This window comes from Rhizobium sp. Root708, assembly GCF_001429725.1.
In the GTDB taxonomy this organism is placed as follows: Bacteria; Pseudomonadota; Alphaproteobacteria; order Rhizobiales; family Rhizobiaceae; genus Rhizobium.
The window spans coordinates 339,007-394,696 of record NZ_LMHV01000034.1; the positions used below are offsets into that span (position 1 = coordinate 339,007).

General features: G+C 60.1%; 55 protein-coding genes, 3 tRNA genes and 1 riboswitch (2 of these 59 running past the window's edge). Of the genes, 22 read left to right on the top strand and 36 right to left on the bottom strand.

Annotated features, from left to right (window positions below; genetic code table 11):
- The 18 genes from ASE04_RS18670 to ASE04_RS18755 form a co-directional block, all read right to left on the bottom strand.
- Window positions 1-1,026: the 5' portion of an NADH-quinone oxidoreductase subunit M gene (locus tag ASE04_RS18670; protein WP_056820191.1), read on the bottom strand. The gene continues 486 nt to the left of window position 1, outside the view; the window shows 1,026 of its 1,512 coding nt (coding positions 1-1,026); the start codon lies at window positions 1,024-1,026; its stop codon lies off the left edge, out of view.
- Complete coding sequence (gene nuoL / locus ASE04_RS18675; protein WP_056820194.1) at window positions 1,026-3,020, bottom strand: NADH-quinone oxidoreductase subunit L; 1,995 nt, start codon at window positions 3,018-3,020, stop codon at window positions 1,026-1,028. The genes ASE04_RS18670 and nuoL overlap by 1 nt, the downstream gene beginning before the upstream one ends.
- Window positions 3,021-3,027: 7 nt before the next feature.
- Window positions 3,028-3,336: an NADH-quinone oxidoreductase subunit NuoK gene (gene nuoK, locus ASE04_RS18680; RefSeq protein ID WP_018900202.1), complete on the bottom strand. Its 309-nt coding sequence runs from the start codon at window positions 3,334-3,336 to the stop codon at window positions 3,028-3,030.
- 29 nt (window positions 3,337-3,365) lie between these two features.
- A complete protein-coding gene (locus ASE04_RS18685) occupies window positions 3,366-3,980 on the bottom strand; it encodes an NADH-quinone oxidoreductase subunit J (protein ID WP_056820197.1) in 615 nt (204 codons plus the stop codon).
- Window positions 3,981-4,121: 141 nt separating this feature from the next.
- Window positions 4,122-4,613 (bottom strand): NADH-quinone oxidoreductase subunit NuoI, encoded by a 492-nt coding sequence (gene nuoI / locus ASE04_RS18690; RefSeq protein ID WP_056820199.1) that lies wholly within the window; start codon window positions 4,611-4,613, stop codon window positions 4,122-4,124.
- A complete protein-coding gene (locus tag ASE04_RS18695; protein WP_056820202.1) occupies window positions 4,613-4,882 on the bottom strand; it encodes a hypothetical protein in 270 nt (89 codons plus the stop codon). The genes nuoI and ASE04_RS18695 overlap by 1 nt, the downstream gene beginning before the upstream one ends.
- Window positions 4,882-5,922 carry an NADH-quinone oxidoreductase subunit NuoH gene (nuoH, locus tag ASE04_RS18700; protein ID WP_056820205.1) on the bottom strand — a complete coding sequence of 347 codons (1,041 nt, stop codon included), beginning with the start codon at window positions 5,920-5,922 and terminating at the stop codon, window positions 4,882-4,884. Before nuoH ends, ASE04_RS18695 begins: the two co-directional genes overlap by 1 nt.
- Window positions 5,923-5,934: 12 nt before the next feature.
- A complete protein-coding gene (gene nuoG / locus ASE04_RS18705) occupies window positions 5,935-8,016 on the bottom strand; it encodes an NADH-quinone oxidoreductase subunit NuoG (RefSeq protein WP_056820207.1) in 2,082 nt (693 codons plus the stop codon).
- A gap of 217 nt (window positions 8,017-8,233) precedes the next feature.
- The gene (locus ASE04_RS18710; protein WP_056820210.1) at window positions 8,234-8,866 is read right to left on the bottom strand and encodes a hypothetical protein; all 633 of its coding nucleotides are present in this window, start codon (window positions 8,864-8,866) and stop codon (window positions 8,234-8,236) included.
- Window positions 8,867-8,871: 5 nt separating this feature from the next.
- Window positions 8,872-10,176 carry an NADH-quinone oxidoreductase subunit NuoF gene (gene nuoF / locus ASE04_RS18715; RefSeq protein WP_056820211.1) on the bottom strand — a complete coding sequence of 435 codons (1,305 nt, stop codon included), beginning with the start codon at window positions 10,174-10,176 and terminating at the stop codon, window positions 8,872-8,874.
- Between the two features lie 10 nt (window positions 10,177-10,186).
- Complete coding sequence (locus tag ASE04_RS18720; protein ID WP_056820215.1) at window positions 10,187-11,320, bottom strand: NADH-quinone oxidoreductase subunit E; 1,134 nt, start codon at window positions 11,318-11,320, stop codon at window positions 10,187-10,189.
- 16 nt (window positions 11,321-11,336) lie between these two features.
- Complete coding sequence (locus ASE04_RS18725) at window positions 11,337-11,609, bottom strand: hypothetical protein (protein WP_056820217.1); 273 nt, start codon at window positions 11,607-11,609, stop codon at window positions 11,337-11,339.
- Window positions 11,609-12,799, bottom strand: coding sequence for an NADH-quinone oxidoreductase subunit D (locus tag ASE04_RS18730; RefSeq protein WP_056820220.1), 1,191 nt, complete (start codon window positions 12,797-12,799; stop codon window positions 11,609-11,611). The genes ASE04_RS18725 and ASE04_RS18730 overlap by 1 nt, the downstream gene beginning before the upstream one ends.
- A gap of 73 nt (window positions 12,800-12,872) precedes the next feature.
- The gene (locus tag ASE04_RS18735; RefSeq protein WP_056820224.1) at window positions 12,873-13,475 is read right to left on the bottom strand and encodes an NADH-quinone oxidoreductase subunit C; all 603 of its coding nucleotides are present in this window, start codon (window positions 13,473-13,475) and stop codon (window positions 12,873-12,875) included.
- 15 nt (window positions 13,476-13,490) lie between these two features.
- Window positions 13,491-14,075: a NuoB/complex I 20 kDa subunit family protein gene (locus tag ASE04_RS18740; RefSeq protein WP_056820227.1), complete on the bottom strand. Its 585-nt coding sequence runs from the start codon at window positions 14,073-14,075 to the stop codon at window positions 13,491-13,493.
- A complete protein-coding gene (locus ASE04_RS18745; RefSeq protein ID WP_056820230.1) occupies window positions 14,066-14,431 on the bottom strand; it encodes an NADH-quinone oxidoreductase subunit A in 366 nt (121 codons plus the stop codon). The genes ASE04_RS18740 and ASE04_RS18745 overlap by 10 nt, the downstream gene beginning before the upstream one ends.
- Before the next feature lie 323 nt (window positions 14,432-14,754).
- Window positions 14,755-14,831 (bottom strand) — tRNA-Asp (locus ASE04_RS18750).
- 51 nt (window positions 14,832-14,882) lie between these two features.
- Window positions 14,883-14,959 (bottom strand) — tRNA-Asp (locus ASE04_RS18755).
- Between the two features lie 395 nt (window positions 14,960-15,354).
- On the opposite strand from ASE04_RS18755, the gene ASE04_RS18760 reads away from it, so the two are divergent.
- Window positions 15,355-15,430: transfer RNA gene (locus ASE04_RS18760), tRNA-Val, on the top strand.
- Window positions 15,431-15,642: 212 nt separating this feature from the next.
- The gene (locus ASE04_RS18765) at window positions 15,643-16,248 is read left to right on the top strand and encodes a class I SAM-dependent methyltransferase (RefSeq protein WP_056820233.1); all 606 of its coding nucleotides are present in this window, start codon (window positions 15,643-15,645) and stop codon (window positions 16,246-16,248) included.
- A 6-nt stretch (window positions 16,249-16,254) separates the two neighbouring features.
- On the opposite strand, the gene ASE04_RS18770 is transcribed toward ASE04_RS18765, so the two are convergent.
- Entirely contained in the window at window positions 16,255-16,656 is a 402-nt protein-coding gene (locus ASE04_RS18770; protein ID WP_056820237.1) for a (R)-mandelonitrile lyase, read from the bottom strand.
- A gap of 233 nt (window positions 16,657-16,889) precedes the next feature.
- Here ASE04_RS18770 and ASE04_RS18775 point away from each other — a divergent pair, with 233 nt between their 5' ends.
- Window positions 16,890-17,876 carry an aldo/keto reductase gene (locus ASE04_RS18775; RefSeq protein ID WP_056820240.1) on the top strand — a complete coding sequence of 329 codons (987 nt, stop codon included), beginning with the start codon at window positions 16,890-16,892 and terminating at the stop codon, window positions 17,874-17,876.
- 65 nt (window positions 17,877-17,941) lie between these two features.
- Here ASE04_RS18775 and ASE04_RS18780 read toward each other — a convergent pair whose 3' ends face one another.
- From ASE04_RS18780 to clpP, 6 genes are all read right to left on the bottom strand, one after another.
- A complete protein-coding gene (locus tag ASE04_RS18780) occupies window positions 17,942-20,155 on the bottom strand; it encodes an esterase-like activity of phytase family protein (protein ID WP_056820469.1) in 2,214 nt (737 codons plus the stop codon).
- Between the two features lie 82 nt (window positions 20,156-20,237).
- Entirely contained in the window at window positions 20,238-21,137 is a 900-nt protein-coding gene (locus tag ASE04_RS18785; RefSeq protein WP_056820244.1) for a DMT family transporter, read from the bottom strand.
- Between the two features lie 78 nt (window positions 21,138-21,215).
- Window positions 21,216-21,362: riboswitch (FMN riboswitch) on the bottom strand.
- A gap of 121 nt (window positions 21,363-21,483) precedes the next feature.
- Window positions 21,484-21,759, bottom strand: a complete 276-nt coding sequence (gene hupB, locus ASE04_RS18790; protein ID WP_018900220.1) for a DNA-binding protein HupB — start codon at window positions 21,757-21,759, stop codon at window positions 21,484-21,486.
- Window positions 21,760-21,965: 206 nt separating this feature from the next.
- Complete coding sequence (lon, locus tag ASE04_RS18795) at window positions 21,966-24,380, bottom strand: endopeptidase La (RefSeq protein WP_056820248.1); 2,415 nt, start codon at window positions 24,378-24,380, stop codon at window positions 21,966-21,968.
- Window positions 24,381-24,795: 415 nt separating this feature from the next.
- Entirely contained in the window at window positions 24,796-26,073 is a 1,278-nt protein-coding gene (gene clpX / locus ASE04_RS18800; protein ID WP_056820252.1) for an ATP-dependent Clp protease ATP-binding subunit ClpX, read from the bottom strand.
- Window positions 26,074-26,366: 293 nt separating this feature from the next.
- A complete protein-coding gene (gene clpP, locus ASE04_RS18805) occupies window positions 26,367-26,996 on the bottom strand; it encodes an ATP-dependent Clp endopeptidase proteolytic subunit ClpP (RefSeq protein ID WP_056820255.1) in 630 nt (209 codons plus the stop codon).
- A 381-nt stretch (window positions 26,997-27,377) separates the two neighbouring features.
- Between clpP and ASE04_RS18810 the strand changes: the two genes are divergently transcribed.
- Window positions 27,378-28,625, top strand: coding sequence for a sensor domain-containing diguanylate cyclase (locus ASE04_RS18810; RefSeq protein ID WP_200960738.1), 1,248 nt, complete (start codon window positions 27,378-27,380; stop codon window positions 28,623-28,625).
- 89 nt (window positions 28,626-28,714) lie between these two features.
- Window positions 28,715-29,959, top strand: coding sequence for a cytochrome P450 (locus ASE04_RS18815; RefSeq protein ID WP_056820256.1), 1,245 nt, complete (start codon window positions 28,715-28,717; stop codon window positions 29,957-29,959).
- 84 nt (window positions 29,960-30,043) lie between these two features.
- Here ASE04_RS18815 and ASE04_RS18820 read toward each other — a convergent pair whose 3' ends face one another.
- Window positions 30,044-31,378, bottom strand: a complete 1,335-nt coding sequence (locus tag ASE04_RS18820; protein WP_056820259.1) for a dicarboxylate/amino acid:cation symporter — start codon at window positions 31,376-31,378, stop codon at window positions 30,044-30,046.
- Between the two features lie 237 nt (window positions 31,379-31,615).
- On the opposite strand from ASE04_RS18820, the gene ASE04_RS18825 reads away from it, so the two are divergent.
- Both ASE04_RS18825 and ASE04_RS18830 read left to right on the top strand, forming a co-directional pair.
- Window positions 31,616-33,475, top strand: coding sequence for a sensor histidine kinase (locus tag ASE04_RS18825; RefSeq protein ID WP_056820475.1), 1,860 nt, complete (start codon window positions 31,616-31,618; stop codon window positions 33,473-33,475).
- A complete protein-coding gene (locus ASE04_RS18830; protein WP_056820263.1) occupies window positions 33,472-34,839 on the top strand; it encodes a sigma-54-dependent transcriptional regulator in 1,368 nt (455 codons plus the stop codon). Before ASE04_RS18825 ends, ASE04_RS18830 begins: the two co-directional genes overlap by 4 nt.
- A 159-nt stretch (window positions 34,840-34,998) precedes the next feature.
- Here ASE04_RS18830 and ASE04_RS18835 read toward each other — a convergent pair whose 3' ends face one another.
- Complete coding sequence (locus ASE04_RS18835) at window positions 34,999-35,802, bottom strand: SDR family NAD(P)-dependent oxidoreductase (RefSeq protein ID WP_056820264.1); 804 nt, start codon at window positions 35,800-35,802, stop codon at window positions 34,999-35,001.
- A gap of 153 nt (window positions 35,803-35,955) precedes the next feature.
- Between ASE04_RS18835 and ASE04_RS18840 the strand changes: the two genes are divergently transcribed.
- Window positions 35,956-36,438, top strand: a complete 483-nt coding sequence (locus ASE04_RS18840; protein ID WP_056820267.1) for a MarR family winged helix-turn-helix transcriptional regulator — start codon at window positions 35,956-35,958, stop codon at window positions 36,436-36,438.
- Between the two features lie 30 nt (window positions 36,439-36,468).
- Here the strand turns inward: ASE04_RS18840 and ASE04_RS18845 are convergent, their stop codons facing one another.
- Complete coding sequence (locus tag ASE04_RS18845; protein ID WP_056820270.1) at window positions 36,469-36,813, bottom strand: cupin domain-containing protein; 345 nt, start codon at window positions 36,811-36,813, stop codon at window positions 36,469-36,471.
- Window positions 36,814-37,065: 252 nt separating this feature from the next.
- Here ASE04_RS18845 and ASE04_RS18850 point away from each other — a divergent pair, with 252 nt between their 5' ends.
- Window positions 37,066-37,866 carry a CatB-related O-acetyltransferase gene (locus ASE04_RS18850; RefSeq protein ID WP_156408833.1) on the top strand — a complete coding sequence of 267 codons (801 nt, stop codon included), beginning with the start codon at window positions 37,066-37,068 and terminating at the stop codon, window positions 37,864-37,866.
- A gap of 119 nt (window positions 37,867-37,985) precedes the next feature.
- Here the strand turns inward: ASE04_RS18850 and ASE04_RS18855 are convergent, their stop codons facing one another.
- Both ASE04_RS18855 and ASE04_RS18860 read right to left on the bottom strand, forming a co-directional pair.
- Window positions 37,986-39,269 carry an O-acetylhomoserine aminocarboxypropyltransferase gene (locus tag ASE04_RS18855; RefSeq protein ID WP_056820276.1) on the bottom strand — a complete coding sequence of 428 codons (1,284 nt, stop codon included), beginning with the start codon at window positions 39,267-39,269 and terminating at the stop codon, window positions 37,986-37,988.
- A 112-nt stretch (window positions 39,270-39,381) separates the two neighbouring features.
- Window positions 39,382-39,810 carry a CoA-binding protein gene (locus tag ASE04_RS18860; RefSeq protein ID WP_056820279.1) on the bottom strand — a complete coding sequence of 143 codons (429 nt, stop codon included), beginning with the start codon at window positions 39,808-39,810 and terminating at the stop codon, window positions 39,382-39,384.
- A gap of 101 nt (window positions 39,811-39,911) precedes the next feature.
- Here ASE04_RS18860 and ASE04_RS18865 point away from each other — a divergent pair, with 101 nt between their 5' ends.
- Window positions 39,912-40,241, top strand: coding sequence for a hypothetical protein (locus tag ASE04_RS18865; protein ID WP_056820282.1), 330 nt, complete (start codon window positions 39,912-39,914; stop codon window positions 40,239-40,241).
- Window positions 40,242-40,643: 402 nt separating this feature from the next.
- Complete coding sequence (locus ASE04_RS18870; RefSeq protein WP_056820285.1) at window positions 40,644-41,480, top strand: DMT family transporter; 837 nt, start codon at window positions 40,644-40,646, stop codon at window positions 41,478-41,480.
- Between the two features lies 1 nt (window position 41,481).
- Here the strand turns inward: ASE04_RS18870 and ASE04_RS18875 are convergent, their stop codons facing one another.
- Window positions 41,482-42,315 carry an enoyl-CoA hydratase gene (locus ASE04_RS18875; protein WP_056820288.1) on the bottom strand — a complete coding sequence of 278 codons (834 nt, stop codon included), beginning with the start codon at window positions 42,313-42,315 and terminating at the stop codon, window positions 41,482-41,484.
- Window positions 42,316-42,388: 73 nt separating this feature from the next.
- Between ASE04_RS18875 and ASE04_RS18880 the strand changes: the two genes are divergently transcribed.
- The 3 genes from ASE04_RS18880 to rpsI all read left to right on the top strand — a co-directional run bounded on the left by ASE04_RS18880 (window position 42,389) and on the right by rpsI (window position 43,980).
- Window positions 42,389-42,820, top strand: a complete 432-nt coding sequence (locus tag ASE04_RS18880) for a PaaI family thioesterase (RefSeq protein ID WP_056820289.1) — start codon at window positions 42,389-42,391, stop codon at window positions 42,818-42,820.
- Between the two features lie 225 nt (window positions 42,821-43,045).
- Window positions 43,046-43,510 carry a 50S ribosomal protein L13 gene (rplM, locus tag ASE04_RS18885; RefSeq protein ID WP_056820292.1) on the top strand — a complete coding sequence of 155 codons (465 nt, stop codon included), beginning with the start codon at window positions 43,046-43,048 and terminating at the stop codon, window positions 43,508-43,510.
- A gap of 2 nt (window positions 43,511-43,512) precedes the next feature.
- Complete coding sequence (gene rpsI / locus ASE04_RS18890; RefSeq protein WP_056820294.1) at window positions 43,513-43,980, top strand: 30S ribosomal protein S9; 468 nt, start codon at window positions 43,513-43,515, stop codon at window positions 43,978-43,980.
- 48 nt (window positions 43,981-44,028) lie between these two features.
- On the opposite strand, the gene ASE04_RS18895 is transcribed toward rpsI, so the two are convergent.
- Both ASE04_RS18895 and ASE04_RS18900 read right to left on the bottom strand, forming a co-directional pair.
- Window positions 44,029-44,406 (bottom strand): VOC family protein, encoded by a 378-nt coding sequence (locus ASE04_RS18895; RefSeq protein ID WP_056820297.1) that lies wholly within the window; start codon window positions 44,404-44,406, stop codon window positions 44,029-44,031.
- A gap of 94 nt (window positions 44,407-44,500) precedes the next feature.
- Complete coding sequence (locus ASE04_RS18900; RefSeq protein ID WP_056820300.1) at window positions 44,501-46,171, bottom strand: adenylate/guanylate cyclase domain-containing protein; 1,671 nt, start codon at window positions 46,169-46,171, stop codon at window positions 44,501-44,503.
- A 177-nt stretch (window positions 46,172-46,348) separates the two neighbouring features.
- On the opposite strand from ASE04_RS18900, the gene speB reads away from it, so the two are divergent.
- The 4 genes from speB to ASE04_RS18920 all read left to right on the top strand — a co-directional run bounded on the left by speB (window position 46,349) and on the right by ASE04_RS18920 (window position 49,996).
- Window positions 46,349-47,308 carry an agmatinase gene (gene speB / locus ASE04_RS18905; protein WP_056820303.1) on the top strand — a complete coding sequence of 320 codons (960 nt, stop codon included), beginning with the start codon at window positions 46,349-46,351 and terminating at the stop codon, window positions 47,306-47,308.
- Between the two features lie 63 nt (window positions 47,309-47,371).
- Window positions 47,372-48,304 carry an N-acetyl-gamma-glutamyl-phosphate reductase gene (argC, locus tag ASE04_RS18910; protein ID WP_056820306.1) on the top strand — a complete coding sequence of 311 codons (933 nt, stop codon included), beginning with the start codon at window positions 47,372-47,374 and terminating at the stop codon, window positions 48,302-48,304.
- Between the two features lie 16 nt (window positions 48,305-48,320).
- On the top strand, window positions 48,321-49,112 hold the full coding sequence (locus ASE04_RS18915; protein WP_056820309.1) for a sulfite exporter TauE/SafE family protein: 792 nt from the start codon (window positions 48,321-48,323) through the stop codon (window positions 49,110-49,112).
- 110 nt (window positions 49,113-49,222) lie between these two features.
- Entirely contained in the window at window positions 49,223-49,996 is a 774-nt protein-coding gene (locus ASE04_RS18920) for a bestrophin-like domain (RefSeq protein ID WP_056820312.1), read from the top strand.
- Between the two features lie 13 nt (window positions 49,997-50,009).
- Here the strand turns inward: ASE04_RS18920 and ASE04_RS18925 are convergent, their stop codons facing one another.
- A complete protein-coding gene (locus ASE04_RS18925) occupies window positions 50,010-50,417 on the bottom strand; it encodes a DoxX family protein (protein WP_056820314.1) in 408 nt (135 codons plus the stop codon).
- 518 nt (window positions 50,418-50,935) lie between these two features.
- On the opposite strand from ASE04_RS18925, the gene ASE04_RS18930 reads away from it, so the two are divergent.
- The 3 genes from ASE04_RS18930 (at window position 50,936) to ASE04_RS18940 (ending at window position 52,534) form a co-directional block, all read left to right on the top strand.
- Entirely contained in the window at window positions 50,936-51,826 is an 891-nt protein-coding gene (locus tag ASE04_RS18930; RefSeq protein WP_056820317.1) for a dihydrodipicolinate synthase family protein, read from the top strand.
- Window positions 51,827-51,871: 45 nt separating this feature from the next.
- Window positions 51,872-52,132, top strand: a complete 261-nt coding sequence (locus tag ASE04_RS18935; RefSeq protein ID WP_056820320.1) for a hypothetical protein — start codon at window positions 51,872-51,874, stop codon at window positions 52,130-52,132.
- A 96-nt stretch (window positions 52,133-52,228) separates the two neighbouring features.
- Window positions 52,229-52,534: a DUF1883 domain-containing protein gene (locus ASE04_RS18940; RefSeq protein WP_056820323.1), complete on the top strand. Its 306-nt coding sequence runs from the start codon at window positions 52,229-52,231 to the stop codon at window positions 52,532-52,534.
- Here ASE04_RS18940 and ASE04_RS18945 read toward each other — a convergent pair whose 3' ends face one another.
- Both ASE04_RS18945 and ASE04_RS18950 read right to left on the bottom strand, forming a co-directional pair.
- On the bottom strand, window positions 52,535-53,851 hold the full coding sequence (locus tag ASE04_RS18945; protein WP_056820325.1) for a replication-associated recombination protein A: 1,317 nt from the start codon (window positions 53,849-53,851) through the stop codon (window positions 52,535-52,537).
- Entirely contained in the window at window positions 53,848-55,251 is a 1,404-nt protein-coding gene (locus ASE04_RS18950; protein WP_056820328.1) for a DegQ family serine endoprotease, read from the bottom strand. Before ASE04_RS18950 ends, ASE04_RS18945 begins: the two co-directional genes overlap by 4 nt.
- Before the next feature lie 137 nt (window positions 55,252-55,388).
- Between ASE04_RS18950 and ASE04_RS18955 the strand changes: the two genes are divergently transcribed.
- Window positions 55,389-55,690, top strand: the 5' portion of a protein-coding gene (locus ASE04_RS18955) for a YkvA family protein (RefSeq protein ID WP_056820332.1). It continues 82 nt past the right edge of the window; 302 of the gene's 384 nt are visible here — the first part of the coding sequence; its start codon is at window positions 55,389-55,391; its stop codon lies beyond the right edge, outside the window.

Genomic DNA, 55,690 nt, shown 5'->3' on the forward strand with positions numbered 1-55,690 from the left:
GCCGGAGACGATACCGTGCGACAGCATCTGGAAGATCGAGCCCTGCAGACCCTGCGCGTTGGCCGCGAAGATACCCATGGTCACGTAACCCATGTGGGCGACGGACGAGTAGGCGATCAGTTTCTTGATATCGTCCTGCATCAGCGCCACCAGCGAGGTGTAGATGATGGCGATGACCGACAGCGCGAAGACCAGCGGCGCGAAGAAGTCGGACGCGACCGGGAACATGCCGAGCGAGAAGCGGATGAGGCCGTAGCCGCCAAGCTTCAAAAGCACGCCCGCCAGGATGACGGAACCAGCCGTCGGCGCCTGAACGTGGGCGTCGGGGAGCCAGGTGTGAACCGGCCACATCGGCATCTTCACCGCGAACGAGGCGAAGAAGGCAAGCCATAGCCAAGTCTGCATCTGCGGCGGGAACTTGTAGGCGAGCAGCGCCGAGATATCGGTCGTGCCGGCCTGCCAGTACATGGCCATGATGGCAAGCAGCATCAGTACGGAGCCGAGCAGCGTGTAGAGGAAGAACTTGTAGCTGGCGTAAACGCGATCCTTGCCACCCCAAACGCCGATGATCAGGAACATCGGGATAAGGCCGGCCTCGAAGAACACGTAGAAGAGAACGATATCGAGCGACACGAAGACGCCGACCATCATCACTTCCAGCACCAGGAAGGCAATCATGTATTCCTTCAGGCGCTTCTCGACGGCGAACCAGCTGGCCAGCACGCAGAAGGGCATGAGGAAGGTCGACAGGATGACGAACAGCATCGAAATGCCGTCGACGCCCATGTGGTAGCTGATGCCGGTGCCGAGCCAGCCGTGCTTCTCGATCATCTGGAAGCCCGGGTTCGCGTTATCGAAACCGATCCAGATGAGCAGCGAGACGATGAACGTCACGACAGTCGTCAACAGGGTGATGTTGAGGACGTTGCGGCGGCCGTTCGGGCCGTTCTCATTCATAAGCAGCAGGAGCACCACGCCGACGAACGGCAAGAAGGTGACCGTGGAAAGAATAGGCCAATCGGTCATCAGAGGGCACTCCCGAGCATCATCCAGGTAACGAGCGCTGCAACGCCGATCAGCATGGCGAACGCGTAGTGATAAAGGTAACCGCTCTGCAGGCGCACGACGCGGTTGGTGACATCGACAACGCGAGCGGCAATGCCGTTCGGGCCGTAGGTGTCGATGACGCCGACGTCACCCTTCTTCCACAGGAACCGGCCAAGGGCCTTTGCCGAACGGACGAAGAGGAAGTCGTAGAGCTCGTCGAAGTACCACTTGTTCAAGAGGAACTGGTAGAGCACCCGATGCTGGCGTGCGAGCACAGCCGGCGTCGATGGCGACTTGATGTACATGTACCAGGCGGTCACGAAACCGACGACCATGGCGATGAAGGGGCTAAGAGCAACCATCGCCGGAACGTGGTGGAACTCGTGGACCAGCTCGTTGTGCTCCGAGGTGAAGAGCGCGCCCTTCCAGAACTCGGCATATTCCTCGCCGTAGAAGTGTCCTTCGAAGAACCAGCCCGCGAAGACCGCGCCGATCGCCAGCAGATAAAGCGGGATCAGCATGACCTGCGGCGATTCGTGCACGTGGTGCATGACCTCGTGCGAAGCGCGCGGCTTGTTGAAGAAGGTGAGGAACATCAGGCGCCAGGAATAGAAGCTCGTGAACAGAGCAGCGATAACCAGCATGGCGAAGGCGAAGCCTGCGACCGGCGAATGCGATGCGTAGGTCGCCTCGATGATCACGTCCTTCGAGAAGAAGCCGGCAAAGCCGAACGGCGTGAACGGAATGCCGACGCCGGTGATGGCAAGCGTGCCGATCAGCATCATCAGGAACGTCACCTTGATGTGCGGACGCAGGCCACCCATGTGACGCATGTCCTGCTCGCCATCGACGGCATGAATGACCGAGCCGGCGCAAAGGAAGAGCAGTGCCTTGAAGAAAGCGTGCGTAAACAGGTGGAAAATCGCCGCGCCATAGGCGCCGACACCGAGGGCGACGAACATGTAGCCGAGCTGCGAACAGGTCGAATAAGCGATGACGCGCTTGATGTCGTTCTGAACGAGACCAACGGTTGCCGCGAAGAAGGCGGTGATAGCACCGATGACGGTAACGACGGTCAGCGCATCAGGCGACAGTTCGAACAGCGGCGACATGCGGGCGACGAGGAAGACACCGGCGGTGACCATGGTCGCGGCATGGATGAGCGCCGAAACAGGCGTCGGGCCTTCCATGGCGTCAGGCAGCCATGTGTGCAGCAGGAACTGCGCGGACTTACCCATCGCGCCCATGAAGAGCAGCAGGCAGGCGCCGGTCAGCGCGTGTGCCTTGTCGAGATGCATGCCGAAGAGGTTCAGGACCACTTCGCCGCCCTCGCCGCCTTCATGCGCGAAGCTCGCGGCATTGGCGAAGATGGTGTCGAAGTTGATGGCGCCGAAGAGAACGAAAACGCTCGCGATGCCGAGGATGAAGCCGAAGTCGCCAACACGGTTGACGATAAAGGCCTTCATGGCGGCGGCATTCGCCGACGGCTTCTTGAACCAGAAGCCGATGAGCAGATAGGACGCCAGACCCACGCCTTCCCAGCCGAAGAACATCTGGGCGAGGTTATCCGACGTGATCAGCATCAACATCGCGAAGGTGAAGAGCGACAGATAGGCGAAGAAGCGCGGGCGATGCGGATCATGATGCATGTATCCGATCGAGTAGACGTGAACGAGCGTCGAGACCGAGTTGACGACGATCAGCATGACCGAGGTCAGCGTGTCGATGCGCAGCGCCCAGGAGACGTCAATGCCGCCGGACTGGATCCAGCGCAGGACTTCGACCTTGATTGGCCCGCCTTCGACATGGCCCATGCCAACGGTGATGAAGACGTACCAGGACAATACCGCGGCAACGATCATAAGCCCGGTCGTAACGAATTCCGATGCCTTGGCGCCGATCGCACGGCCGAAAAGGCCGGCGATGATCGCGCCAATCAGGGGAAGAAAGACGATAGCCTTATATAAAAACATAGCCTTATCAGCCCTTCATCATATTGACGTCTTCGACCGCGATCGAGCCGCGGTTGCGGTAGAAGACGACGAGAATTGCGAGACCGATGGCTGCTTCAGCAGCAGCGACGGTCAGAATGAACAATGCAAAGACCTGGCCGACGATGTCGTTGAGGAACGACGAGAAGGCGACCATGTTGATGTTGACGGCGAGCAGAATGAGCTCGATCGACATCAGGATGACGATGATATTCTTCCGGTTGAGGAAGATGCCGAAGACGCCGAGCGTGAAGAGGATGGCGCTGACCGTCAGGTAATGGGAAAGTCCGATGACCATTGTGTTGTTTCCTTAAGCTCGCGCCTGCCTCAGAGACCCTGCCCCGGCTTCACCGTGACCACCTCGACGGCGGTCTTCGGATTGCGGGCAACCTGGTTGGCAATGTTCTGCCGCTTGACCGTCGTGCGATGCTTGAGCGTCAGGACGATCGCCCCGATCATCGCGACCAGAAGCACAAGGCCGGCAACTTCGAAGAAGTAGACATAATTCGTATAGAGGACATCGCCGAGTGCCGCAGTGTTGGTGCGCTCGGTCAGAGCCGGGATCGGCATCGCCACGGACTTCGCGATCTCAGGCGAAATCACGCTGCCGCCGACCACAACGATCAGCTCTGCTGCGAGGATCACCCCGATCAGCGCGCCGATCGGCGCATATTCGAGAACGCCGGCTCGCAGCTCCGTGAAGTCGATGTCGAGCATCATGACCACGAAGAGGAAGAGAACGGCCACAGCCCCGACATAAACGACCAGCAGGATCATCGCGAGGAATTCAGCGCCAAGCAGCAGGAACAGGCCCGCGGCATTGAAGAAAACCAGGATCAGGAAGAGAACCGAATGAACCGGATTCTTCGACCAGATAACCATGAACGCCGACGCTATCGCGATAAAGGCGAAAAGATAGAAAAATAGAGCCTGCAGACCCATGTTGGTGCCTTTTTCATCTTCCCCCGGGCAGCCGGGAGTTTCCCTGCCCGATGAAGCTTCGCGCGGAATTATCCGGCAAAACTCCGGTGCATGTTGACCGGAAGCCGCGTCAGGCGCGGCGTTCCGGCATTTCAATTTCGATCAACGGTACGGCGCATCCAGCGCGATGTTGCGCGCAATTTCGCGCTCCCACCGGTCGCCGTTATCCAGAAGCCTCTGCTTGTCGAAGTAGAGCTCTTCGCGTGTTTCGGTCGCAAATTCGAAATTCGGGCCTTCGACGATCGCATCGACCGGGCATGCTTCCTGGCAGAAGCCGCAGTAGATGCACTTTACCATGTCGATATCATAACGGACCGTGCGACGGGTACCATCGTTGCGGCGCGGGCCGGCTTCGATGGTGATCGCCTGGGCAGGACAGATCGCCTCGCACAGCTTGCAGGCGATGCAGCGCTCTTCGCCGTTGGGATAACGACGCAGTGCGTGTTCACCACGGAAGCGCGGGCTGACCGGCCCCTTTTCGAACGGATAGTTGACCGTTGCCTTCTGCTTGAAAATGTAACGGAATGTCAGCCAGAACGCGCTGATGAATTCCCGCAGGAACAACGAGCTGACAGCGTTGGACAAGCCTGCCATTATTTAACTCCATTCGCCTGGCTGGTTACGATGTAACCAGCGGCCGCAAGAACTACCGTGAAAACGACTGGCATCCAGAACCGGTATATAAACCGAGTGTGCTTCTCGAGCACCTCCAAGTTCCATCCGGTCAGCGGCATTTTCCAATCATCACCCATTTTTTCGCGCTGTTGCCGAAGAACCCTCGGCAAAGCAAATTTGTTGGCAGCTGTCGCAAGACCTAAACCCACTAGGCCACCTGCGATCACAGCTGCAATCTGAAGCATCATCACGAACCCATCAGCTTCAGCACGAATGCAACGATAACGACCATGCCGAGCGACAGCGGAAGGAAGACCTTCCAGCCGAGGCGCATGAGCTGGTCGTAGCGATAGCGGGGGACGAATGCCTTGACCATCGCGAACATGAAGAACACCAGGCACGACTTCAGCATGAACCAGATGATGCCCGGAACCCAATTCAGGAACCATACATCGACCGGCGGCAGCCAGCCTCCGAGGAAGAGGATCGTCGTCAGCGAGCACATCAGAACGATGGCCGCATATTCGCCTAGCATGAACATCATGTAGAGCGCGGACCCGTACTCGACCATGAAGCCTGCGACGAGTTCGGATTCAGCTTCCGGAAGGTCGAAGGGCGGGCGGTTCGTTTCAGCCAGCGCCGAAATGAAGAAGATGATGAACATCGGGAACAGCGCGAGCCAATGCCAATCCAGGAAGGACGCCGGCAGGCCGAGGCGCGTTCCGATCCCGCTCTGCTGAGCGTGAACGATATCCGTCAGGTTCAGCGAGCCTACGCAGAGCAGAACGGTGACGATAACGAAGCCGATCGAGACTTCGTAGGACACCATCTGCGCGGCCGAGCGGAGTGCGCCGAGGAACGGGTACTTCGAGTTCGAAGCCCAGCCACCCATGATGACGCCGTACACTTCGAGCGACGAGATCGCGAAAATGTAGAGGATGCCGACGTTGATGTTCGAGATCACCCAGCCATCGGCGAACGGCACGACGGCCCAGGTCGACAGCGCCAGAAGCACGGTAACCAGCGGCGCCAGAAGGAAAACCGCCTTGTCGGCGCCGGCCGGAATGATCGGCTCCTTGAAGACGAACTTCAAAAGGTCGGCGAAGGACTGGAAAAGACCCCACGGGCCCACCACATTCGGACCACGACGCAACTGCACCGCTGCCCAAATCTTACGGTCGGCCAGCAGGATGTAGGCGATGAAGACGAGAAGGCAAACGAGGACGAGAAGTGACTGACCGACCATAAGGAGGCCAGGCAAGACATAAGTTGAAACAAACGATTCCATAGTCCCCTGCCCTTACTCTGCCGCGACTTTAAAGTTGTTGCGGGCCAATGCCGAGCACTCCGCCATTACGGCCGAAGCGCGCGCGATCGGGTTCGTCAAATAGAAGTCTTTGACCGGCGACGCAAACCCGGATTTGTTCATCTTGCCGGCTTTTTTCGCAACTGCGGCAATTTTGGCGCTGTCGCTTTCGGCGATCTCATCAAGTGCCGCGAAATGCGGGAATGCCGCATAGAGCTTCGCGCGCAATTCGCCAAGCGAATCAAACGGAAGCTTCTTGCCTAGCACGTCGGAAAGGGCACGGATGATCGCCCAGTCCTCACGGGCGTCGCCAGGCGCGAAGCCTGCGCGGTTGCCCATCTGAACGCGGCCTTCAGTGTTGACCCAGGTGCCGGACTTTTCGGTGTAGGCAGCGGCCGGCAGAATGACGTCGGCATAATGGGCGCCGTTGTCACCATGCGATCCGATGTAGACCGTCAGCTTTGCCTTCTTGGCAGCGAAATCGAGTTCGTCGGCGCCGAGAAGGAAGAGTACATCCATCGCCGCCAGCATTTCCGCAGCATTGACGCCCTTTGCGCCCGGCACGAAGCCGAGGTCGAGGCCGCCGACGCGCGATGCCGCCATGTGCAGGACGGCAAAGCCGTTCCAGCCCTCGACAACCGCACCGACTGTGCCTGCAAGCTTTGCAGCGCTTGCGAGAACGCCGGCACCATCAGCGCGCGACAGCGCGCCCTGGCCGATAAGGATCATCGGCTTCTTGGCATCGGTCAGCACCTTGGCGAAGGCGTGGTTGCCGTCGACGAGATCCTTCAGCGTATCAGGGCCAGCGCCGAGATATTCGTAGTCATAGCGCAGTTCGCCGGCTTCACCGATCACACCGATCGGGAAGTTGCCACGGCGCCAACGCTTGCGGATGCGAGCATTGAGGATGGCAGCTTCAAAGCGCGGGTTGGCGCCGATAATCAGCAGAGCATCCGCCTGTTCGATGCCTTCGATGGTCGGGTTGAAGAGGTAGCTTGCACGACCGAGCGACGGATCAAGTGCCGCCCCATCCTGGCGACAGTCGAGGTTCTCGGAACCAAGCGACTTCACCAGCTCCGACAGAGCATACATTTCCTCGACGGATGCAAGGTCACCGGCGATCGCGCCGACCTTGTCGCCGCTCGTTGCCGAAACAGCAGCCTTGATGGCGCCAAAGGCTTCGCCCCAGGTCGCAGCCTGCAGACGGCCGTCCTTGCGGACGTACGGGCGGTCGAGACGCTGCGTCTTCAGGCCATCCCAGATGAAGCGGCTCTTGTCGGAAATCCACTCTTCGTTGATCTGGTCGTTGACGCGCGGCAGAACGCGCATGACTTCGCGGCCACGCGTGTCGACGCGGATCGCGGAACCGAGGGCGTCCATGACGTCGATCGATTCGGTCTTGTTCAGTTCCCACGGACGAGCCGTGAAGGCGAAAGGCTTCGAGGTGAGCGCGCCGACCGGGCAAAGGTCAACAACGTTGCCCTGCAGCTCGGAGGTCATCGCCTGCTCGAGATAGGTGGTGATTTCGGCATCTTCGCCGCGGCCGATCAGGCCGAGTTCGGAAATGCCGGCCACTTCGGTCGTGAAGCGAACGCAACGCGTGCAGTGAATGCAGCGGTTCATGACCGTCTTGACGAGCGGTCCGATATACTTGTCCTCGACGGCGCGCTTGTCTTCCTGATAGCGCGAGCTGTCGATACCAAACGCCATCGCCTGGTCCTGCAGGTCGCACTCGCCGCCCTGGTCGCAGATCGGGCAATCCAGCGGATGGTTGATCAGCAGGAATTCCATCACGCCTTCGCGAGCCTTCTTGACCATCGGCGTGTTGGTGAAGACCTCAGGCAGTTCGCCGTTCGGGCCGCCGCGGATATCGCGCACGCCCATGGCGCAAGATGCCTGCGGCTTCGGCGGGCCGCCCTTCACCTCAACAAGGCACATGCGGCAGTTGCCGGCAACCGAAAGGCGCTCATGGAAGCAGAAGCGCGGAACTTCAGCACCAGCTTCCTCACACGCCTGAATGAGGGTGTAATGATCCGGAACTTCGATCTCGTTGCCGTCAATCTTCAGTTTTGCCATCGTCACTCAGTCCTGTTTTCCGTTTGCCGGATGGCGGCAAACAAACCTATTCTGCAACAATTTCGCTGCCAGGCCGGATTCTGTCCCGTTGGCATCGGTGTCGCTCAAATTCTCCGCTCACCCCGAGATCCGGGATCAGCTTTCGGCCTCTGCGGTTTCGAGCCCCTGCCCTCCACCGTTCTGCCTTGACCATGCTCCGGCCTTCCGGCCGAAAAAACTACTTCCGTTTGCGGCCCTTGGCAGCGAGCGCCTTTGCCTGCGCTATCCAGCCGTCACGAGCAATGCGACCATCAAAGCCGAGTTCGGCGTCGATGCGGACCGCGTCCTCTTCGGACCAGCCGGCGATAACGGAGAAGCTGCGAATGCCCTTGGCATTCAACACCTGCTCGATCTTCGGGCCGACGCCGGAAATTTGCTTCAGATCGTCAGCCTTGCGGGCGCGCGATGCGGTCTTTGTAACCACGTCCGGCTTTACGACTGGTTGCTGAACCGGAACAACCGATAGCTTCGCCTTGGCAGCGGCTTGGTCTGCGGGTGCCGACCGAAGATTCTCCGGGCGAACCTCGACTTCGGGCTTGCTTTCGTCGGGCGGCGTTTCATCGAGAACCGCCGCGAGCTTACTGGTTGCGTCGAGCGCACCCTGCAAGGCACCGAGAAACGCGCCCGCCATCTGCGTCGAAAAACCAAAGCCGATCGCCGTGGCCGCAGCCATCGCGGCGGCCGGGTTTACCATTACAGGCGGCATCGGCAGCGCACGGGCGCTTTCCAGCATCTCGGCGGCAAGACGGCCGAAGTCGGCCGAGAAATCAGCCGCCCCTTCCTTGTCTGTGCCGTCGGATGCCTTCGTCATCGTGCTTACTCTGCAGCCTCGAGAACCGCGCCGTGATCCAGCGCGCTCGCCGTATACTGGTCGATGCGTGCTTCGATCTCCGGACGGAAATTACGGATCAGACCCTGCACCGGCCATGCGGCAGCATCGCCGAGCGCACAGATGGTGTGGCCTTCAATCTGCTTGGTGACCTGGAACAGCATGTCGATTTCGCGCTTCTGGGCGTTGCCCTTGGCCATACGCTCCATGACGCGCCACATCCAGCCGGTGCCTTCACGGCACGGCGTGCACTGTCCGCAGCTCTCATGCTTGAAGAAGGCCGAGATACGGGCGATCGCCTTGATGACGTCGGTGGACTTGTCCATGACGATCGCGGCGGCCGTACCGAAGGACGAGCCGACAGCGCGAAGGCCGTCGAAATCCATCGGGCAGTCAATGATGTCCTTGGCCGGAACGATCGGGCACGACGCACCGCCCGGAATGACCGCCAGCAGGTTGTCCCAGCCGCCGCGAATGCCGCCGGCGTGACGATCAACGAGCTCACGGAACGTGATGCCCATCTCTTCTTCAACGGTGCACGGCTTGTTGACGTGACCGGAGAGCATGAACAGCTTGGTGCCGACGTTGTTCGGACGGCCAATCGCCGAGAACCAACCGGCGCCACGACGCAGGATGGTCGGAGCAACGGCGATCGACTCGACGTTGTTGACGGTCGTCGGGCAGCCGTAGAGACCCATGTTCGCCGGGAACGGCGGCTTCAGGCGTGGCTGGCCCTTCTTGCCTTCAAGGCTTTCGAGCAGCGCGGTCTCTTCGCCGCAGATGTAAGCGCCGGCGCCGTGGTGGACGTAGATGTCGATCGGATAGCCGAGCTTGTTGCTCTTGCCGAGCAGGCCGTAGTCGTAGCACTCGTCGATCGCGGCCTGGAGGGCTTCGCGCTCGCGGATGTACTCACCACGCACGTAGATGTAGGCAGCATTCGCACCCATGGCGAAGCTTGCGATCACGCAGCCTTCGATCAGCGTATGCGGATCGTGGCGCATGATGTCGCGGTCCTTGCAGGTGCCCGGCTCCGACTCGTCGGCATTGACGACTAGATAGTGCGGGCGGCCGTCGGATTCCTTCGGCATGAAGGACCACTTGAGACCGGTCGGGAAGCCTGCGCCGCCACGGCCGCGCAGACCGGAGGCCTTCATCTCGTTGATGATCCAGTCGCGACCCTTTTCGAGGATCTGCTTGGTGCCGTCCCAGTGGCCGCGGCTCATCGCGCCCTTCAGGGACTTGTCCTTGAGGCCGTAGATATTGGTAAAGATGCGGTCTTTATCTTGTAACATGCTTCACCTCTTACCGCGGCTTCTTACCGAAGACCTTGATATATTCCGCTTCGCCGCCCTTGGCGAGCGCCTTGGCCTGCTTGATCCAGTCGTCGCGCTCGATGCGACCCTTGAAATTCAGGTAGCCGTCGACCCATTCGCGCTCGGCCTTCTTCCAACCCGCGACCTGCGCGAAGGTGAAGATGCCGAGTTCGTGGAGCGTGCCCTCGATCTTCGGACCGACGCCGGAGATCAGCTTCAGATCGTCTGATGTCTCGGGCTTCTCGATGCCAGCAGGACGGTTCTTGTCGCTCAGCGAAGGCTTGGCGACATTTTCAACCAGCGCGGCTGTCGCCCCCGCCGGCTGTTCTTCCACCGCCTTGGCATTCTTCGCGGCAGCCTTCGGCGCCGTGACAGGCGTTTTCAGGGCTGCGTTGGTTTCAGCGTCGGTGCTCTTCGGACGCGCCGCTTCAGACGGGGGAACCGGAGCAGCATCGACCTTTGCAGTTGCGGCTTCGGCTACAACCTTCTTGGCGGATGCCTTCTTCTTCGGCTCCTCGTCCGTCAGGGACGTCGGGCCGCCTTCAGGCGAAGAGAAGTGACGATCGATCTGCGGGCCAACCTTGATGCTGGCGCCGTTGCCGGCTTCGAACGTGTCGATGATCTCTTCGAGACGCGCCGGCGTCAGATCTTCGAAGGTATCCTTGCCGATCATGACCATGGGCGCGTTGACGCAGGCCCCGAGACATTCGACTTCTTCCCACGACAGCGTGCCTCCAGCGTTCCGCTCGAAAGGATGATGATGGATCTTGCTCTTGCAGACCGCCATCAGGCTTTCCGAGCCACGCAGCATGCAAGGCGTCGTGCCGCACACCTGGATGTGAGCGCGCGTGCCGACCGGGCCAAGCTGGAACTGCGTGTAGAAGGTCGCAACTTCGAGAACACGGATATAGGCCATGTCGAGCATATCGGCGATCTTCTCGATCGCGGCTCGGGTGACCCAACCATCCTGTTCCTGCGCCCGCATCAACAGCGGGATGACAGCGGATTGCTGACGGCCTGCGGGATATTTCTGGATCGTCTTATCCGCCCAGGCTGCGTTCTCGTCATTGAAGGCGAACGCGGCTGGCTGGAATTGATCTTCGGCTAATCGACGAACGGACATTCTTCCTCACGCCTTGTCAGTTTATGGTCCCGCACTGCGATGCCGTCAGAGACTTCATCTCGCATGCGTAGGCCGACTGGTCTTTTTGCAAAAACACAACGAACTTGCCGCCGTTCGGAACGGCGGCCTTGATTTCATAGCCCTTGGACAAAAGCTCGCCCAAGGATGCCTTCGATGCCGGCGGCTGCACCTCGTCCTGGCCCAATTTAGGGCCCATTCCACCGACGTCCTGAGCAAAGGCTCCGGAAGAAGCGAAAAGAACGAGAGCGGCGAGCGGCAAAAGCTTCATCAGCGGTCTACCTCACCGAACACGATATCGAGCGAACCGAGCACTGCGGTCACGTCGGCAAGCATGTGGCCCTTGCAGAGGAAGTCCATCGCCTGCAGATGGGCATAGCCCGGGGCGCGGATCTTGCAACGGTAGGGCTTGTTGCTGCCGTCGGCGACGACGTAGACGCCGAACTCGCCCTTCGGCGCTTCGACGGCTGCATAAACTTCGCCGGCTGGAACGTGATAGCCTTCGGTGTAGAGCTTGAAGTGGTGGATCAGCGCTTCCATCGAACGCTTCATCTCGCCGCGCTTCGGCGGCACGACCTTGCCGTCGATCGACGAGACCGGGCCGGTCTTGGCACTGCCCATCAGGCGCTCGACGCACTGCTTCATGATGCGAACCGACTGGCGCATTTCGATCATGCGGATCAGGTAGCGATCGTAGCAGTCGCCATTCTTGCCGATGGCGATGTCGAATTCCATGTCGTTGTAGCACTCGTAGGGCTGCGAACGGCGCAGATCCCAGGCAGCGCCCGAACCGCGAACCATGACGCCCGAGAAGCCCCAGGACCACGCATCCTCCAGTGAAACAACGCCGATATCGACGTTACGCTGCTTGAAGATACGGTTGTCGGTCAGAAGGCCTTCGATATCGTCGAGGATCTTGAGGAATGGGTCGCACCACTTGCCGATATCCTCGACCAGCTCCGGCGGGATGTCCTGGTGGACGCCGCCCGGACGGAAATAGGCGGAGTGCATACGCGCACCACAGGCGCGCTCGTAGAACACCATCAGCTTTTCGCGTTCTTCGAAGCCCCAGACCGGCGGCGTCATCGCGCCGACGTCCATGGCCTGCGTCGTCACGTTCATGATGTGCGACAAGATTCGGCCAATTTCGGAGTACAGAACTCGAATCAGCTGACCGCGAATCGGAATTTCGAGCTTCAGCATCTTCTCGACGGCGAGCGCGAAAGCGTGCTCCTGGTTCATCGGCGCGACGTAGTCGAGACGATCGAAATAAGGAACGGCCTGAAGATAGGTCTTGGTTTCGATCAGCTTCTCGGTGCCGCGGTGCAGGAGGCCGATATGCGGATCGACGCGCTCGATGATTTCACCATCGAGCTCGAGCACGAGACGCAGAACACCGTGCGCGGACGGATGCTCCGGTCCGAAGTTGATCGTAAAGTTGCGAACGTTATGTTCAGTCATAGCGACGCGCTCCGCGCTGGCAATTGGCATGAGACGGCGAACAGAGAGGCTTCAAGAAATCCGAGCCTCATCTTCACTTCGCCGCCTTCTCGTCGCCCGGCAGCACGTAGTCGGTGCCTTCCCACGGAGACGTGAAGTCGAAATTGCGGAATTCCTGCTTCAGTTCGACGGGTTCGTAGACGACGCGCTTGGCAGCGTCGTCGTAACGCACCTCGACGTAACCTGTCGTCGGGAAGTCCTTGCGTAGCGGGTGACCTTCAAAGCCGTAGTCCGTGAGGATACGGCGAAGGTCGGCATGACCGGAGAACGGAATGCCGTACATGTCCCAAGCTTCGCGTTCGAACCACTCGGCGCCCTTGTAGACCGACGTAGCTGATGGAACCGACTCACCATCGGCGACGGCAACCTTCACGCGGATGCGCAGGTTCTGCGTCGGAGACATCAGGTGATAGACGACATCGAAACGCCGTTCGCGCTGCGGCCAGTCGACGCCGCAGATATCGATCATGCTGATAAAGCCGCAACGTGCGTCGTCGCGCAGGAACGTCAGCAGCGCCAGAATCGTTTCCGGCGTCGCGGTTACGTTCAGCTCGTCATAGCTGATGGATGCATCAAGAAAGAGGTCGCCACGCATCTCACGGAGATACGAGGACAGTTCGCTCAAGGCTTCACTCATGACAGTCCTCCGCCCTTAGCGCTCGATCGTTCCGGTTCGACGGATCTTCTTCTGCAGAAGCAGCACCCCGTAGAGCAGCGCTTCTGCCGTGGGGGGACAGCCCGGCACGTAGATATCGACAGGAACGACACGGTCGCAACCACGCACGACCGAATAGGAATAGTGATAGTAGCCGCCGCCGTTGGCGCAGGAGCCCATCGAAATGACGTAACGCGGCTCAGGCATCTGGTCGTAGACCTTGCGAAGCGCGGGCGCCATCTTGTTGGTCAGCGTGCCGGCAACGATCATGACGTCGGACTGGCGCGGCGAAGCGCGCGGAGCAACACCGAAGCGCTCCATGTCGTAACGAGGACCGGAGACCTGCATCAGGCCTTCGACGGCGCAGCAGGCGAGACCGAACTGCATCCACATCAGCGAGCCCGTGCGGGCCCAGGTAATCAGATCGCGCGTCGACGTGACGAGAAAGCCCTTGTCGGCCAGCTCGTCGTTGATTTCGCCGAAAAATGCATTGTCGCTGCCGATAGGCTTGCCCGTTGCGGGATCAATGATGCCTTTCGGGTGCGGCGCGACGAGCGCCTTGTCGCTTGGGGCTACTCCCATTCCAGGGCTCCCTTTTTCCATTCATAGATAAAGCCGATGGTCAGCACGCCGAGGAAGACCATCATGGACCAGAAGCCGAACCAACCGATCGCGCCGAAAGAAACGGCCCACGGGAACAGGAAGGCGACCTCGAGGTCGAAGATGATGAAGAGGATCGACACCAGGTAGAAGCGGATATCGAACTTCATACGGGCGTCGTCGAATGCGTTGAAGCCGCACTCGAAGGCCGAAAGCTTTTCCGAATCAGGCGCCTTGTAGGCAACGGCGAACGGCGCGATGAGCAGCGACAGGCCGATTACAAGGGCGATACCAATGAAAATAGCGATCGGAATATAGGAACTGAGCAGTCCAGTCATCAGGTTCTTCCCTGCTTGCGGGCAGCGCCGGGAGGCGCAGGTGGGCAATTGCCCGGCAAGCGAACGTGCGTTGCAACAGAGCCGTGGTTAGCGCAGCCAGCGCCACGGCGCAAGACTTTTAGAGCACCAATTCGACTGTCGAGCCGCGACATTATCAAGCAGATGCAATGATGTCGCGACAAATCCACACAAGTTGATTCCGACTGCATGCCAGCCCATCGGATAATGCATGGCTCGCGGCAAAAGATGACGCCGAAGCGGATCAGAAAGAACGCGAGCGCGCATCCAGAAATTTAAGGCGGCAAACGGAGGAGAAGAAGAAATGGCGCGAGTGACGGGGCTCGAACCCGCGACCTCCGGCGTGACAGGCCGGCACTCTAACCGACTGAGCTACACCCGCGCACTATGGACAGAAAACCGGATCAAGCACCTTGAAGTACTTATCTTGAAATGGCGCGAGTGACGGGGCTCGAACCCGCGACCTCCGGCGTGACAGGCCGGCACTCTAACCGACTGAGCTACACCCGCATTCATTTCAAGCGATCCAGAAGCTTTCGCGTCCTGGTCAAAGCAGCGTTGCCGCTTCGATGAGCGGCTAACTAAGGGGTTCGCATTTCAGTGTCAAGCAGCTTCGGAGACAAAACGATGACAGTGCGCGAATTGTTTTTGGAAAAGCGGAATCCACAGGCAAAATCAGAGCATTAATAACAACGTCCTTATAGAGACGAATGGAACACCATTATACGACGCGGCCTCCCCTCGCCCATGCAAGTGTTTTCCACAACACGAAAAGCCAGGACAAAAGGCGTCGCACGCGGCTCCACGAAAAAAATCAAAAAATCTTCACAAACACTCTTGCGGTTTTTCCGCGATCCGCATAGATCACAGCTACCGACGCGGCGGACATTATCCGCACAGCGAGCGGGCGATTAGCTCAGTTGGTAGAGCGCCTCGTTTACACCGAGGATGTCGGGAGTTCGAGTCTCTCATCGCCCACCATTCTTTTCCCTTCCGAAATTTGAATGTTTTGAACCACCCTGACAGGCTATGTCTGCTGTTTCCGGCAATGGAATCGCGTTCGTTACAGCTATCTGCGCGCTCACGCGCGATATCTTGAACGTCTCGAGGGTAGCCAAGCGCGTGACCGCCTCGCTATATGGTCGGAAGGGCTCGTCGCTTCGAGCCCCGATCGAAACAGCAGAGATTAGAACATGAAAACACGCGAAGAACGGCAGGCGCAGCGTGCAGCCATGCCGCGCACGACACTCGCCGCTCACCATATGGAGAATGCTAGGCTTCTGCCGGACCGCGGCGAACTGCTCTATCGCATTCCGAACGGCGGTATCGGCGTCGAAGTCGGCGCAGCCTTCGGCGAATACACCGCGGAGATCCTGGAAAAGAACCGCCCTTCGCAGCTCTACCTCATCGATCCCTGGAGCATGGATCGCTACAGCTCCGGCCTCGATCGCGTCCACACGCAATTCAAGAGCGAGATCGAGCGTGGGCAGCTGCACCTGATGCAGGGCACCTCGCTGGAAAAGCTCTCCGAGTTCGAAGACGGATTCCTCGATTGGGCCTATATCGACACGGATCATTCGTTCGAGCTGACCTGGCAGGAGCTGCTGATCTGCGAGAAAAAGGTCAAGCGCACCGGCCGAATCGCCGGGCACGACTTCTGCACGGGCAATACGGTGAAGCCCATCGTCTACGGCGTCGTCGAAGCCGTCGCCAAGTTCTGCAAGGACTATGGCTGGCAGTTCGAGTTTCTGACCGTCGAATCACACGCCCACTTTTCCTATTGCCTGAAGCGGCTCTGAGCGGCTTCAGGTCTTTCCCGCATATTCGTCGTCACTGACCTGCTCCATCCAATCGGCGGCTTTTCCGTCGAGTGCCTCGTGGATTGCAATATGGGTCATGGCGGTGTCGGGTGCGGCGCCGTGCCAGTGCTTCTCGTCAGGTGCAAACCAGACGGTATCACCGGCACGGATTTCGCGAATCGGCCCGCCGGCGGTTTGCGCCAGGCCCTTGCCCGAGGTGACGATCAGGGTCTGGCCGAGCGGATGGGTATGCCAGGCAGTTCTGGCGCCCGGCTCGAAGGTGACGCTGACCGCCCTCACCCGAGCCGGAGCCGGCGCCTCCATCAATGGATCCTGGCGAACCGAGCCGGTGAAATATTCCGCTGGCGCCTTCATCGAGGGGTGTGATCCGCAGGGTTTGATTTCCATTCGATTCCCTTTCGACTATCGCGAACATGTCTCTCGATCGTAGGCCAAACACCGCTTTCATCCAAGCGGTCGGCTGAGATCGGCCGCGCAGTGCGCCACCCCGCATCTTCTGCCCCAAAATACGATCACGGAGACGGCGATTTAAAGGGGCTGCGCTCTATCTCCGTTGCGGGTGCTTGCTCGTTGCCTGAGCCACTGCTAGTGCCGAGGCATTCGTTACACGGAGGATTTCCATGAAACAGCATTCTTTCGGCCACCTGCCCCATACCGTCACCAATATCGGCTTTGGCGCCTGGCAGATCGGCGGCGCTTGGGGCGACGTCAGCGAAGCCGATGGCCGCGACGCCTTGAACGCGGCACTCGATGCCGGCATCACCTTTATCGACACGGCCGACGTCTACGGTGACGGTCGCTCTGAAAAGATCATCGCGGATGTTTTGGCTAGCCGCAGCGGCGAGAGGCCGATGGTCGCGACCAAGGCCGGTCGCCGGCTCGATCCTCATGTGGCCGACGGCTACACGAAGGCCAATCTCGAGGGTTTCATCGACCGCAGCCTGAATAACCTGCGTGCCGATAGCCTCGACCTCGTGCAATTGCACTGCCCGCCGACCGAGGTTCTCTATCGCCCCGAAGTGTTCGAAGGCCTGAACGAATTGCAGAAGGCCGGCAAGATCATGGGCTACGGGGTCAGCGTCGAGAAGGTCGAGGAAGCGCTGAAGGCTATCGAATATCCGGGTGTCGTCAGCATCCAGATCATCTACAACATCTTCCGTCAGCGGCCAGATCACCTGTTTTTCCAGGAAGCGCGCCGGAAGAACATCGCCGTGATCGCTCGCGTGCCGCTGGCAAGCGGCCTGCTCTCAGGCAAAATCACCCGCGAGACGACATTTGCGAGCGACGACCATCGCAATTTCAATCGCCATGGCGAAGCCTTCGACGTCGGCGAGACATTCGCGGGCGTGCCGTTCGAGGTCGGCCTGCAGGCAGTCGAGGAAGTACGCAAGCTCGTTCCAGCGGGCGCAACGATGGCGGCCTTCGCACTGCGCTGGATCCTGATGAGCGATGCCGTCACCGTCGTCATCCCCGGCGCGCGCAACGCCGAGCAGGCGCGCGCCAACGCGGCGGCAGCAAGCCTTGCGCCGCTCTCGCACGATGTGATGGAGGCGACGCGGGAGATCTACGAGCGGCTGGTTGCCCCTTATGTCCACCAGCGCTGGTAAGAGAGAGAAATAACAAGAATGGCCGGGCTTGGACCCGGCCATTCTTTTTCACGGCTCAGCCGATCTCAGTTCGTGCCGACGAGGTCGACCGGGAAGAACAGGGTTTCGCCCGAGGAATCATCCACGCCGTCATTGTCGGTGACCGCGTAAGGCTTGCCCGAGGCATCGAAGGCGAAGCCTTCCAGCTTGTCGAGAACATACCCGTTGGTGGCGGCCTTCAGTTCCGGAAGGAAGTCGTGGGCTTCGGTCTTCTTCACGACCGGCAGCTCGCCGCCGAGCTTGGCGGGCTTCAGATCGGATATCGCGACCTTGTAGAGCTTCTTCAGCTTGGCTGCGTCACCAACGAGATTGTCGCGCTCGATGATGTAGACGCTGTCGCCGTGAGCGGAAATCTCGGAAAGACCAACCCAGCCGGATTCGGACTTATCAAGGGGATAGCGGACGGCGCCCCATTCCTTGCTCTTCGGGTTGTACGAGACAAGCTTGACGAAACCCTTCTCGTCATCCTTCCACTCGCGCTGAACCGCCATCCAAAGCGTCGCATCGTCGCCCGAGCCGACGATCGTCACACCTTCGAAGCCGTAGCGGATTTCGTTGGCGATCAGTTCCTTCGGAAGAGCGATTTCCTCCTTGATCTCGCCCTTCGGGTTTACGTGGTACAGCGCGTGCGGGACAAGTTTCTCGCTGTTGCCTTCCGAGGCGAGCCAGAACCAACCCTTTGTATCGACGGCGATACCTTCAATATCAAGCTTCTGCGCCGGCTGGCCATCGCGCTTCACGGTCAGCGTTTCAGTAATCACGGCCGGCTTCTTGGAGGCATCGATCGTGTAGATCGTCGGCTGCATGCCGAGAACACTGTCGCTGACCGCGAACAGTTGACCCGGCTTTTCCGGAACCGCGGCGAGGCCCGACAGTGCGGCAAAGCCGACCGGATTGCCGTCCTTCTCGGCGGCAACGATCTGCGGATAAGCCATTTCGCCTTCGCCAAGCTCGTAAAGCATCACGTGAGACCGCGGGCCGCCATCCTTGCCGAGATCGACTTCGTTGGCGGTGGCGAGAAGATTGCGGGACGGCACAGCGACAGCGCCCTCGGGCGAGACGCCTGATGGAAGGATCTGGAGGAGCTGAGGCTCGGCACCGGTATCCTCGGCACCGGTATCCTTGTAGACCCCCACGACGGAGGCGCGCTCGGCAAGCAGGAATATGTATCGCTGACCACCGATCGTTGCCACTTCCAGCCCCTCGGGTTCGACGCCCTTGGCGCCAGATCGCTTGTCCGGATAATGGCCCGTATTGGCAACGGTACGTTCGAAAGTGGCACCGGATTCGTAGAGTACCTTGCCGGTCTTGTCGAAGATCGTGAAGCCGCGCGAGCCGCCCTGATAGTCACCCTCATTGGCGACAACCAGACGGTCGTTGTCGAGCCACTTCACCGCGTCGGGCTCGCGTGGAACACCCTTGAGTTCGCCGGTGAACTTCAGTGCGCCATCGCGCTTGGTGTCGATACCGGCAAGATCGACGCTGCCTGCTGAGAAGTGCGCCTTCACCGCAGCGGTCGTCGCGTCGATGATGACGATTTCGTTGTTTTCCTGCAGGGTCAGGGCGATCTCGTTCTGATCGTTGAAGGAGACGAACTCCGGTTCCGGATCCTCAGGCGCAATGCCTGCAAGGCCGGTCAGCGTCACGTGCTTGATCGAACCGCAATCGACCGCGCCGTTCTTGACCTGGAACACCACCAGGTCGCCTGCCGGCATTTGCGGGAGCTTGCCGTCGTTGACGTCTTCGTCGCGCTCGTTTTCGATCGCGATCGCACCCAGCGTCTTGTCCTTGTTGAGAGCAATCGAGTCCGGCTGTCCCCCGAGGTCGCAGGTGCTCTCGATCTTCCGGGTGGCGACGTCGACGATCGCGAGGCGGCCGGACGGCTTCGCCTTGCTCTCCGACGTGTTGACGGCAACCAGCGCCTTGCCGGCGGCTGATGTCACGGATGTCGGCTCGCCGTCCATCATCACCGCGCCCCCGGACTTCGGCGCCCTGGTATCGGAAATGTCGATGAACCCGATCGCACCGAGCGGGCTGTCGCTGTAGATCAGCGTCATGCCATCGTCGGTGGCCGTGATGATTTCAGCCGAGGTGGCCGAAAGCTTGTCCTTTCCCTCGGGCAGGTTGGATGCCACCGCAAAGGTTGCGATACGGTTGAAAACGGGCTCCGCGGCGGCCGGAAACGCGGCCGTCGTCAGGAGCGCCGCAACGAGCACTGTCTTGCGCGATAGTGTTGTCATGAAATCCCCCATGAATTCAAACAAGGGGGTTTTGCGGGACGGGCATGACACCGGAATGACACCGGTGTCATATTCTGATGCGCTAGGCGGTCCGCCGCTCCTTCTTCATTTCCTTCCGCATGATGAAAAGCGATGCTCCAAGGATCAGGAACGCGCCCAACCAGAGATACCCCGTCGGCGCATAACCGAAGACCAGCCAGCCGGCGAAAACATTGAGGGGCAGCTTCAGGTCGTCGAAGGGCTGAACGTAGGCAGCATCCGCAGTCGTATAGGCGAGCGTCAGGAAATACTGGGCAATTACGGTCAGCAGACCGGCGGCGACGAGCAGGAAGAGAATCTGGCCGGACGGGACGCTGAAGCCGGCGGCGAGCGCCACGGCCCCATTGAACGGCGTCAGCAGCGCAAGCAGCCAGACAGTGATAGTCTCCGGCCGCTCGACCCCTGTTAGGCTCTTGGTGATCAGCGACGAAGCGCCCCACAGAAGCGCCGACAGAATCGGCAGAAGGGCGGCCCAGGTAAAGCTATCCGACCACGGCTGCAGGATGATCATCGCGCCGACAAAGCCGACACCGGTGGCGGCCCAGCGTGAAACGCCCACATGCTCGCCGAGAAAGATGCGGGCGCCCATGATGATGAAGAACGGCGAGGTCATCACCAGTGCGATGGCCTGCCAGATCGGCACCGATGCCAGTCCCGCGACCCAGGTCAGCACGCCGGCGGCGGCAAACGCCACTCGAACGACGTGGCGCCAGGGGTAACTTGTTCGCATCGCGCGCAGGCCGACGCGGAAAAGAAAAGGAAGAGAGAAGGCCAACGCGAAGGCATATTGCCAGAAGGCGGTCGCCGCCGAGGGAAAGCCGAGCTTCATCGTCAGCCACTGCGTGACGATATTGAGGATCGAGAAGGCGATGCCTGCGGCGATCATCCAGGCGGCGCCCGCGAGCGCGCGGGAAGAAGAAAATACGGGAGAAGTCTGATTCATGTCTTTCATCCGAAGTGAACACAAATCAGGACGCATGAGCACGACGCCACGGTCAGGGCTTGCACCCTCACCTGCCTTGCTCATTCTCTTTCATCCGGACTTTAACCGTCGGCTCCGGAATTGCACCGGATCTGCTGACCCTCCCGGCAAGCCGGCAGGCGCTCGCGGGCTCGAGCCAAAGCTCTTACCGCCGGTGGGGACTTTCACCCCGCCCTGAGAACAGCCATTTCGTATGGCAAACCGTCGAAGCCGACAAGTCTGCGCCATGAAAAAAGGGTTCGGCTTTCACCGAACCCTCGAAACGCGCGGCGCCGGTCTCGTTACCCGGCTGCCATGCAAATTCGTATCAGCCGTTGACGGCTTCCTTCAGGCCCTTGCCGGGCGTGAATTTCGGCACGTTGCGAGCCGGGATATCGACTTCAGCACCGGTGGACGGATTGCGACCCTTGGTAGCAGCGCGATGGGAAACGGTGAAGCTACCGAAACCAGCGAGGCGAACGTCGCCCTTGCCCTTGAGCTCAGCCTGGACAACTTCGAAAACTGCGTCAACTGCGGAAGCAGCATCGGTCTTCGAGAGTCCTGCCTTTTCGGCAACTGCGGACACGAGTTCATTCTTGTTCATGTTTCCACCCCTTTCTAAATGGTTCGAAACGACTCAAATCTATAGCCGGGCACGGAATAAGGTGCATCAGGCCCGCCGCACCCCAAAGACCCTGCAAATCAACGAAATGCAAGCGCCTACACATGGTTTTCACAAAAAAAGGCTGGCGAAAACGCCAGCCTTTTCAGGGTTTTTAAGCAATTGGGCACGAATGTGGCAAACATGGCTCAATGAGCTATGGTTGCGCCCGTTTCGTCGAGCCCCTCGACCGTGGCGATGACAGGTGTTTCCACCGTTCCATCCCACTCGATCGGCTCCGGTCTGCGGACCAGAGCATGCTTGATCACCTCGCCCATCCGGGACACAGGGATGATCTCTATATTGTTCTTCACGTTGTCCGGGATCTCCGCCAAGTCCTTGGCGTTTTCTTCCGGGATCAGAACAGTCTTGATGCCGCCGCGCAGTGCGGCGAGCAGCTTTTCCTTCAATCCACCGATCGGCAGGACGCGACCGCGAAGCGTGATCTCGCCCGTCATCGCCACGTCCTTACGAACAGGGATGCCGGTCATGATCGAGACGATCGCGGTTGCCATGCCGACGCCGGCCGATGGGCCGTCCTTCGGTGTCGCACCTTCCGGCACGTGGACGTGAATGTCCGACTTGTCGAAGCGCGGCGGCTCGATGCCGAAATCGACAGCTCTGCTGCGGACGTAGGACGCCGCAGCCGAAATCGATTCCTTCATGACGTCCTTCAGGTTGCCGGTCACGGTCATGCGACCCTTGCCCGGCATCATGACGCCTTCGATCGTCAGCAGTTCACCACCAACCTCGGTCCAGGCCAGACCGGTGACGACACCGACCTGATCCTCACCCTCGGCTTCGCCGTGACGGAAGCGCGGAACGCCCAGATAGTCCGAAATGTTCTCGGCAGTAACCGCGACCGATTTCGTCTTACCCTTGATGATCTCGGTGACCGCCTTGCGGGCGAGTTTCATCAGTTCGCGCTCGAACGAACGGACACCGGCTTCGCGTGTGTACTGCTGGCTGATCGCCATCAGGGCATCGTCCGAAACCGAGAATTCATTCGGCTGCAGCGCATGTTCCTTGATTGCCTTCGGCAGCAGGTGCCGCTTGGCGATTTCGCGCTTTTCGTCCTCGGTGTAGCCGGCGATACGGATGACTTCCATGCGGTCCATCAAAGGTGCCGGAATGTTCAGCGTATTCGCCGTAGTGATGAACATCACGTCCGACAGATCGTATTCGACCTCAAGGTAGTGGTCCATGAAGGTCGAGTTCTGTGCCGGATCCAGCACTTCGAGCAGAGCCGACGACGGATCACCGCGGAAGTCCTGGCCCATCTTGTCGATTTCATCGAGCAGGAAGAGCGGGTTGGACTTCTTCGCCTTCTTCATCGACTGGATGACCTTGCCGGGCATCGAGCCGATGTAGGTGCGGCGGTGACCGCGGATTTCAGCCTCGTCACGAACGCCGCCGAGAGCCATGCGGACATACTCACGGCCGGTCGCCTTGGCGATCGACTGGGCGAGAGAGGTCTTGCCGACACCCGGAGGGCCGACGAGGCACAGGATCGGACCCTTGATCTTGGTCGCACGGGCCTGGACAGCCAGATACTCGACGATGCGCTCCTTGACCTTGTCGAGACCGAAGTGATCGGCTTCGAGGATCTTCTCGGCGTTGTTGAGATCCGTCTTGATCTTCGACTTCTTGCTCCACGGAATGCCGAGCAGCCAATCGAGGTAGTTTCGGACAACCGTCGCCTCGGCCGACATCGGGCTCATCTGCCGCAGCTTCTTCAGCTCGGCATCGGCCTTTTCCTTGGCTTCCTTCGACAGCTTGGTCTTGGAGATGCGCTCTTCCAGTTCGGCCATCTCGTCGCGGCCTTCCTCGCCGTCGCCGAGCTCCTTCTGGATCGCCTTCATCTGTTCGTTCAGGTAGTACTCGCGCTGGGTCTTCTCCATCTGGCGCTTGACGCGCGAGCGGATGCGCTTCTCGACCTGAAGGACCGAAATCTCGCCTTCCATGAAACCGAGCGCCTTTTCGAGGCGTACCTTGACGCTGGTGGTTTCCAGCATCTCCTGCTTCTCGGTGATCTTGATCGACAGGTGCGAGGCGACCGTATCGGCCAGCTTCGAGTAATCGTCGATCTGGCTTGCGGCGCCGACAACCTCCGGCGAGATCTTCTTGTTGAGCTTTACGTAGCTCTCGAATTCCGACACGACCGAGCGGCTCAGGGCTTCGAGCTCAACCGGATCGTCATCAGGCTCTTCGAGGACGTGACCGAGGGCTTCGTAGAAATCCTCGCGGTCCGTATAGGAATCGATCTCGGCTCGGGCACGGCCTTCGACCAGCACCTTGACGGTGCCGTCGGGCAGCTTCAGCAGCTGCAGCACGTTGGCGACCGTACCGACATTGTGGATAGCAGACGGTTCCGGATCGTCATCGCTCGCATTGATCTGCGTAACGAGCATGATTTGCTTGTCCGAGCCCATCACTTCTTCAAGCGCACGGATCGACTTCTCGCGGCCGACAAATAGCGGCACGATCATGTGCGGGAAGACGACGATGTCGCGCAGGGGCAAAACCGGATATGCGATGCTCGCAACTGACGTTTTCTTCGTCATTTTATTTCCTTTCCATCGTCCCGTTTCCGGGCTCTTCTGGCGCGGCCATTAGAACCGGCCGCACTCCACTTGAAACAACAAGTGGAGGTTCTGACTATGCTTTTCAAGCTGCACCATGGCCGGTGTCCCCCTGGACATGACAGCTATGCGACAACGGAACACCTTCACTTTGGAGCGCCGTGCCAAATCGGCGGCAACCACTTCCGAAGCGGCTAAAACACAAGCCCGAAACACACCAACGGAATCATTCCATAATTGCCAAGGGCGGGGGAATCCGCAACGGCAACAGAGGCGGTTTCCGACCTCTTTAGCAAGATTTATCAGGGTCGTGCACTGGTTTTGAAATAGAAAGGGGCCTGCCAACGGCAAGCCCCCCCCAATTCACGGTTCTTATCGTAAAGATATCTATAAGGCGTCACGCGGAAGCGTTGGCTTTTTCGTCCTGACGATCGGCATAGATATAGAGCGGGCGAGCGGAGCCGCGCGCCACTTCCTCGGAGATGACGACCTCGCGTACGCCTTCCAGCGCCGGCAATTCGAACATCGTGTCGAGCAGGATCTTTTCCATGATCGAGCGAAGGCCGCGGGCGCCAGTCTTGCGGGTGATCGCCTTCTTGGCGATTTCGCGAAGGGCATCCTCGTGGAAGGTCAGTTCGACATCTTCCATCTCGAACAGGCGCTGATACTGCTTGATCAGCGCGTTCTTCGGCTCGGATAGAATCTGAATCAGCGCATCCTCATCGAGGTCTTCGAGCGTTGCCAGAACCGGCAGACGACCGATGAACTCGGGGATGAGGCCGAACTTGACCAAATCTTCCGGCTCGAGTTCGCGCAGCACTTCGCCGACGCGGCGGTCGTCCTGGGCCTTCACGGTCGCGCCGAAGCCGATCGAGGTCTTTTCGCCACGGGCGGAGATGATCTTGTCGAGGCCGGCAAATGCGCCACCGCAAATGAACAGGATGTTCGTCGTATCCACCTGCAGGAATTCCTGCTGTGGATGCTTGCGACCACCCTGCGGAGGAACGGAAGCAACCGTGCCTTCCATGATCTTCAGAAGCGCCTGCTGAACGCCCTCACCCGACACGTCGCGGGTGATCGACGGGTTGTCGGACTTGCGGGAGATCTTGTCGACTTCGTCGATGTAGACGATGCCGCGCTGGGCGCGCTCGACGTTGTAGTCGGCAGCCTGCAGCAGCTTCAGAATGATGTTTTCTACGTCTTCACCGACATAACCGGCTTCGGTCAGCGTCGTAGCGTCAGCCATCGTGAAGGGAACGTCGATGATGCGAGCGAGCGTCTGGGCGAGATAGGTCTTGCCGCAGCCGGTCGGGCCGACGAGCATGATGTTCGACTTCGCCAGCTCGATCTCGCCGTTCTTCGTCGCATGCGCCAGGCGCTTGTAATGGTTGTGAACGGCAACCGACAGGATTTTCTTCGCCTGGCGCTGACCGATGACGTATTCGTCGAGGACCTTGATGATGTCCTGGGGCGTGGGAACGCCGTCACGGGACTTGACCATCGAGGATTTGTTTTCCTCGCGGATGATGTCCATGCACAACTCGACGCATTCATCGCAGATGAAAACTGTCGGTCCGGCAATCAGCTTCCGGACTTCGTGCTGGCTCTTTCCGCAGAAGGAGCAGTACAGGGTGTTCTTAGAGTCGCCGCCGTTGCTGCCGCTGACTTTGCTCATATCACTTTCCTTCCAGCACGCCGCATTTCAAAGTGAAATAGCGGTCCACTCATTGGCCTGCTCCTATCGGGAGCATCAGCCGGGCCAAGGCCTTTAAGGGGTACGAACCGGTACAAACTATGTTGTTCTCGTTCCGGCGGCAACGATTTCCCCTTTGAATGCCGATGCTATGTCATAAAAATTCAACATAGCATTAATACTTGAGATTGCCGCACCCGCCACAGGGTTTCTTCCCTTGTTCGATCACAAATGAGATAGAACTGTGGCGGATAAAACACCATCCCTACTTCTTACTAGGCCGCATCGCCTTCCATTTCGGCACGCGACGTCAGGACCTTGTCGATCACACCCCAGCTCTGCGCTTCTTCCGCATCCATGAAGTGGTCGCGGTCGAGCGTCTTTTCGACTTCCTCGTAGGTGCGGCCGGTGTGCTTCACGTAAACCTCGTTGAGGCGGCGCTTCATCTTCAGGATGTCGCGGGCGTGGCGTTCGATGTCCGATGCCTGACCCTGGAAACCGCCCGAGGGCTGGTGAACCATGATGCGGGAGTTCGGGGTCGCGAAGCGCATATCCTTGTGGCCGGCAGCCAGGAGCAGCGAACCCATCGATGCGGCCTGACCGATGCAGAGCGTCGATACGGCGGGCCTGATGAACTGCATCGTATCGTAGATCGCCATGCCGGCGGTGACCACGCCACCTGGAGAATTGATGTAGAGCGCGATTTCCTTTTTCGGGTTCTCGGCTTCCAGGAAGAGGAGCTGGGCGCAAACGAGCGTCGCCATATGATCTTCGACCGGACCCGTCAGGAAGATGATGCGTTCCTTGAGCAGGCGCGAGTAGATATCATAGGAGCGTTCACCGCGATTGGTCTGTTCCACAACCATCGGCACGAGGGCCATAGCGGTATCGACTGGGTTTCTCATGTGCGTCCTTTGTCAACGTCTTGCCGGCCCGACGCCGGGAATCAAAGAAAATGCCTTATCCCTACATAGAGCTTCCCTACCCTCCTCTTCAAGACACGCATGGGTATAACGTTAAGAGGCGGGCGGGTTAGCGAACGATGTGGTCTCGTCTATCGCCTATTGTTCGAAACGCGCGTTAATCGCGACCTGACAATTCCTACCCCCACAGTTTTTCTCTCCAGCAAGATGAAGGAATACTGAATCCTCCGCAAACCCGTCCCGCGTTTACCGGACAGAAAGCCTATCGGCAGATATGTGTCGGCAACCCCTGACGGACGGGCGCCGGTTAAGCAACTCGCCAATCTCTTCTGGGAATTATGCTGGCAACGAAGGGGTATTGCCGTGTTCAGCGTTACAACGGGACTGACGATCTGGTGCTCCGAGGCGATAACGCTTGCCTTGGTGGCGTTCTCGGCCTGGCGCCATGACGTCCGCAACAAGACCTACCTGTACTGGACTTTCGGATTCCTGATGAGCGCGGTCGGATTTGCGATGTTCGCGCTGCGTGGACATATCCCCAGCTTCCTTTCGATCGAAGTCGGCAATGCCGTCGCGCTGATCGGCCAAAGCGCCTGGATTGCCGGCTATCTGGCGCTCGACAAACGAAAAATGGAATGGTGGGTCGCTTTGCCGCCCCTCGTCTGGCTGTCCGGGGTCTTCCTTCCCTGGGTCAACGACGATTACGCCAACCGCGTCATTCTCTATAATCTCGCCTCGGCCACCGGAGCCACCGGCCTGGCGATGGCCGTCATCTCGCCGGGCATGCGCGTCGAGCCAAGTCGCGCGAAGCTGGCGGTCATCTTCCTGTTTCAGAGTTGCGTGTGCTTCGGGGCCGCGCTCACTATCGCGCTGACGTCCCCGACAGTTGCGCAAGCCGCCAACTACGCAGGGATCGCCGCCGTCGGAACAGCCTTCCCGCTGACCTTGGCCTGTGCCTTGACCTGCCGTGTCATCATGGAACGGTCGGAACGGCAACTCCGGCTTCTCAGTGTTACCGACACTTTGACCGGGGTTCTAAACCGCCGCGGTCTGTTCGCGCAGTTCGCGACTATTCAGATCAAGGCGCATGACGAAGCACGCCAGGTCGCCGTCCTGCTCTTCGACCTCGACAACTTCAAGCGGATCAACGACCGGTTCGGACATCACGCTGGCGATGTCGTCCTCAGCGTTTTTGCCCGGATGGCTCGCCAATACACGCCAGCCGGCGCGTTCGGACGAATGGGCGGCGAGGAATTTGCGGCCTTCGTCAGCGTGGCCGACCAGACGGAAGCCGAAGCACTTGCCGAATCGATCAGGGCGGAACTCTGCCGCGCGCCGATCAACACCGGCGATTCGCTCGTTTCAGCGACTGTCAGTACCGGCGTTGCGCTCTCATCGCCAATCGAAGCCAACATGGACAAGCTGGTCTCGGCAGCTGACCGGGCGCTTTATGCGGCCAAGGCGGCCGGCCGTAACTGCACCGTGATCTTCGGCGAGGCCGAGGCCGCTGCTCCCCCGCCTGCGGCGCCGGACGAGCGCAGCGGCGAACTCGTGCCGACACTCGACGACCAGATTCATGCACTGCGCCGCGTCGGATCGCTGGCTCGCTAGGCACCGCTTCGATCGTCGAGAAAGGTTGAACCGGACGCGCGTGCTTATGCGGCTTTCCGGCTTGCGACAAATCCGCTAAGCCGGAGGGCATGATGATACCCTCGTTTCTCTCCATAGACACCGCTACCCGGCACGTCTCGCTGGACGCCAGCAACCCGGAATTTTACAACAATCCCAACGCCGCCTATGCGGCGCTGCACGCCCATTGTCCCACCTTCTACTGGGAGCAGCAGAAGCAGTGGTTCTTCACAGGCTATGACCATGTGAACGCGCTCCTGAGAGAGCGTCGTTTCGGCCGCCAGATCCTGCATATTGCCTCGCGTGAGGAACTTGGGCTTCCGGAGCCGGACCAGCACGTCGCGAATTTCGACCTCGCCGAGCGCTATTCGCTGCTCGAGCTCGAGCCGCCCGAACACACGCGCCTGCGTACGCTCGTCAACCGGGCCTTCGTTTCCCGCCATGTCGAGAAGATGAAGCCGGAGCTTACCGAACTCGCCACCAGGTTGATCGACGATTTCGAGAAGAAGGGCGAGGTCGAGCTGCTCTCCGCCTTCGCCGACATCATCCCGGTGACGATGATCGCACGCATGATCGGTATTCCGGAGGAGATGGGGCCGCAGCTCCTCAAGTGGTCGCACGCCTATATCCGCATGTACCTCTTCGGCCGCACGCGAGAAGACGAGGACGGCGCCGACAAGGCCTCGAAGGAATTTTCGGATTACGTCAAGGGCATGATTGCGGAACGCCGCGCCAACCCGCGTGACGACCTGCTGACCCACATGATCCATACGGAGCACAAGGGGCAGTATCTGACCGAAGACGAGCTCGTGTCGACGACGATCGTGCTGCTGAACGCCGGACACGAGGCAACCGTCCACCAGATCGGCAATTCGGTGCGGGTGATCCTGGAGAACGGCTGCGACCCCGCAGAGCTTTTCAAGGACGAGGCGACGACGGAGCGGACGATCGAAGAGACGCTACGCATCTGCGCGCCGGTTCACATCTTCCAGCGGTGGGCGCTGGAGGACGTGGAAGTCGACGGCATCTCCTTCAAGCGTGGTGATAAGGTCAGCCTGATCCTGGCCGCCGCCAACCTCGATCCCGCTAAATTCAGCGATCCGCTGGTGTTCAAGCCTGCTCGCAACGAAGCCGCCAATCTGTCTTTCGGCGCAGGCATCCATTTCTGCATCGGCGCGCCGTTGGCACGCCTGGAACTCAATGTCGTGCTTCCGATCCTGTTCGAGCGGCTGCCGGGCCTGAAGCTCGCCGGAACGCCCGCGATCAAGGACGTCTACCACTTCCACGGTTTGGACCGGCTCGACCTTCGCTGGTAACAAAAAATCCGCGCTTCTTCTGGAAGCGCGGATCTTGAATTCAGACAAAGCGGACGCCGTGCATGCGGCGTCCTTTTTTATGACTTATTCAGCGGCCTGCAGAGCGGGCACAGGCAATTCCTGCTCGGACGGCAGTTGACCGGCCATTGCCGCTGCAAACTGCTCCTGATCAAGCTCATTTTCCCAACGCGCGACGACAACCGTTGCAACGGCATTGCCGACGAAGTTCGTCAGAGCCCGGCATTCGGACATGAACCGATCGATGCCGAGAATGAGCGCCATGCCTGCGACTGGAACGGAGGGGACAACCGACAGCGTAGCGGCAAGGGTGATGAAACCGGCACCGGTGATCCCGGCAGCGCCCTTGGAGCTCAGCATGGCAACCGCGAGAAGCAGGATCTGATCTGCCAGCGACAGCGGCGTGTCCGTTGCCTGGGCAATGAACAGGGCTGCGAGCGTCATGTAGATGTTCGTGCCGTCGAGGTTGAACGAGTAGCCGGTCGGAATGACGAGGCCGACGACCGAGCGCTTGCAGCCGGCACGTTCCATCTTGGCCATCAGGCCCGGAAGCGCTGCTTCCGAGGACGAGGTGCCGAGCACCAGCAGCAACTCTTCCTTGATGTAGCGGATCAGGGAAAGGATCGAGAAGCCGTTATACCGGGCGACAGCACCGAGCACGACCAGCACGAAGATCAGAGACGTCAGGTAGAATGTGCCGATCAGCATGGCGAGATTGGCGATCGAGCCGATGCCATACTTGCCGATGGTGAAGGCCATGGCGCCGAATGCACCGATCGGGGCAGCTTTCATCAACACGGCGACCAGCTTGAAGACCGGAGACGTCAATGCCTGCAGGAAATCCACCACTGGACGGCCGCGATCGCCGACCATTGCCAGGGCTATGCCGAACAGGACCGAGAAGAACAGGACCTGAAGAATATCCCCATCAGCAAAAGCGCCGACGATAGTGTTGGGGATGATGTTCATCAGGAAGCCGGTGATGGTCGTGTCGTGTGCCTTCTCGGCGAAGCTCGCGACAGCCTTGGCGTCGAGCGTCGCGGGATCGATGTGCATGCCGGCGCCAGGCTGGACGACATTCGCCACGACGAGGCCGACGGCCAGCGCCAGTGTCGAGAACACCAGGAAATAGATCATGGCCTTGCCGGCAACGCGACCAACCTTCTGCAGATCGGACATGCCGGCGATACCGGTGGCTACCGTGAGAAAGATGACCGGCGCGATAATCATCTTCACCAGCTTGATGAAGGCGTCGCCGAGCGGCTTCAGCGCCGTTCCGATCTCGGGATAGAAGTGGCCGAGCAGGATGCCGGCCGCGATCGCCGCCAGAACCTGCACGTAGAGGTGCCGATAAAAGGGTAGTTTGCCACGCGCTGGGGTGGCGGGGAGTGCGATGTCCATCATGTCCTCCATCGAGCCCCAAACCAGACCGGCCTCCCGGGGCGAATGCGTTAGTCGAAATGCAGCCAGGAAGCTGCAGCCCGTGCTTCGCAACATCCGTGCCAGAACATTCAACGCCATCTATGGGGTTGATATCTATGCGTATTTCTCGAACCGTTTGCTTCGGCAGCGACGAAATGAGCGGATTTTCGCACAAATCCATTTGACGGAAGTGCGAAATTGCGCACATGATCGATGATGCTCGACAGGATGGCTCAGACCGGCGAAGTAACCCGAAGCACCGCTGAAAACAGTCGGCGGGGATGGACCATATTCGCGGCGATCGTGGTGATCCTCCTGGCTGCGGCGTTTATGGCCGCCGGCTCCTACGCCAGACGCTCGTCGATCGAGGCGCTGGAAAGCCAGAGCCGTACGGACGCCAATCTGAAAGTCGCCCTCCTGACAGCTGTCATGGAGCGGCCGAGGGCCTTGCCTCTACTGCTCGCCGAGGATCAGCAGGTCGTAGACGCCCTGCTCTCGCCCCGCAGCAGCGCCGTCGATATCCTTAACCGGAAGCTGGAACGCCTGGTGACCGGTACACAGGCAGCTGTGCTCTATGTCATCGGCAAGGACGGCATCGCCATCTCCTCGAGCAACTGGCGTGAACCGCTCAGCTTCGTCGGCAACGACTATACGTTTCGCGCCTACTTCCAGCGCGCGATGACAGAGGAGACGGCGGAGCATTTCGCCCTCGGCAGCGTCAGCAAGCGCCCGGGTCTTTATATCGCGAGGCGCGTCGGCAGTGCCGCGGCACCGCTCGGCGTGGTCGTGGTTAAGCTCGAATTCGACCGCCTGGAGGCCGACTGGAGAGACGCGCGGCGCCCCGTCTACGTGACCGACGACCAGGGCGTCGTGTTGATCACCAGCATTCCTTCATGGCGCTTCATGACCGCGGAACCGGTGCCTGAAAAGGACCTCGCCGCCATCCGCGCCAGCCTGCAATTCGGCGATGCTCCGCTAACGCCGCTGCCGATCATGCGCCCGAAGATAATTGATCCCGAAGCGTCGCTCGTCGCCGCCGTGTTGCCCGGTGGCGGTGAAGCGGAATATCTGCGCCTGCAGACCGCCGTTCCGACGACGCCATGGCGGCTCGAATACCTCGTGCCGACCGAAGCAGCGGTTGCCGCCTCCGTTCGCGAAGTTCGCCTTCTGGTGCTTGCGGCCCTCGTTCCGATCCTGGCGATCGTCGCCTTTCTCATCCGGCGCCGTCATGTCGCCGCGGCCAGGATCGCGGCGGAGCAGTCGATGCGCGAAGAACTCGAGCGCCGCGTGGTCGCGCGAACCGAGGATCTCAGCCGCGCGCGTGATCGCCTTCAGGCCGAAATCTCAGATCACAAGCAGACGGAGACGCAGTTGCAGGTCGTTCAGCAGGAACTCGTCCAGGCGAACCGCCTCGCGATCCTCGGTCAGGTTGCGGCAGGTGTCGCGCATGAGATCAATCAACCGGTCGCCACGATACGCGCCTATGCCGACAACGCCCGCGTCTTTCTCGACAGGCAGCAAATACGGCCCGTCGAGGAAAACCTCGGCGCTATCGCGTCGCTGACGGAACGCATCGGAACGATCACCGAGGAACTCAAGGCGTTCGGCCGGAAGGGACGTGCCGCTCCCGAGCCGGTGGATTTGCGCAGCATCATCGAGGGCGCAGTCGTGCTGTTGCGAAGCAGGTTCGCGGGCCGGCTGGATGCGCTGGATATTCGCCTTCCGCCCGCCGACGTGAAGGTCATGGGCAATCGCGTCCGGCTGGAGCAAGTGCTGATCAATCTTTTCCAGAATGCTCTCGAGGCGCTGGAAGGCATGGCCCATGCAAAGGTCGAGGTTTTGGTGACAGACACGATCGATACCGTGACCATACACGTAGCCGACAACGGGCCCGGCATATCGGACGCGATCCTGCGGTCGCTGTTTACGCCGTTCAACACTTCCAAGGAAAAGGGACTGGGGCTCGGGCTGGTGATCTCGAAGGACATCGTCGCCGACTACGGAGGGCAGATCGACGTCACGAGCAGCACCGCCGGGACCTGTTTCACCGTACAACTTCCCAAGGCAAAGACATGACCGATGCACCGGCCGCCATCTTTCTCATCGATGACGACAGGGATCTCCTGCGCGCCACAAGCCAGACGTTGGAACTTGCCGGCTTTGCGGTTTCCGCATTTTCCACCGCGGGCGAGGCTCTTTCCAACCTGACGCCGGATTTTCCCGGCGTGATCGTGTCGGATATTCGCATGCCGCAGATCGATGGGCTGCAGCTTTTCGACCGTGTGCGCAAACTTGACATCGACCTGCCCGTGATCCTCATTACGGGCCATGGCGACATTCCGATGGCCGTGAAGGCCATCCAGGACGGTGTCTATGATTTCATCACCAAGCCTTTCGCGGCAGACCGGCTCGTCCAGAGCGTCCGGCGCGCTGTTGAAAAACGGCGGCTCGTCATGGAAAATCGCGCACTGCGCCGGGCCGGCGAAGAGGCGCGCGACGATCTCCCCCTGATCGGCCAGACACCGGCGATGGAACGTCTGCGTCGCACGTTGCGACAGATCGCGGACACCGATGTCGACGTGCTCGTGACCGGCGAAACCGGGAGCGGCAAGGAAGTCGTCGCCAGTCTTCTGCATCAATGGAGCCGCCGCGCTTCGGGCAACTTCGTGGCGCTCAACTGCGGCGCGCTGCCCGAGACGGTCATCGAAAGCGAACTGTTCGGGCACGAGCCGGGTGCCTTCACCGGAGCGCAGAAGAAGCGCGTTGGTCGTATCGAGCATGCGAGCGGCGGCACGCTCTTTCTCGACGAGATCGAGAGCATGGCGCTGTCGACGCAGGTTCAGATGCTGAGAGTGCTGGAAATGCGCGAGGTGACGCCGCTGGGCACCAACGAGATTCGGCCGGTCGACCTCAGGGTGGTTGCGGCCGCCAAGGTCGATTTGGGCGATCCCGGCCAGCGCGGCGATTTTCGGGAAGACCTGTATTATCGGCTGAATGTCGTGACCATCTCGATTCCGCCATTGCGAGACAGGCGGGACGATATTCCGTTGCTCTTCGGATATTTCGCGGAACGGGCGGCCAAGCGCTTCAAGCGAGAGGTTCCAACGATGAGCGCCGGCACCCATCAGCATCTATCGAGCCATGACTGGCCCGGCAACGTTCGCGAACTCTCCCATTTCGCAGAGCGCTTCGTACTCGGCGTCGAACAGCCGTCCGCTTCAAAGGAAAGCAAGCGTACCGAGACCGCGGACGACCTGCCGCTGCCCGATCAACTGGACCGGTATGAAGCGAGCGTGATCCGCCAAGCGCTCGACAGAAACGAGGGCGATGTCAGGCGAACGATCGCGGCCCTCGGCATCCCGCGCAAGACCTTCTACGACAAGCTGCAAAGGCACGGCATCGTCAGGAGCGATTTCGAACCTGCCGGTAACAAGGATTAAAAAGCCCGCTCCGCGGGGTGGCGGAGCGGGGAAGTGACTTACCAGCGCGAGGGTCGACCGCCGCCGCCCCCTCACACGACCAATCTATGCGACGTTGCAGGGCCGCGCTTTGACATGGATCATTGCGACGGAAGAAGACGCCGTTTTGGCGATAAACGCTCAGCCAGCGTTGACGCCGTAGCGCGCTGCCGGCTTTCTGTGCGAGAGATTGGGGCCAAGCGCCAGGCGCGCTGTCGTCAGTTGCGCCAGATCGCCGTCATTCGGCAGCGACGGGATCGTGATCAGTTCATCCTTGTCGAAGCCTGCCAGGGCGGCATCCACCATATCGTTCACGTCCATCACCATCGAGGGCGGAAACTTGTCGCTGGCGACCCCTGCGCGTTCGAATATCTCGGTCCGCGTCAGGCCGGGCAGCACGGCCTGCACCTTGACGCCGGCCTCAGCTACCTCGGCATGAATGCCCTGGGTGAGGTTGAGCACGAACGCCTTTGTCGCGCTGTAGGTGGCGTTAAACCGCTCCGGTATAAATGCCACGACCGACGCGATATTCACGATGGCGCCCCTGCCCCGCTTGGAAAACGCCTGCGCTGCCGCGACAGCAAGGCGGTTTACCGCGACGACATTGAGCTCGATCATGTTTTCCAGGTAGTCGGCATCGTCATCAAGCATCTTGCCCTTCGGGCCAACGCCGGCATTGTTGACCAGCAGCGAGATCGCCGCGTCGTCACGCAGGCGTTGTTCGACGACGCGAACATCAGCCCGGTTCGTCAGGTCCGCCACCAGCACTTCCACATCAACGCCCTGCTCGGCCTTCAGGCGCTTCGCCAGGGCCGAGAGGCGCTCACCGTCGCGGGCGACAAGAAGGAGATTGTAGCGGCGCTTCGCCAGGCGATCGGCGTAAGCGGCGCCGATCCCCGAGGAGGCACCGGTAACGATAGCAGTCCCAGGATTGAAACCAGACATGACGACATTCCTTTCCAATTTTGATTTTACTGGCATATGCCACTATATTTGTATAGCCGTGCCGCCGACGCAAGAGGTGGCACGAGAAATTTTCGAGCTGAGAGGATTGACTGACCGTCAATGATCGGAAGACATCGAAACCGGAGATCGATCATGAACGACAAGACCGAAGCACCAGGCAGCTGGGACTACTGCAACAACAGCGCCCTGAAACGCGCCTCCCGCCAGCTTGGCCAACTCTATGAGGAGATCATGGCGCCGAGCGGGCTGAGGGCGACTCAGTATGCGCTCCTCACGCAGATCAAGCTCGGCGGCGCGACACCCCTGAAGACGCTCGCCGAGGCGATGGTGATGGATCTTTCCGCGCTCGGACACACGCTGAAGCCACTCTTGCGGGATGGCATGGTCGAGTTGGTACCCGACGAGAAGGACCGGCGCGTAAAGCGCGTACGGTTGACCGAATCAGGAGAGGCGAAGTGGGCGGACGCCCAGCTCCTGTGGCGGGATGCACAGGGCCGGTTCGATCGTGCCTTCGGCAAGGAAGCTGCCGATGCCTTGCGACAGACGATGAACCTGATTTCGTCGGGCGATTTCGCGGAGGCCTTCACCCACGCGAAGGGCGACGTCACCAAATAGGGACACCTGCATTCTCCAGGGCTAGTCCGATCAAACGCGAATGACGTAGTCTTTGCGAGTCGTCTCAATGACTTCCCAGGTTCCCTTGAAGCCAGGCTTCAAGATCATCCTGTCGCCTTCGCGCAGATGGACGGGTTCTCCACCCTCCTCCGTCACGATCGAATAACCGGACAGGACATTGAAGTACTCCCACTCGTCATAGACGATGCGCCACTTTCCCGGCGTCGCTTCCCATATGCCGGAATAGATACCGCCATCGGCTTCGTCGAAATTCCATGTCCGGAACTGCGGATCACCTGAAATGATCCGGTCGGCGGCTGGAGCGCCGAACTCCGGTTCGACGCTGTTGTTTTCAAAGTTGATGAACGTGGCCATCGGCCCTCTCAAATTCCTTCGCGGCAAACTCTGCCACTGTTCCTGAAACCTCCCGAGAGATTGCATCCCCCGGAGAATAGGTCCAGCCCACTCGTTGCAAATTCCCGCCGAGGATGACGTGTCGCTGGCTCGATCCCAGGTCAATGACAGATGTTGGTTTCGCCCGCTCGGGGCGAGGAGCGCTGTGATCGTTATGCTTGTGTGATAGAAAGCGATTCTAGGCTCGGCCATCGTTCGCGGATTTTAAGAAGCATGAAATTAAAGGCATCCGATCTCAATCTAATGTGGGAATTTCGGCTCCTGTTTAAGGTGAACTCGGGTCCGCCCAATCCGATCGGCTATGGCTGGCTTCTCGCAGAACAACATCTAAGCCTCAAAAATGAAATTATGATCGAGCCATATTCGGGCCTTTACGGAGGACCCTATGTCCCGAGCACTGGAGGCGTCCACTACTGCGGCCTAACATCCATCGGACTGCTTTCGTACTCCTATTCTCCGTTGCCCGAACCGATGAAGATCGGACGCTATTGCTCGATATCATCAGGCCTGACCTTCTTGGACAGCTATCATCCGCTCAACCTTGTGACGACGTCGATCATCACGTTTCGCGGCAAAAGCGTCCTTTGTCGCGATTTCACCAACCCTGAACAGGTGGCCAAGTACGGCTGGGATATCCACGGCGGCAAACCTTATCCCACCCTGGGACACGACGTCTGGATCGGAAGGGATTGCACATTGCAGATGGGCATACACCTTGGCACCGGCTCGGTCGTTGCCGCCAACAGCATGGTGACAAAGGACGTACCGCCTTTCGCAATCGTCGGCGGAAATCCGGCAAAAGTCATTCGCTATCGTTTCGACGAAGAGACGATAGCGAAACTGCTGGAAAGTGAATGGTGGAGCTATCACCCCAAGAATCTGTGTGAGATCGGCTTCGACGACATTCCGAGATTTCTAGACGAGGTCGCACGGCTGAAAGATGATCAAACAGCAAAGCTGAACCTCCCTATTCTGCGGATGAACGATAGGGAACTAGTCGCCGAAATGCCGTAGGCGGCGCACTTTCCGATTACCGATCTTTCGCCGGCAGAAACGGAAATCAGCACCCGACTGTATTCAAACCGGGTGCTGATCCTATCGTCATTTTCCAACAGCTACGTTGCGAAGGGCCATCAAGCCTTTGCGAGCGCCTGTTCGAGGTCGGCGATGATATCTTTCACATCCTCAATACCGATAGAGAGGCGGACCACATCGGGGCCGGCGCCGGCGGCGATCTTCTGTTCGTCGGTCAGCTGCCGGTGGGTCGTCGATGCCGGATGGATGATCAGCGATCGCGTGTCACCGATGTTGGCGAGGTGCGAGAATAGCTGCAGCCCTTCGACGAGTGTCTTGCCCGCTTCGTAGCCGCCCTTGACGCCGAACGTGAAGACGGAGCCCGCTCCCTTCGGCGAATAGCGCTTCTGCAGTGCATGGTTCGGGTCGTCCTCGAGACCGGCATAGTTGACCCATGCGACCTTGCTGTGGGCTTTCAGCCATTTCGCCACGGCAGCGGCGTTCTCGCTGTGGCGCTGCATGCGCAGTGGCAGCGTCTCGATCCCCGTGAGGATCAGGAAGGCATTGAAGGGCGAGATCGCAGGACCGAGGTCGCGCAGCCCGAGGACGCGGCAGGCGATCGCGAAGGCGAAGTTGCCGAAGGTCGAGTGGAGAACGACGCCGTTGTACTCCGGCCGCGGGCTCGACAGCATCGGATAGTTGCCGGACTTCGACCAGTCGAACGTGCCGCCATCGACGATGATGCCGCCCATCGAGTTGCCATGGCCGCCGAGGAACTTGGTCAGCGAGTGAACGACGATGTCGGCGCCATGCTCGATCGGGCGGATGAGGTATGGGCTTGCCATCGTGTTGTCGACGATCAGCGGCAGTCCGTGCTTGTGCGCCACTTCCGCGATCGCCGCGATGTCGACGAAGGTGCCACCCGGATTGGCGAGGCTTTCGATGAAGATGGCGCGCGTCTTGTCGTCGATCTGTGACTCAAAGCTCTGTGGATCCGCCGGATCGGCCCAACGGACCTGCCAGCCGAAGTTATCGAAAGCGTGGCCGAACTGATTGATCGAACCGCCATAGAGACGCTTCGCCGCTACGAAATTCTCACCCGGCCGCAGGATCGTATGAAACACGATCATCTGTGCAGCATGGCCGGAGGCGACGGCCAGCGCCGCCGTGCCACCTTCGAGAGCCGCGACGCGTTCTTCCAGAACGGCCTGCGTGGGGTTCATGATGCGCGTGTAGATGTTACCGAACTGCTGCAATCCGAAGAGAGCGGCGGCGTGATCCGCATCGTTGAAGACGTAAGCGGTGGTCTGATAGATCGGCGTCGCGCGTGCGCCGGTCGCAGGGTCCGGCTTGGCGCCGGCATGGACGGCCAACGTATTAAATCCAGGATCATTATTACTCATGAAAATTCCTCCCTTTTTTGCAATCTGACGCGGCGGAGCATAGCCGACACGCCGTAAAAGGTAATCGCCAATCTATTTCAACCGAGGCGGGTTTAAAGAAAAAAACGTCCCATCAGACGATCAGGCGCGGATACTCGATTGCGGGGCAGCGATTCATGACGACCTTCAATCCGCCGGCCTCGGCAGCCTGCGCGGCAGCGTCATCACGAACGCCAAGCTGCAACCAGATGACCTTGGGGCGGGGCTCCATCCGCAGCGTCTCCTCCACGACCTCCGGCAGGTATTCCGACGCCCTGAAGACATCGACCATATCGACCGCGGTGGGGATATCGACAAGCCGGGCGTAGACCAACTGCCCATGGATCAGCTTGCCGGCCTGGCCGGGATTGACGGGGATGACCTGGTAGCCCCGCGCCAGCAGGAACGCCATGACACCGTTGCTGGGACGGGCCGGGTTCGGCGAGGCGCCCGTCAGCGCGATCGTCGTCACCGAGCGCAGGATATCAATGATATAGTCGTCATCATATTGGTCGTGATTCATATGTGCCCCTTTGCCGCCAAGCCATGATTTCCGCGCCGATTTTTGAAACCGGCGCCTCGCTTTTATCGTATATAGGTAGTGCCAAGCCACAGGAGGATCTCATGAAAAAGACGGCCCTTTTGCTTTCCTTTGCATTGATAGCGTCGCCCGCCATGGCAATCTCCCGATACAACTCGCAGAGCATGACCTGCCAGAGCGCTCGCGCGGCCATCCATAACGAGGGTGCGGTGATTTTCCGCTACCCGTCCAAGCGTGTTCCCGGCATGGCGCTCTACGACCGCTACGTCCGCAACAGCCGCTTCTGCGACGGCAACAAATATGCGGAATGGACGCGCATTCCGACGAAAGACAACCCGAGCTGCCGGGTTCTGAATTGTCAAAATATCGACAACCTGGACGGGATGATTCTTGTTCCGGATAATTCTCTCTAAGGCGATCGCAAGGCATCTACGCCACTCTCGTTCCGCTTGCTGAAACACAACTTCTCCGGCGTGTCGAAACGGGCGAATTGTGACAACGTGTGTCATACACGCATCACGCCTAAAAATTGCGAGAGGCAACGGGATCATCGTTCTATGTATACCCTGTATATGGACACCATATGTTCCCGCATATGTTAGAAACACCTCATAGTTGAATGAGGCGAATCGATTGAACGCAGTTGGGGTACGTACATCGTGGCAGCGCCGCTACTAGACAATCTATGATTGCGCGCTCTTTCGCCGCTGGTCGGGGTCGGGACGGTATCACGCAAAGCCATGTTGGCATTTTCATTTTGACGGCGTAACAAAGGCTCCGGATCCCTCCGTCAATACACCGCTCGGTAGTCTTTCTTGTCGCTCACAGTCATCCTGCTGGTTCTTCTAGGCGCGCTGCTGCACGCAATATGGAACGCTCTCATCAAAGCGGGCACGGACAAGTCGCTTGATGCCAGCCTCATCTCGGCGGGCGGTGCGGTTACGGCCCTGCCCTTCCTGTTTTTCCTGCCGCTGCCCGAGGCCTCTGCCTGGCCTTACATCGGCGCCTCGGCGATCCTTCAGTTCATCTATTTTCAGCTGGTCGCCGGCGCCTATCGGGCAGGCGACATCGGCCTGGTCTATCCGATCATGAGGGGCTGCGCGCCGCTGCTGGTCGCCGCGACAAGCGGCTTCATCCTGAACGAGAGCCTGTCGCCCGGCGCGATGCTCGGCACCGCCACGATCTGCGCGGGCATCCTCACGCTGGCGCTCGAGGCAAGACGTGGCAGCGGGCACGCGATCCGTCTGGCGCTCGCCAACGCCTGTGTCATCGCGACCTATACTTATGTCGATGGTATCGGGGCGCGGATATCCGGCAACGCGATATCCTATACGCTGTGGATGTCGCTGCTGCCTCCTATCCTGCTTCTGACCTGGGCCGTCTCGAAGCGCGGCGCGGTGGCTGTTGCCGTGCACGTCCGCTACAATTGGTGGCGCGGTCTGATCGGCGGTAGCGGATCGATTGCCTCCTACGGCCTCGCGCTCTGGGCCATGACGAAAGCACCAGTCGCAACGGTCGCTGCCCTTCGCGAAACGTCCATCCTGTTTGCGCTGCTGATTTCCGTCATCGTGCTGAAGGAAAAGGCCAGCCCATGGCGTTACCTCGCCGGTGCAATCATCGCGCTTGGCGGCCTCATCCTGAAGCTCGCCTGAGCTATTCGCCCGTCCATTGCGGCGTGCGCTTGGACAGGAATGCCCCGATCCCCTCTTCGGCATCGGCCGTCAGCATATTGTCGACCATCACCTGCGCCGCATAGCTGTAGGCTTCCTCGACCGGCATTTCGAGCTGGCGATAAAACGCTTCCTTGCCGAGCTTCAGCGTCAGAGGCGATTTGCTTGCGATCACGGATGCGTATTTGGTGACGACCTGTGTTAGGTACTGTTTCGGCACGATGCGGTTGACGAGCCCGAAATCCTTCGCGGTCGAGGCATCGATCGTCTCGCCGGTCAGCAGCATTTCCATTGCCTGCTTGCGATGCGCCGCCCGCGAGACAGCCACCATCGGCGTCGAGCAGAACAGGCCGATATTGACGCCCGGCGTGCAGAAGGTTGCCGTATCGGTACAGATCGCAAGATCACAGGAGGCGACAAGCTGGCAGCCGGCGGCGGTGGCAAGACCGTCGATCTCGGCAATGACGGGCTTCGGCAGGCGGGTGATCTCGAGCATGAGGTCGGCAGCCAGCGCGAAGGTTTCCTCGAAGAACGCTTCGCCGCCGTCCTCGTCGGCGCGATGCGCGGTCAGTTCCTTGAGGTCGTGGCCAGCGGAAAAGACATTGCCGGTCGATGCAATGATGATGGCGCGGACGGCGGCGTCATCGGCAGCGCTCTGCAGCTCGCCTATCAGCGTTTCCATGACCGCAATCGAGAGGGCGTTGGCAGGCGGATTGCTGATCGTCAGCCGCAGGACGCCATCGACCAATTGCGGGATGACAAGCGCGCCCTCGCCCGCCTTGCTCGGGTCTTTCCGAAAGGATACGACTTCGGCCATGGTCTAACTCCCTGCATTGCCTTTTCGTGCTAATTGTTCTGCCACAGGCGACAAGCAATTTCGAGGCAAACTCATGCAGCCGGTCATGACGATCGACGAGCTCCACCGTTTTCTGGATACGGATTTCCCTCAAATCCACACGGGCGGGCGGGTATTTAGCGTTAGCACGATTCAACCCGGCAGCGTCTCGATGCGGTTCGATCCAAACGAGCGGCACCTGCGTCCCGGCGGCACCGTATCGGGGCCTGCCCTTTTCACCCTGGCTGACGTAACGGCCTATGCGGCGGTGCTCGCGCATATCGGGCCCGTTGCACTCGCGGTTACCACCAGTCTCAACATCAATTTCCTGCGGCTGCCGAAGCTTCGGCCAACGACCTGCACCTGCAAAATCCTCAAGCTCGGCAAGCGGCTGGCGGTCATCGAGGCATCGATTTTCCAGGAGAATGGGGAGGAGCTGATCGCCCATGCAACCGCGACTTACTCCATTCCACCGCGCGAAATGTGAGGTATCAAAATACCACACCGCTAAGCAATTGATTTTTCTTCTATATTTTTACGATGCGGTAATCTCATATTATTGACCGGGTATATGTTTGCCTTTATACACACCCCCAGAAATGCAGCCTTCCGGGGCTGCTTTCTTTTTGGTGCGTCTCCGGACGTCCAAACCAAGCAACAAGAAACGCCCTTTCACCTTCGGGTACAAGGGATCCAAAAGAGAGTAACTACTATGGCAACTTTCTCCCAGAAGCCTGCAGAGGTGGAGAAGAAGTGGGTCATCATCGACGCCGAAGGGCTTGTCGTTGGTCGTCTCGCTTCCGTCATCGCTATGCGTCTGCGCGGCAAGCACAAAGCAACCTTCACGCCCCACGTTGACGACGGCGACAACGTCATCGTCATCAATGCCGACAAGGTCGTATTCACCGGCAAGAAGTATTCCGACAAGGTTTACTACTGGCACACCGGTTTTGCCGGCGGCATCAAGGAGCGTACTGCTCGCCAGATCATCGAAGGCCGCTTCCCGGAGCGCGTTCTCGAGAAGGCTGTTGAGCGCATGGTTCCGCGTGGCCCGCTCGGTCGTCGCCAGATGAAGAACCTCCGCGTTTACGCTGGTTCCAACCATCCTCATGAAGCACAGCAGCCTGTCGCTCTCGACGTGGCCTCGCTGAACAAGAAGAACGTAAGGAGCGCCTAAGAATGGCTGACCTCTCCTCCCTGAAGGATCTCGGCACGGCTACCGAAGCTTCGGCTCCGGTTCACGTCCGTAAGGTCGACTCGCTTGGCCGTTCCTACGCGACCGGCAAGCGCAAGAACGCTGTTGCTCGTGTATGGGTCAAGCCGGGCTCCGGCAAGATCGTCATCAACGGCAAGGAATTCACGGAATACTTCGCACGTCCGGTTCTGCAGATGATTCTGCGTCAGCCGATCGTTGCTGCTGCCCGTGACGGCCAGTTCGACATCATCGCAACGGTTGCAGGCGGCGGTCTTTCCGGCCAGGCCGGTGCCGTTCGCCACGGTGTTTCCAAGGCACTCACCTACTTCGAACCGGGCCTGCGCTCGGTCCTGAAGAAGGGTGGCTTCCTGACCCGCGACAGCCGCGTTGTTGAACGTAAGAAGTACGGTAAGGCCAAGGCTCGCCGTTCGTTCCAGTTCTCCAAGCGCTAATCGCTTCGAACTACCGAAATACGAAGGCCGGGCTCTGCCCGGCCTTTTTTATTCAGGCTTGCGGAAGAAGGCTTCGAGCCTGTAGCCGTCGGGATCGATCACGAAGGCCGCGTAGTAGAATTGGCTGTATTCGGGGCGGATGCCCGGGGGACCATTGTCTTCGCCGCCATTGGCAAGGCCGGCGGCATAGAAGGAATTGACCGCTTCCTCGCTTGTCGCCGTAAAGCAGAAATGCAACCCCGATTCCCGGTCCGCCGGCACCGGGTGTTCGGCCTCCATCACCCAGAAGCCCGGTTTCTCGGCACCGTATCCGACAGTGTTGCCAAAACTGGACAGCCGCTCGTAACCGAGCGGCCCGAGCGCCGCATCGTAGAACGCTCCCGACGTTTCAATATTCTTTACGCCGATCGATATGTGATCGAACATGGGTATCAGCTCCTTCGCTCATCGCTGGCTGCAGGTTCTCCGACAGAGCGAGCGAAGTCAACGAGGTGCTTCGATCGTGAAACGCCACCGGCAGCTAGGCTGCTTTGAAGGCGCGCAGAAGTTTCGCGAGGGCATCGTCGCTCTGATAGGGGAATACGAGCCGCAAAAATTCAGGGCCGAGGGCCGGCTGGAGGCGACGTGCTTCGGCCTCGCAGCGCGCACGCCGTACGTCGTCTCCACGCAAGGCGTGCGCGGCAGCAAGCAAGATGAGAGTTCGCCATGACTTCACCGGCACATTCTCGAAATCCTCACCCGCACGGCCTTGTTGAAGCCGGATGATGCCCCTGATCGCCCAGAACCATACCGGCGGGTGCGTCGATCTTCGAAAGCATTCCTCGATTTCGGCGTCGGCAGTCTCGAGATCACCGACGTAGTGGAACAGTTCGGCGAAATCGGCGCGGATCTCGACATCGCTTGGCGCGAGGTCGCGCGCTTTGCGATAATGGGACTTCGCGCGCCCATAGTTTCGCATCATCAATTGGACCAGCGCAGCAGCGTAGTGGGCAAAGGCATCGTTGTTGTCGAGGCGCAATGCGATGCGCGAGATCTCCTCGGCGCGTTGCAGACGTTCGGGCGCGCCTTCCATGCTGAAGCTGTGCGTCAACGCGATCGCGTGCATCGTATGGGCTTCTATAAGCTCGGGGTCGAGTTGCGTCGCTCTGGCGAAAAAGCCTTCCGCTTCCAAAAGCAGATGTTTGGCATCGAGCATCCTGCCGTAGAGAAAATTCTCGTAGGCAGACCAGGATGCCTCGGGTTTTCTGGCGACGGACTTGGATGACACCTGGAGTACCCTGTCGACCACGAGCGACACAATCTCCGCCGCGATGGATTCGATGGCATCTATCTGGCAATCCGCCGGAAGATCGAAAGCCCGAGACCACAGGATCGATGTGGCCGTCGTGGCCCCGAACCTAACGTTCAGCCGGAATGGCCCGGCTTCATGAACGCCGATGCTGACAGTGTAATCGTGGGCGCGCATGCCGACGCCCGCCACCGAGGTCGGAGCAACCTCGATCCAGCGTCGCTCCGAGAGGAACTGTTCGATGCTTGATGTTACCGACTCCGCGATATCCTGCTCGCCGGAAAGTGCCGCGGTGAATGCAACTCTCACCAGGACTTTCTCTGCACTCGGCGACGACAGCGTTTCGTCAACTGGCGAACGTGCCGCATTAACGGCGCCAGTCCGGCGCGGTTGCCAATGCCAGACGCGGACTGGCCGCTCGATGTTCTTCAGGCGCTTCTCGCCACCCTCCACGAAGTCGGCACCAAGTCGCGTCGCGATGCGATGATAGACCCCATCGGTCACGCATATGCCGCCCGGCGAAGCGTTTGCCTCGATACGAGAGGCGATGTTGACCCCATCCCCGAACATGTCGGAACCGTCCACCAGAACGTCGGCAAGGTTGATGCCTATCCTGATCGCCGCCCGCGTCCCCTCACCCGTTCCGTTCGTCAACTCTGCCTGGATCGCGATGGCGCACTCGACTGCTCCGGTCACCGAGTCGAACACCGACAAGGTTCCGTCGCCGATCAGCTTGAAGATCCTGCCGCCATTGCGCTCGATGTTCGGCTCCACAACATCGCTGTGTATCGCCTTGACCAGCGCCAGCGTCGTCTCCTCGTCGCTTTCCATAAGCCGGGAGTAGCCGACAACGTCCGTCGCCATGATCGCTGCCAGCCGTCGCTTGGGAGGCACGCTCGGCATAAGCCCTCCGAGAACCGTTTCACTCAGCATCAACAACGACGGGTAGAGTAGCACAGAACCATCGGCAGGATCATTGTCTCCGCGATCCTGCGGGCGCCTTGCATTCTATCGTCCTGTCGCTTACCCCTTCTGCCAGCGGGCGCGTCCGCCTGTCTCGATCGAAGTCAGGATACCCTCGTGGCAAAGAAGACCATAGATCACGCCTTCACGGCAACCAGCCTCACCTCATCTGCCAGCGACCCGACCTTTGCCGGCGCGCTGTCGTTCATGCGGCGCCGGTTCACCAAGGACCTGACGGGCGCGGACGCCGTCGTCTGGGGCATCCCATTCGATGCGGCGACCTCAAATCGCCCCGGCACGCGGTTTGGCCCTCAGGCGATACGCCGCGCCTCGGCGATTTTCGACAACGACCCGCAATATCCCTTCAACCGCGACCTCTTCGCCGAAATGGCCGTCATCGACTATGGCGACTGCCTGCTTGATTACGGCAATCACCACGAGACGCCCAAGGCGATCGAGCAGCAGGCCCGGACCATTATCGACAGCGGCGCCTTCATGCTGACGCTTGGCGGCGATCATTTCGTCACCTGGCCCATCCTCAAGGCGCATGCCGCCAAGCATGGACCGCTCGCGCTCGTCCAGTTCGACGCGCATCAGGACACCTGGTTCGACGACAACAAGCGGATCGACCACGGTTCCTTCGTGGCACGGGCAGCGCGAGACGGCATCATCGACCCTGACCGTTCGATCCAGATCGGTATCCGTACCCATGCGCCCGAGGATTTCGGCATTCACATGCTCCATGGTCATCAGCTCGAGGATATGAGCGCCGGCGATATCGCCTCGACGATCATCTCTCATACCCGAGGGGCGCCGTCCTATCTGACCTTCGACATCGATTGCCTCGATCCTGCCTTCGCGCCCGGCACCGGTACGCCGGTATCGGGCGGCCCTTCCAGCGCCAAGATCCTCTCCGTGCTGCAGCGTCTGCACCAGCTGGATATCCGGGGCGCCGACGTCGTCGAGGTGTCACCACCCTATGACCACGCCGATATCACCGCCATTGCGGGGGCGACTGTCGCGATGTATATGCTTGGCCTGCATGCCGAACGCCGCGCAAGCGCGTCACACGGCTGACTTATCTCTCTTACAAAATGATTCCGGACTTCTTTCTAACCTATTGAAAGTGTGAGCAAGACAATGGCACCGAAGATCTTCATCGATGGCGAACACGGCACGACGGGCTTGCAGATCCGCACGCGCATGGCCGGCCGTCGCGATGTCGAGCTTCTGTCGATCCCGGAAGCCGAACGTCGCAACGCAGCGATGCGCGAGGATATGCTGAACAGCGCCGACATCGCGATCCTCTGCCTGCCCGACGATGCTTCGAAGGAAGCTGTGCAGATGGTCTCTGGCAATAACAACGTGCGCGTCATCGACACCTCCACGGCCTTCCGCGTCAACCCGACCTGGGCTTACGGTTTCGCGGAGATGGACAAGGAGCAGGCGGAGAAGATCAACTCGGCGCGCTTCGTCGCCAATCCCGGCTGCTACCCCACCGGCGCGATCGGCCTCATTCGGCCGCTACGCGCTGCCGGAATCCTGCCCGACGGCTATCCCGTCACGGTCAATGCGGTCTCCGGCTACACCGGCGGCGGCAAGCAGATGATCGCGCAGATCGAAGATCAGAGTCGCGACGATGCGATTGCCTCACCGCACTTCCTCTACGGCCTGACGCTGAACCACAAGCACGTTCCCGAGATGAAGATCCACGGTCTGCTCGATCGCGCCCCGATCTTCTCGCCGTCCGTCGGCAAGTTCCCGCAGGGCATGATCGTTCAGGTACCACTGCATCTCGATGATCTGGCCGAAGGCACGACGCTCGAAAGCATCCATGCCGCCCTCGTCGCCCATTACGCAGGCCAGGACATCGTGACTGTCGTGCCGCTGGAGCAGAGCAGCAAGCTGCCACGTATCGATGCCGTCGAACTCGCCGGCAAGGACACGATGAAGCTCTTCGCGTTCGGCACCCCGGGCGCCTCGCAGATCAACCTCGTGGCCCTGCTCGACAATCTCGGCAAGGGAGCTTCCGGTGCAGCTGTCCAGAACATGGACCTGATGCTCGCCTCCTGATCCCGGAGCCCTCTCGATGTCGCTTGATGCGCTGCTGGCCGACACAGGCGCGTGGTTTGCCGCCGCCCTGCCGGATCACGGCGTCCTAGCGCTTATCGTCATCGCCTTCATAGCTGGATTGGCACGCGGTTTTTCCGGATTTGGTGCGGCTCTGATCTTCATTCCGCTCGGCGGGGCGATCATCGGCCCAAAGCTGATATCGCCCGCCCTGCTTGTCATCGACGGCCTGGCGACGCTCGGAATGATCCCACCCGCCTGGCGCAGCGCCAACCGGCGCGAAGTTTTCACGATGGCCGCAGGCGCCGTGCTCGGCGTTCCCGCCGGCACCGCGGCGCTGGCGCTGATGGATCCACTGACGCTGCGCTGGGCGATCACGGCCATTGCGATCTGCCTGCTCGCACTGCTTGTCTCCGGCTGGCGCTATCATGGCGAGCCGCGAGCGCCGCTGACTTCCATGACCGGCCTCATCGCCGGGCTCTTCAGCGGCGCAGCGCAACTGGGCGGCCCGCCTGTCGTCGCCTATTGGCTCGGTGGAAAGACGGATTTTGCCCGGGTGCGCGCGAATGTCGTGCTCTATTTCGCCATTTCGACGTGCTTCAGCGTCGTAAGCTACTATTTCGGCAGCCTTTTCGTGCCCGCGGTTTTCGCTCTCATGGTCGTCATCCTGCCAAGCTATGCGGCGGGACTCTATGGTGGCTCCCGGCTGTTTGGCCTCGCGAAGGAAAGCACCTTCCGCCTGATCTGCTATCTATTGATCGGCGCCTCGGCCGTCATGGGAATGCCCGCTCTCGACGGCATTCTCCGTTAGCACCGGGCAGCGCGCCCTCTCCAAACGGTTGACCGGAACGCGTCGTCGCGTTCGTTGATCAAGTAGGCACCTGCGAATACAGTCTGGCCACGAGCGAGCGGGAGATCCTCATGGGCAGCGTCATCCTCTTCGGCATTGCATTCATCGGCGGGACGGTCGTCGTCACGCTGGGTTTCTATTTCTTGATGCGCTTTATCATGGGCACAGATCCGACCGGAAAAGACAGGGAACTGGCCGGCGCGGTGGTCATGCGCATATCGTCCCTCCACGCGCTCATCCTGGCGCTGGTCTTCGCGCAGGAGATGATCGAATACCAGCAATTGAAGTTCGAAAGCGTGACCGAGGCAAACGCCGTCGCCAACGTCTATTTCGATGCGGAACGCTACGGCGCCAACGAGAAGCCTCCGATCCAGCAAGCCCTGTTCGAATACGTTCAGATCGTCGTGGATGAGGAATGGCGCAGCTTGGGGACCACGGGGCAGCTTTCCGCCACCGCATGGAGCAAATGGGACAATGTCTACCAGCGGGTGCTTGATCTGACCCCAACCAATGTTCGGCAACAGAGCATCCGCGATCACATGCTCGCCAATGTGCACGCCATCTCGGACTCCCGCGACAAACGGGAAAACAGCGGCACGGACTCCGTCAGCAAGATTTTCTGGTTCGCCGCGATCTCCGGCGTCATCTTCATGGCGCTCGGCTACTATCCCTACCCGCCCGACGCGCGAAATCTGCTGCTGCTTTCCGTTCTCGGCGCCTTTACCGGCATTATTCTCTTCTTCATCTACGCGTTCTCCGACCCCTACAATCCGCCGGCCACGCTGAAGCCGACGGCGTTCGAGCGCCTGCTGGAGGAACTGGCAAGCCCGCCGCCGTCGGGGTAGCCCGCTCCTTGCGTCAGCGAGCTGCCAGAGGTGTCCGCGTGCGGAGTGCGAGCGTTTCGCCCGGGCCATGGACCGCGGCAAACAGCAGGCCGGCAAAGAACGTGAAGTGATCGACGAAAAAGCCGAACTCGGCCTGGTTTCCCGTCCACCGTCCCGGTCCGTGGAACGAGAAGGCCAGAAACAGAACGTATATGCCGGCGGCGAGCGCAGCCTCCGAGAAAAATGCGCCGGTCAGCAGCGCGAAAGCGAGTGCAAGCTCGAAGAATGCCGCGACCCAGGCAAGAAATAGCGACATCGGAAAGCCGGCAGCCGCGATGAAATCAGCCGTCGACTGCATATCGAAGAATTTCAGCGTCGATGCCATGATGAACACGGCCGCGAAAATGAGCCGTGCGACCAGAATAGCGATTGTCCTACCCATGATGTTGTTCTCCTAGCCCCGGTGGGCCCCCATTTGATCTCTGGCAGTTGATGCCGGTTGTGCGTTCCCTACAAGGACGAACTGCGGGGTGCCTTGCCGACAAGCCCGCAATCTTTTTTTCACGCGCGACGGGAGATGAGACTGCGAGGCAGGGTCTGCGCGCCGTTCGCAGTTTGATTCAAGTCGTTCACATTTCGATTCCGAAAACCGGCGGAACTCCTTGATCTCCGAATCCTTTGACGCGGCGCGGTCCGCATCAGCCTTTATGCAATTTCTATTTCCCGCGCTGGGTAGCTGAATAGATTTCCTACGACAGACGGCGGTAGCCTTTGCCTCATGATGCACGAGGTGAACGTCATGAGAGATTTCATTTCTTCGAGCTTGCATGTCGCACGACCGGACAGGCGCATGCCGAAACGGCAAATGCGCGAAAGGCGGACGGCCCAGGCGCTGGTCATCTTCGGCGTCGTTCTGGCGGCGATAGAGCTCTATGTGATCCTGGCCGGGTTCTGACGCCGATGAGACCGAATAGCCTCCTCCGTCTCGGTGCCGTCACGACGGCGTTGGTAACACCATTCCGGAGCGATGCGGTCGACCTTTCCACGCTTGAAAAGCTCGCCGTCAGGCAAGTGCTATCAGGCGTCGGTGGCCTCGCTGTCTGCACGGTGACGGGCGAAGGCCCGACGCTTTCAATGCTCGAGCGCTCGGCCGTCCTTCAATGCTGTATCCGAGCTGCCGACCGCCGCGTTCCCGTACTCGCCGCGACCGGCACCAACTGCACGCTCGAGACGATAAGGCTCACTCAACAGGCCGAAGCCCTCGGCGCGGCGGCGGCGATCGTGACCGTCCCCTACTATTCGAAGCCCGGACAACGCGGCATTCTCCACCATTTCGAGATGCTTGCCGCCGAAACCGGGATTCCTGTTATCGTGGACGACAATCCGGCGCGCTCGGCAAGCAGCCTTTCGGCTCAGACATTGGAGGCGCTTGCGGCAATCCCTTCCATCGCCGGCGTCATCGGACATGGAATAGAGCCTCCCTCGCCTGCATTGCGCGAGCGCTTCCTGTTCCTCTCCGACAGAGACGATACATCGCTGGCCTTTCTGAGCGGCTACGGCAGCGGCATCATCTCGTCGGGCGCTAACGTCCACCCGCGATTGTTCAACTCGCTCCACAATGCCGCCCTCGCGGGCAATATCCCCGGCGCTCTGGCCCTCGAGCGGCGGCTGCATCCTCTGACGCAGATATTGGGCGATCAGGCACCGGCGCAGATCAAGTACGCTCTACGGCTTCTCCTCGACGTCGATGCGACGGTCAGGCTGCCGATGGTAGAGCTCGATGCCGACGAAAGAGCCGCGATCTTCGACGCACTCACCTCCGCTGCGGAAACTCGCCCTCTGGCATCCTGAGCGACTGCATCGCCCCCGACATTCCACACCATGAAAGGAACAGAAATGCCCCTCCACCATCATGCTCGCCGTTTCGCCGCAGCCAGCCCGAAAGCGCTGCCGCGTTTCACGATCGGCAGCAACAGCGCCGGTCGCTGGGTCGTCAACGATCGGGAGGGGCGCGTCGGCGGAATATTCGTCAGCAGAGATGCGGCGCTGCATTTCGCCGCCGAAGAATGCGACCACGATCTCAGCCAGATCTTGTTCGTGCCGGGCGAAACGGCGCTCCGCCTCATCGCAGGCGGCGAGGACCCGATCGTCCATTAGCGCCTTCGCAGAAATGCCAGCGGAAGGCACAAAGGCCAACTCTTCCTTAACCGAAGATTGCTAGCGTTTGTCACAATAGACGACGGACGCCCCATCATGCCGAAACCCAATTTTCGCTTCACCCACTATGATCTCAACGAACAGCGAGCTGGGACCATCATCGAGGTGACGCTGTCAGCTGTGGCGAATGTTCGCTTGATGACGGCGCCGAACTACCAGCGTTTCACCGAAGTGCTCGACTTCAAATATGTGGGCGGAGTCGCCCGCAAATCACCCGTGAAGCTGTCGATCCCGGAGAGCGGCCACTGGCATCTGGTGGTCGATATGGAAGGGCATCATGGCCTGGCGGAGTCTGCCGTGAAACTGATCGCCGGCCCTGGCGGCCAGATGCGGGCTTCCTGATCAGCGCTGGCTGCGCTCCTTGCGAAGCTTCGCCCACCAATCCAGACGCTTCCTGATATCCCGCTCGAAACCGCGTTCCGGCGGATCGTAGAAGGTCTGGCGCCCCATCTTTTCCGGAAAGTAGTCCTGGCCTGAGAAAGCGTCCGGTTCGTCGTGATCGTAGCGATAGCCTTCGTTGTAGCCCTCATCCTTCATCAGCTTCGTCGGTGCATTCAGAATGTGCTTCGGCGGTAGGAGCGAGCCGTTCTGCTTCGCTGCCTGCGTCGCAGCCTTGAAGGCGGTGTAGACGGCGTTCGATTTCGGAGCCGTGGCGAGATAGACGCAAGCCTGTGCGAGCGCCAGTTCGCCCTCTGGTGAGCCGAGATAGTCGTAAGCATCCTTGGCGGCGTTGCAGATGACCAGCGCCTGTGGATCGGCAAGACCGATATCCTCCACGGCCATGCGCACCAGTCGGCGTCCAAGGTATAGCGGATCCTCGCCGGCATCGAACATGCGCGCGAGATAATAGAGCGCGGCATCCGGGTCGGACCCACGGACCGACTTGTGCAGCGCGGAAATCAGATTGTAATGCCCGTCCTGTGCCTTGTCGTAAACGGGAGCACGGCGCTGGACGATCCGCGTCAGTCCTTCCGTGTCAAAGGTCTCGCCCTGACGGGCAGCGCGCCAGACCTCTTCGGCAAGGGTCAGCACGGCGCGGCCATCGCCATCGGCCATGCGAAGCAGGCTGATCCTGGCTTCCGGAGTCAGCGGCAGGGGTTTCTGTTCGGTTGCCTCGGCCCGTGTCAGCAACTCTTCGAGGCTCGTATCATCATGCGATTTGAAGGTGAGGACACGGGCGCGCGACAACAGAGCGGCATTGAGCTCGAACGACGGGTTCTCGGTCGTGGCCCCGACCAGAATGACGGTGCCGTCTTCCATGACAGGCAGGAAGCTATCCTGCTGTGCGCGGTTGAAGCGATGGATCTCGTCGACGAAGAGCAGCGTCTGGCGCCCGTCCATGCGGCGCAAGCGCGCCGACTCGAATACCTTCTTGAGGTCCGCGACACCGGAAAAGATCGCGGAAATTTGCTCGAAGGCGAGACCCGCCTCGCCCGACAGCAACCGCGCAACGGTGGTCTTGCCGGTGCCTGGCGGCCCCCAGAAAATCATCGATCCCAACGAGCCGCTTTCGATCATCCGCCTGAGAACGCCGTCGTCACCGGTCAGATGTTCCTGTCCGGTGACCTCGGTAATCGTCTGCGGGCGAAGCCTGTCCGCAAGCGGTCGCCGGTTGGCGACCTCCGGCGGTATGTGCGGCGCGAAGAGATCGTTGCTCATCGGAAGAACTGCCGGATGCGCTGACCGTCACGCTCGATCTCGACGCGCCAGAAATTCGGCTCCTGACCAGCCACGGATTCGAGTTCCTTCGTGGTCTTCACCTCGGAACCGTTGACTGACACGATGATGTCCTTCGGCTCGAAGCCAAGGCTTGCTGCGACCGATCCATCCTTGACCTCGGCAACGACGACACCGTTGGCCTCCGACGACATCCGCAGCTCATCGGCGACGCGCGGTGAGAGATTCTCGACAACGGCACCGGTGAACGGCGAATGGCCGCCAATGGTCCGCTGGTCTCGAGGTGCCGTTTCCGGCGCACGTCCAAGGGCGAGTTCGACCTGCTTTTCCTTGCCGTTGTCGATCACGGTCAGCTTGGCCGAGTTACCGAGGCCGGCCGTCGTGAGACGATAGAGCAGCGCGTCTGGATGTTCGACGGTCACGCCGTCAACGGCGGTGATCACCTGGCCGGGCTTCAGGCCGGACTTTGCAGCAGGACCACCTTCGGTAACCTTGACGACGATTGCGCCGCGCGCCTTGGCGAGGCCGAGGGCATCGGCAACCTCCGAGGTGACCGCATCGAACGAGGCTCCCACATAGGGGCGCTCGAAGGCTTTTACACCAGCATCGGCAGAGGCGAGGAACACCTTCACCAGGTTGGCCGGGATGGCGAAGCCAATGCCGTTCGAGCCGCCGCCGCGCGAGAAGATAGCGGTATTGATGCCGATCAGCTCACCCTTCATGTTCATCAAGGCGCCGCCGGAATTGCCGGGGTTGATCGAGGCGTCGGTCTGGATGAAGAAGCCGAACTCGTTCTTGACGACCTGATTGCGGGCCAGCGCCGAAACGATGCCTGATGTCACAGTCTGACCGACGCCGAAGGGATTGCCGATCGCAAGCACGAGATCGCCAACTTCAACGCCATCGGAGTTGGCGATCGGCAGCGTCGGGAAGGTTTCCTTGGTGTCGATCTTCAGGACGGCCAGATCGACCCGGTCGTCCTTCAGCACCACCTTGCAGGGAAACTCACGGCCGTCGGACAGCGCGACCTTGATATCGTCGGCGCCGTCTACGACGTGATTGTTGGTCACGATCGTCCCGTTCGCCTCGACAATGACGCCGGAGCCGAGCGAAGACTGCTTTTCGCTGCGGTTCGGCATCTGCTGACCGAAGAACTGCTCGAAGAAGGGATCGCCGGCGAACGGCGATTGCCGGCGCACCGTCTTTTCCGCATAGACATTGACGACGGCGCCGGCGGTCTGCTTGACGAGCGGTGCAAAGGAGAGCTGCATCTCCAACTGACTCTGCGGCACGGTCTTGGCGGTTTGCGCGGTGGCGGCAACCGGCAGCGCGAGCATCAAGGCCACGAGAGGCAGGGCTGCGCGCTTTAGCAAGTCTGGCATGTGAAGTCCTTTTGAAGTTCTCTTGTGAAGACGTTGTAGCGCCGGACGCTAGAAAGGAAAGAGGGCGGAAGCATGGAAGAACAGGGTAAGGCGAGACGGCGAGACACACCTACGAAATTGAGTCAAAGAAGATTGGTATGCATCTGATAACAAAGATCAAAGCATGGGCGAAGTCACTCAAGCGTGACATCGTCGCACTGTGGCTCGCGGCGCGCGACAGCCGCGTCCCCTGGTACGCCAAGGTGGTCGCCGGCGCCTTTGCCGCCTACGCGCTTTCTCCGGTGGACCTCATTCCGGATTTCATACCCGTGCTCGGCTTTCTCGACGATCTGGTGATCGTGCCCCTCGGGATCACGCTGGCCATCCGCCTCATCCCTCCCGCAGTGATGGCGGACCTTCGGGCTCAAGCGGCACAACGACTGGAGCGCCCGTCAGGACG

What these genes read in the sequence shown, in the direction of transcription:
- nuoL (WP_056820194.1), bottom strand. Translation starts at nt 3,020, where the DNA reads ATGTTTTTATATAAGGCTATCGTCTTTCTTCCCCTGATTGGCGCGATC.
- nuoF (WP_056820211.1), bottom strand. Translation starts at nt 10,176, where the DNA reads ATGTTACAAGATAAAGACCGCATCTTTACCAATATCTACGGCCTCAAG.
- ASE04_RS18875 (WP_056820288.1), bottom strand. Translation starts at nt 42,315, where the DNA reads ATGGCCGAAGTCGTATCCTTTCGGAAAGACCCGAGCAAGGCGGGCGAG.
- ASE04_RS18855 (WP_056820276.1), bottom strand. Translation starts at nt 39,269, where the DNA reads ATGAGTAATAATGATCCTGGATTTAATACGTTGGCCGTCCATGCCGGC.
- clpX (WP_056820252.1), bottom strand. Translation starts at nt 26,073, where the DNA reads ATGAGCAAAGTCAGCGGCAGCAACGGCGGCGACTCTAAGAACACCCTG.
- ASE04_RS18920 (WP_056820312.1), top strand. Translation starts at nt 49,223, where the DNA reads ATGGGCAGCGTCATCCTCTTCGGCATTGCATTCATCGGCGGGACGGTC.
- ASE04_RS18850 (WP_156408833.1), top strand. Translation starts at nt 37,066, where the DNA reads ATGAAATTAAAGGCATCCGATCTCAATCTAATGTGGGAATTTCGGCTC.
- ASE04_RS18845 (WP_056820270.1), bottom strand. Translation starts at nt 36,813, where the DNA reads ATGGCCACGTTCATCAACTTTGAAAACAACAGCGTCGAACCGGAGTTC.
- ASE04_RS18880 (WP_056820289.1), top strand. Translation starts at nt 42,389, where the DNA reads ATGCAGCCGGTCATGACGATCGACGAGCTCCACCGTTTTCTGGATACG.
- ASE04_RS18825 (WP_056820475.1), top strand. Translation starts at nt 31,616, where the DNA reads ATGCTCGACAGGATGGCTCAGACCGGCGAAGTAACCCGAAGCACCGCT.
- ASE04_RS18685 (WP_056820197.1), bottom strand. Translation starts at nt 3,980, where the DNA reads ATGGGTCTGCAGGCTCTATTTTTCTATCTTTTCGCCTTTATCGCGATA.
- ASE04_RS18770 (WP_056820237.1), bottom strand. Translation starts at nt 16,656, where the DNA reads ATGGAAATCAAACCCTGCGGATCACACCCCTCGATGAAGGCGCCAGCG.
- ASE04_RS18820 (WP_056820259.1), bottom strand. Translation starts at nt 31,378, where the DNA reads ATGGACATCGCACTCCCCGCCACCCCAGCGCGTGGCAAACTACCCTTT.
- rplM (WP_056820292.1), top strand. Translation starts at nt 43,046, where the DNA reads ATGGCAACTTTCTCCCAGAAGCCTGCAGAGGTGGAGAAGAAGTGGGTC.
- ASE04_RS18735 (WP_056820224.1), bottom strand. Translation starts at nt 13,475, where the DNA reads ATGAGTGAAGCCTTGAGCGAACTGTCCTCGTATCTCCGTGAGATGCGT.
- ASE04_RS18935 (WP_056820320.1), top strand. Translation starts at nt 51,872, where the DNA reads ATGCCCCTCCACCATCATGCTCGCCGTTTCGCCGCAGCCAGCCCGAAA.
- hupB (WP_018900220.1), bottom strand. Translation starts at nt 21,759, where the DNA reads ATGAACAAGAATGAACTCGTGTCCGCAGTTGCCGAAAAGGCAGGACTC.
- lon (WP_056820248.1), bottom strand. Translation starts at nt 24,380, where the DNA reads ATGACGAAGAAAACGTCAGTTGCGAGCATCGCATATCCGGTTTTGCCC.
- nuoG (WP_056820207.1), bottom strand. Translation starts at nt 8,016, where the DNA reads ATGGCAAAACTGAAGATTGACGGCAACGAGATCGAAGTTCCGGATCAT.
- ASE04_RS18860 (WP_056820279.1), bottom strand. Translation starts at nt 39,810, where the DNA reads ATGAATCACGACCAATATGATGACGACTATATCATTGATATCCTGCGC.
- ASE04_RS18765 (WP_056820233.1), top strand. Translation starts at nt 15,643, where the DNA reads ATGAAAACACGCGAAGAACGGCAGGCGCAGCGTGCAGCCATGCCGCGC.
- ASE04_RS18785 (WP_056820244.1), bottom strand. Translation starts at nt 21,137, where the DNA reads ATGAATCAGACTTCTCCCGTATTTTCTTCTTCCCGCGCGCTCGCGGGC.
- nuoH (WP_056820205.1), bottom strand. Translation starts at nt 5,922, where the DNA reads ATGGAATCGTTTGTTTCAACTTATGTCTTGCCTGGCCTCCTTATGGTC.
- ASE04_RS18945 (WP_056820325.1), bottom strand. Translation starts at nt 53,851, where the DNA reads ATGAGCAACGATCTCTTCGCGCCGCACATACCGCCGGAGGTCGCCAAC.
- ASE04_RS18720 (WP_056820215.1), bottom strand. Translation starts at nt 11,320, where the DNA reads ATGTCCGTTCGTCGATTAGCCGAAGATCAATTCCAGCCAGCCGCGTTC.
- ASE04_RS18895 (WP_056820297.1), bottom strand. Translation starts at nt 44,406, where the DNA reads ATGTTCGATCACATATCGATCGGCGTAAAGAATATTGAAACGTCGGGA.
- ASE04_RS18710 (WP_056820210.1), bottom strand. Translation starts at nt 8,866, where the DNA reads ATGACGAAGGCATCCGACGGCACAGACAAGGAAGGGGCGGCTGATTTC.
- ASE04_RS18695 (WP_056820202.1), bottom strand. Translation starts at nt 4,882, where the DNA reads ATGATGCTTCAGATTGCAGCTGTGATCGCAGGTGGCCTAGTGGGTTTA.
- ASE04_RS18745 (WP_056820230.1), bottom strand. Translation starts at nt 14,431, where the DNA reads ATGACTGGACTGCTCAGTTCCTATATTCCGATCGCTATTTTCATTGGT.
- ASE04_RS18835 (WP_056820264.1), bottom strand. Translation starts at nt 35,802, where the DNA reads ATGTCTGGTTTCAATCCTGGGACTGCTATCGTTACCGGTGCCTCCTCG.
- ASE04_RS18930 (WP_056820317.1), top strand. Translation starts at nt 50,936, where the DNA reads ATGAGACCGAATAGCCTCCTCCGTCTCGGTGCCGTCACGACGGCGTTG.
- ASE04_RS18730 (WP_056820220.1), bottom strand. Translation starts at nt 12,799, where the DNA reads ATGACTGAACATAACGTTCGCAACTTTACGATCAACTTCGGACCGGAG.
- ASE04_RS18865 (WP_056820282.1), top strand. Translation starts at nt 39,912, where the DNA reads ATGAAAAAGACGGCCCTTTTGCTTTCCTTTGCATTGATAGCGTCGCCC.
- ASE04_RS18940 (WP_056820323.1), top strand. Translation starts at nt 52,229, where the DNA reads ATGCCGAAACCCAATTTTCGCTTCACCCACTATGATCTCAACGAACAG.
- clpP (WP_056820255.1), bottom strand. Translation starts at nt 26,996, where the DNA reads ATGAGAAACCCAGTCGATACCGCTATGGCCCTCGTGCCGATGGTTGTG.
- ASE04_RS18815 (WP_056820256.1), top strand. Translation starts at nt 28,715, where the DNA reads ATGATGATACCCTCGTTTCTCTCCATAGACACCGCTACCCGGCACGTC.
- ASE04_RS18830 (WP_056820263.1), top strand. Translation starts at nt 33,472, where the DNA reads ATGACCGATGCACCGGCCGCCATCTTTCTCATCGATGACGACAGGGAT.
- ASE04_RS18925 (WP_056820314.1), bottom strand. Translation starts at nt 50,417, where the DNA reads ATGGGTAGGACAATCGCTATTCTGGTCGCACGGCTCATTTTCGCGGCC.
- ASE04_RS18740 (WP_056820227.1), bottom strand. Translation starts at nt 14,075, where the DNA reads ATGGGAGTAGCCCCAAGCGACAAGGCGCTCGTCGCGCCGCACCCGAAA.
- ASE04_RS18780 (WP_056820469.1), bottom strand. Translation starts at nt 20,155, where the DNA reads ATGACAACACTATCGCGCAAGACAGTGCTCGTTGCGGCGCTCCTGACG.
- ASE04_RS18950 (WP_056820328.1), bottom strand. Translation starts at nt 55,251, where the DNA reads ATGCCAGACTTGCTAAAGCGCGCAGCCCTGCCTCTCGTGGCCTTGATG.
- argC (WP_056820306.1), top strand. Translation starts at nt 47,372, where the DNA reads ATGGCACCGAAGATCTTCATCGATGGCGAACACGGCACGACGGGCTTG.
- nuoK (WP_018900202.1), bottom strand. Translation starts at nt 3,336, where the DNA reads ATGGTCATCGGACTTTCCCATTACCTGACGGTCAGCGCCATCCTCTTC.
- ASE04_RS18775 (WP_056820240.1), top strand. Translation starts at nt 16,890, where the DNA reads ATGAAACAGCATTCTTTCGGCCACCTGCCCCATACCGTCACCAATATC.
- ASE04_RS18725 (WP_056820217.1), bottom strand. Translation starts at nt 11,609, where the DNA reads ATGAAGCTTTTGCCGCTCGCCGCTCTCGTTCTTTTCGCTTCTTCCGGA.
- ASE04_RS18840 (WP_056820267.1), top strand. Translation starts at nt 35,956, where the DNA reads ATGAACGACAAGACCGAAGCACCAGGCAGCTGGGACTACTGCAACAAC.
- ASE04_RS18915 (WP_056820309.1), top strand. Translation starts at nt 48,321, where the DNA reads ATGTCGCTTGATGCGCTGCTGGCCGACACAGGCGCGTGGTTTGCCGCC.
- ASE04_RS18900 (WP_056820300.1), bottom strand. Translation starts at nt 46,171, where the DNA reads ATGCCGAGCGTGCCTCCCAAGCGACGGCTGGCAGCGATCATGGCGACG.
- rpsI (WP_056820294.1), top strand. Translation starts at nt 43,513, where the DNA reads ATGGCTGACCTCTCCTCCCTGAAGGATCTCGGCACGGCTACCGAAGCT.
- nuoI (WP_056820199.1), bottom strand. Translation starts at nt 4,613, where the DNA reads ATGGCAGGCTTGTCCAACGCTGTCAGCTCGTTGTTCCTGCGGGAATTC.